Consider the following 55766-nt stretch of genomic DNA (forward strand, 5'->3'; position numbering starts at 1 on the left):
CAGCAGGTCGAGCGGCGCGGGCAGCCGCGGCAGCTTGAGACCGCCGCCGTCGGCAAAGCGCAGCGACAGCGGCAGGCGCAGCAGCACGCTGTCGACATCCACGCCGACATCGCGCATCAGCTTCAGCGTGGCGGTGTAGGCGCCGATCAGGATGTGCTGCCCGTTGTCGAGCGCCAGCCCGTGCATGTCGTCGACGCGCCGCGCGCGGCCGCCGGGCATGTGCGCGGCTTCGAACAGCGTGACGGCATGGCCGAGCCGCGTGGCCTCGACCGCGCAGGCGAGGCCGGCCCAACCGGCACCGATGACAGCTGTCTTCTTCAAGACTAGATGCGCCCGAGCGCCTGGACCTTCCACGCCAGCCAGAACTTGCGTACCGGCGTCAGGCTCACCCGCTGGTTCAGCACCTGGAAGTTGTCGCGCTCGATCTCGCGCAGCAGCGTGCGATAGATGCTGGCCATCATCAGGCCCGGCTTCTGCGTGCGGCGGTCGGCGAGCGGGAGCAGGGCGAGCGCTTCGTCATACGCCACGTGGGCGCGCGCGGCCTGGAACTTCATCAGCGTGACGAAGCGCTCGGAGTGCACGCGGTTCAGGATCTCGTGCGCCTTCACGTCGAACTTCTGCAGTTCGTTCACCGGCAGGTAGATGCGCCCGCGCAGGGCGTCTTCGCCGACGTCGCGCAGGATGTTGGTGAGCTGCAGCGCCAGGCCCAGCTTGTGGGCGTAGGCGGTGGTTTTCGGATCGGTCTGGCCGAAGATGCGCGCCGCGACTTCGCCGACCACGCCGGCCACCAGGTGGCAGTAGCGCGCTAGGCCGGGAAAGTCGAGGTAGCGGGTCTGGTCCAGGTCCATCTGGCAGCCGTCGATCACTTCGTGGAGCTGGCGCGCCTCGATGCCGTAGGCCGCGGTGTGTGGCATCAGCGCCTGCATGACCGGATGGCGCGGCGTGCCCGCGAAAGACTGGGCTACCTCGGTGCGCCACCAGGCGAGCTTGGTGGCGGCCACGCCGGGGTCGGTGACCTCGTCGACCACGTCGTCGACCTCGCGGCAGAAGGCATAGAAGGCCGTGATCGCGGCGCGGCGCGGCTTGGGAAGGAACAGGAAGGCGTAATAGAAACTGCTGCCCGAGGCGGCGGCCTTGTCTTGCACGTATTGCTCGGGATTCATCGGGGAGGCGCTGCTTTCATGGGCCGCCATTGTCTCCGCATCCGCATGGCCTTCCAGAGCAGCACGGGCGCGTCGGTCTTGCCGATGGTGGGGCGCTGCGAGAAGGTGTCGAAGCCCAAGTCCTCGATCTTGTCGAGGATGCGCAGGCCGCCCTGCACGACGAGGCGCAGCTCCCAGCCGGCACGGCCGGGCAGGCGGTGCACGAGAGGGGCACCTTCGTGCATGAGTTCGCGGGCCCAATGCGACACCACTGCTATCAGATTGATAGCTTCCTGCGGCGGCGGGGCGTTCGAGAGCGGCGCAAAGACCTTGAAGTTTTCGCGCGTCATCTTGCGGCGGGCACAGTCGGTCAGCGGAAAGTAGAAGCGGTCGCGCGGCAGGTCGACGCTCGGGTCCTGCCAGAAGTTGATGAGCTGCAGCGCGCTGCAGATGGCGTCGCTCTGCGCCAGCGCCTCGGAGTCGTGCATGCCGTAGAGATGCAGCAACAGGCGGCCGACGGGGTTGGCGGAGCGGCGGCAGTAGTCGAGCAGTTCGGCGCGGTCGGCGTAGGTGCCGCGGTCGCGGGTCTTCTCGATGTCCTGCATGAAGGCGCTCAGCAGGTTGGCGAGCAGGTCTTCGGGCAGGCCGTATTGGGCAATGCTGTGGGCCAGCGGGCCGAATACGCGCGGCCAGCGCGACGACGGGAGCACTTCGCCCTGGGCGGCGGCGGCGAGTTCTTCACGGTAGGCGTGCAGCTCGGCCAGGCGCTCGCTGGGCGAGGCGGTGCCTTCGTCGGCAATGTCGTCGGCGGTGCGCGCGAAGTGGTAAATAGCCGCGATCGGCGGTCGCAGGTGTGGCGGGCACAGCCACGAGGCGACGGGGAAGTTTTCGTAGTGCGCAGGCGGCGCAGCGAGGTGGGGAGTGGCGGACACGCCACGATTGTCAGCGACGATGCAAAGCCCCGGCACTATGCTCGCAGCGTCGCCACTTTGAACTTCTGCTTCATGAAAGCATCCGCTTCGGCTTCCGGGCCCCAGGTTTCAGCGTACGGCGAGGCGGCGCATCCGAAGGGGCCCACGCTCATGATCGCGGCGCTGGGCGTTGTGTTCGGCGACATCGGCACCTCGCCCCTCTACGCCTTCAAGGAAACGATGAACCCCGAGCACGGCGTGCCGTTCTCGCCCGATTCGGTGCTGGGCCTGCTCTCGCTGATCTTCTGGGGGCTGATGTTCGTGGTCACGCTGAAGTACGTGGTGTTCGTGCTGCGCGCCGACCACGACGGCGAGGGCGGCATCCTGGCGTTGCAGGCGCTGGCGCGCAGCGCGGTTGCGGGGCCCAAGACCAAGCCGTGGGTGTGGAGCGTCATCGGCATGCTGGGCCTGGTGGGGGCGGCCATGTTCTACGGCGACAGCCTGATCACGCCGGCCATCTCGGTGCTGTCGGCAGTCGAGGGGCTGGAGGTGCAGGCGCCGGTGCTGCAGCGCGCGGTGATCCCGATCACGGTGGTGATCCTGGTTGCGCTCTTCATGGTGCAGAAGAAGGGCACGGGCGTGGTCGGCAAGATCTTCGGGCCGGTCATGCTGCTTTGGTTCGTTGTGCTGGCGGCAGCCGGCTTGTGGCAGGTGCTGCAGCAGCCGCAGGTGCTGGCGGCGCTGGACCCACGTCGCGCCCTCGGCTTTCTCGTCGAGCATCGGGCGCAGTCGCTGGCGGTGCTGGGCGCGGTGTTCCTGGCGTTCACGGGCGGCGAGGCGCTGTATGCCGACATGGGGCACTTCGGCGCCAAGCCGATTCGCCTGGCGTGGATGTTCATCGCACTGCCGGGGCTGGTGCTGAACTACTTCGGGCAGGGTGCGCTGGTGCTGGCGAACCCGGCGGCCATCGACAACCCGTTCTTCCGGCTCTTTCCCGCGTGGGGCGTGCTGCCGATGGTGGTGCTGGCCGCGATGGCGACGGTGATCGCCTCGCAGGCGGTGATCTCGGGCGCCTTCTCGCTCACGGCGCATGCGATGCGCATGGGCTACCTGCCGCGCATGCGGGTGATACAGACTTCGGGCACGGCCATCGGGCAGATCTACGTGCCGGCCGTCAACTGGCTGCTGATGGTGGGCGTGCTGCTGCTGGTGCTGGGCTTCCGCAGCTCTGGTGCGCTGTCGGCTGCGTACGGCATCGCGGTGTCGATCACGATGGTGACGACCACGCTGCTGGCCGGCATCGTGGCCTGGGGGCTGTGGCGCTGGAACAAGGTGGCGGTGCTGGTCGGCGTGGCGGCCTTCGCGGTGGTCGACCTGACCTTCGTGATCGCCAACAGCCTGAAGGTGGCCGAGGGCGGCTGGCTCACGCTGGCGGTGGCGGCCGTGGTGATGGTGGTCTTCACCACCTGGGCCAAGGGGCGCCGGCTGGGACTGGAGGCCGCAGCGGCCGAGAGCCTGCCGCTGCGGCCGTTCGTCGAATCGCTGGCGTTGCACATGCCGCACCGGGTGAGCGGCACGGCGGTGTTCCTGAACCCCGACGCCACTGCGGTGCCGCATGCGCTGCTGCATAACCTCAAGCACAACCAGGTGCTGCACGAGCAGGTGATCGTGCTGCGCGTGCTGCCCTGCGACACCCCGCGCGTCGATGCACGCATCCGCATCGAGGCCGAGCAGCTGATGGAAGGCATCTGGATGGTCACGGCGCGCCACGGCTTCATGGAGCGGCCCGACGTGCCCGAGTTCATCCGCATCCTGGCTTACCAGAAGACGCTGGCGATCGATTCGATGAAGACGTCTTACTTCGTCTCGCGCGCCTCGGTCGGCGAGGAAAACCTGCCGGGCATGAACCCGGTCCGGCGTGTGTTGTTCGGCTGGCTGCAGCGCAACGCAGGGCGGGCTTCGGACTACTTCGAGCTGCCTGACAACCGGCTTGTGGAGATGGGTCAACGCACCTAGTGACCGGCGGGTCATTGACAGTAGTTCACGTTTACCCTAAATTACTAACCAGTGGGTCAGTAATGATCCGGTTCGTCCTTTCCAGGGTGTTTCATGACCGCCTCCGCCGTCCTCTCGTTCCGTGTCCGCAGCGCCGCCTGGTTGCTGCTTCCCGCCATTTTTCTGGCCGGCTGTTCGCCGAAGCCTGCGGCCGAGGACCCCGTTCGCGCGGTCAAGTTCGTGACCGTCGGGGCGAGCGAATTCGATGCCCAGCCCGAGTTTTCTGCCGAGGTGCGCGCGCGTGTCGAATCGCGCCTTGGCTTCCGCGTGGCGGGCAAGATCACCAAGCGCCAGGCCGAACTCGGCCAGCATGTGCAGGCCGGCCAGGTGCTGGCACAGCTCGATCCGCAGGACTACCGCCTCGCCGCTGAAGCCGCACGCGCTCAGCAGGCCGCCGCGCTGACCAATCGCGACCTCGCGGCCGCCGATCTCAAGCGCTACGCCGAGCTGCGTGCGCAGAACTTCATCAGCGGCGCCGAACTGGAGCGCCGCGAGACCACCTGGAAGGCCGCGCAGGCCCAGCTCGAGCAGGCTCAGGCGCAACTCGCCTCGCAGGGCAACCAGGCCAACTACACGACGCTGGTGGCCGACGTGGCCGGCATCATCACCGCCATCGAGGCCGAGCCGGGCCAGGTGGTGCAGGCCGGCACGCCGGTCGTTCGCATTGCGCAGGACGGCGCGCGCGACGTGGTGTTCGCGGTGCCTGAAGACCGCGCCACGCTGATCAAGGCCGGCTCGCCCGTCACGGTACGTGGCTGGTCGGGCGGCAACGAACTGGAGGGCCAGGTGCGCGAAGTGGCAGCCAGCGCCGACGCGGTGACGCGCACCTACTCGGTCAAGGTCGCCATCGACGCAGCCACCTCGCCGCCACTCGGCGCCACGGTCTATGCGCGTCCGCAGGCGCTCGCGCACGGCACCACCACGGTGATGAAGCTGCCGACCAGCGCGCTGCGCCAGGAAGGCAAGGGCTCGGCCGTATGGGTGCTCGACAAGTCGACCATGACGGTGCGCTCACAGACCGTGCAAGTAGCCACGGCCGACGGCAATGAGGCCGTGATCGCCGGCGGCATCGCGCCCGGCATGATGGTCGTGGCCGCTGGCGTGCACGTGCTGTCGCCGGGGCAGAAGGTCACCATCTACCAGTCCAAGGAGGCGGCAGCGGCCGCCGCCAATGCCGGTGCGAAGGAATCGGCGCAGCCCGTTGCGGCTGTCGCTGCGACGAACAAGGAGATCGCAGCGGGTGCCGGCAAATGAGCGGCGGCGCAGCGACTCCCACTGAAAAGCCCGCCGGCTTCAACCTCTCCAAATGGGCGCTGGACCACGCGCCCCTCACGCGCTACCTGATGGTGGTGCTGATGGTGCTGGGTGCCTTCGCGTACTTCCAGCTCGGCCAGGACGAAGATCCGCCCTTCACCTTCCGTGCGATGGTCGTGCGCACCTACTGGCCCGGCGCCACCGCGCAGCAGGTGGCCGAGCAGGTCACCGACAAGCTCGAGCGCACGCTGCAGGAAGCGCCGTACGCCGACAAGATCCGCAGCTACTCGAAGCCGGGTGAGTCGCAGATCATCTTCAACATCAAGGACTCGTCGAAGTCCACCGAGGTCGCGAACGTCTGGTACACGGTGCGCAAGAAGATCGGTGACATGCGCGCCACCTTGCCCGCCGGCGTGCAGGGGCCGTTCTTCAATGACGATTTCGGCGATGTCTACGGCGTGATCTACGCGCTGGAGAGCGACGGCTTCAGCTACGCCGAGCTCAAGACGCTGGCCGACGACGTGCGCCAGCAGCTGCTGCGCGTGAAGGACGTGGCCAAGGTCGACCAGTTCGGCGTGCAGGACGAGAAGGTCTACATCGAGATCTCGCAGAAGCGCCTGGCGCAGCTGGGGCTCGACTTCAACGCGGTGCTGGCGCAGCTCGGTTCGCAGAACGCGATCGAGAGTGCGGGCACGATCCAGTCGCCGCAGGACGTGGTGCAGGTGCGCGTCGCGGGCCAGTTCACCAGCGTCGACCAGCTGCGCGAGATGCCCATTCGCGGCAGCTCGGGCAACCAGATCAAGCTCGGCGACATTGCGGACATCCACCGCGGCTACATCGATCCGCCGTCGGTCAAGATGCACCACCAGGGCAAGGAAGTGATTGGCCTGGGCGTGTCGATGGCCAAGGGCGGCGACATCATCGCGCTGGGCAAGGCGCTGAAGGCCACCACCGCCACCATCGACCAGCGCCTGCCGGCCGGCGTCAAGCTGGCGCAGGTGCAAGACCAGCCGGTGTCGGTGGCGAGCTCGGTCAACGAATTCGTCGGCGTGCTGATCGAGGCCGTGGCCATCGTGCTGGCCGTGAGCATCATCTCGCTCGGCCTGCACAAGGGCGGGCGCTTCGGCTGGTACATCGACATGCGCCCGGGGCTGGTGGTGGCAATCACCATTCCGCTGGTGCTGGCCGTGACCTTCCTGGCGATGAACTACTTCGGCATCGGGCTGCACAAGATATCGCTGGGGTCGCTCATCATCGCGCTCGGCCTGCTGGTGGACGACGCGATCATCGCGGTCGAGATGATGGTGCGGAAGATGGAAGAGGGCTACGACAAGGTCCGCGCCGCCACCTTCGCCTACGACGTGACGGCCAAGCCGATGCTCACGGGCACGCTCATTACCGCGGCGGGTTTCCTGCCGATCGGCATCGCCAAGTCGGTGACGGGCGAATACACCTTCGCGATCTTCGCGGTGACGGTGATCGCGCTGGTGCTGTCGTGGATCGTCTCGGTGTACTTCGTGCCGTACCTCGGCACGCTGCTGCTGAAGGTGAAGCCGCACGACCCCGATGCACCGCCGCACGAGCTGTTCGACACACCGTTCTACAACGTCTTCCGCCGCACGGTGAACTGGTGCGTGCAGCACCGCTGGATGACCATCGGCGCCACGATTCTGATCTTTGCACTCGGCATTGTCGGCATGGGCAAGGTGCAGCAGCAGTTCTTCCCCGATTCGAGCCGGCCCGAGATCCTGGTCGACCTCTGGTTTCCTGAAGGCACCTCCTTCGCCGCCAACGAAGAAGTGGCCAAGCGCGTCGAGCAGCGCGTGATGCAGGAGGCCGGCGTGAAGACGGTCAGCACCTGGATCGGCTCCGGCGTGCCGCGCTTCTACCTGCCGCTGGACCAGGTGTTCCCGCAGACCAACGTGTCGCAGCTGATCGTGCTCGCCAAGGACCTGAAGGTGCGCGAGACGCTGCGCATCAAGCTGCCGCTGGTGCTGGCGCAGGAGTTTCCCGAGGTGCGCGGCCGCGTCAAGCTGCTGCCCAACGGGCCGCCGGTGCCGTACCCGGTGCAGTTCCGCGTGATCGGCCCCGACCCGGCGTTGCTGCGCGGCCATGCCGACGAAGTGAAGGCCGTGCTGCGCGACAACGCCAACATGCGCGGCGTGAACGACAACTGGAACGAGTCGGTGAAGGTGATCCGCCTCGAGATCGACCAGGCCAAGGCGCGCGCGCTCGGCGTGACGAGCCAAGCCATCGCGCAGGCCTCCAAGACCATGTTCAGCGGCACCACCGTGGGCCAGTACCGCGAGAACGACCTGCTGATCGACATCGTGCTGCGCCAGGCGCCCGACGAGCGCCAGGCTATCTCGGACATCGGCAACGCCTACATCCCGACGACCTCGGGCCGTTCGATTCCGCTCACGCAGATCGCCAAGCCGGTGTTCACCTGGGAGCCGGGCGTGATGTGGCGCGAGAACCGCGACTACGCCATCACCGTGCAGGGCGACGTGGTCGAAGGCCTGCAGGGCGCGACCGTGACGGCGCAGCTGCTGCCGAAGCTGCGCGAGCTAGAAGCCGGCTGGGTGGCGGCCGGGCAGGGCGGCTACCGCATCGAGGTGGCGGGCGCGGTGGAGGAGAGCAGCAAGGGCTCGGCCTCGATCGTGGCCGGCGTGCCGATCATGCTGTTCCTGGTGTTCACGCTGCTGATGCTGCAGCTGCACAGTTTCAGCCGCTCGCTGCTGGTGTTCATCACCGGGCCTATGGGCATTGCCGGTGTGGCTGGCGCGCTGCTGGTGCTGAACCGGCCCTTCGGCTTCGTGGCGCTGCTGGGCGTGATCGCGCTGATGGGCATGATCCAGCGCAATGCGGTGATCCTGATCGACCAGATCGAGCTCGACCGCGCGGCGGGCGTGCCGGCGTGGGACGCGATCGTGGAGTCGGCGGTGCGGCGGCTGCGTCCGATCGTGCTGACGGCCGCGGCGGCGGTGCTGGCGATGATCCCGCTGTCGCGCAGCGTGTTCTGGGGGCCGATGGCGGTGGCCATCATGGGCGGCCTGATCGTCGCGACGGTGCTGACGCTGCTGGCCTTGCCGGCAATGTATGCAGCGGCATTTCGTGTGAAGCGGGAGCCGAAAGAGGCGCCGATTAGCGTTTAAAATCGAAAGTTGACCGATTTCAAGCGGATGGTCTTTGGCCCATGGGCTTCCATGGTGCAAAGGGACCGTCCGCTTTTGCATTCACCTGAAAGATTGGCACTGCGCGGGTGGCGAAATTGGTAGACGCACCAGGTTTAGGTCCTGACGTTCGCAAGAACGTGCCGGTTCGAGTCCGGCCCCGCGCACCAGCCCTGCTATGTAGCCCGTCTATCGAGCAGTGAAAAAGCCCCGTTTCGCAAGGAACGGGGCTTTTTCTTTTCTGCCTTCTACCAATCGCTGCTGCTACCGCTGTCGCTGCTTCCGCTGTCACTGCTGCTGTCGGAACTGCTGCTGCTCGAGTCGTCCCACGAGCTCGTGTCCTTGATGCCGAAGTCGTTGTCCACGAAGCTGCGGTCGGGTTGCTGGTCCGGCTCCGGGTCGGACGAGGGCCAGAGGCTGCGGCCCATGCTGGCGTTGCCGTGGCTGTCGCGGTGGTTGTTGAAGATGTTGATCGTGCTGCCCCGGTTGTCGTCGGAGCGGTCGTTCAGCAGGTGGCGCAGCACTTCCCCCGCGACCACCGCGCCGACGCCTGCCACGGCCCCGGCCGCCAGCGCACCGCCGATGCCCGGGCCCTGGCTGGTTGCGGGAGCCGAGGCGGGGTACTCCCGGTCTTCGTCGGCCCTGCTATAGCCCATCGACGAATCGCTGGTGGGCCTGGAGAACCGTGGCGCGCCAGCGGCGGCAGGCGCATCAAAGGTGGTGGCGCGCCTGCGCCGCTGGAAGATGAGGTAGGCGACGATGAACAGGGCCACGATGCCGATCGGTGTCCAGGGGATTGGTCCGGACGACGACGCCGTATCTGCCTTCTCGGGTGAAGCGGCTGGCGCGGCGACCGGGCTGGGCACGGGCGGCGGTGGCTCGGCCTTGATCTCGGCCGGCTTCTCGAGCTTGCGTTCGAGCTTGGCGACCGAGTCGGCCTTCGCGAACTTGAGGCCCGGTGACAGCTCCTTGGCCTGGGACAGTTCGTCCCTGGCGTCGTCGAGCTTGCCGTTCATCGCGAGGAGTTCGGCGTGAACGTAGTGGGCCTTCGCGCTGTTGGGATGGTTCTTCAGCACCTTCGCGATCATCGCGTCGGCTTCCGCCATCCTGCCGCCGTTCGCCGCTTCGTAGATCTGCTGGATGGTCGGCTCTTTCGTCGCCGGCGCGCCCGCGGTCTTGGCCAGCGCGGGCGAGGGCATGCCGAATGCGAGGATCAGGGTGAAGGCGAGGGCGGCGAACAGTCGCTGTAGGGGCATGGGCATTCCTGTGGGCAATGGCGAATCGCAGCCACTGTAAAGGCGATGGAGGCGAAATCTCCGCGTGCAGACCCCCGGCCTGGCCAAAAGGGGTGTCTCCAGCCGATTAGAATCGCGGGTTGCCCAGTTTTGCGCGCGGCACGCGTGTGCCTCCGCTTAAATCCCGCTAGCGCGTGTAAGTCCTTGATCTGTATTGATAAAAAGATGCAGGCCCCGCGCACCAGCCCCCTCACAAGGAAGACATCATGACCGTGAACGTTGAAACTCTCGAGAAGCTCGAACGCAAGATCACGCTGACCCTGCCGGTCGGCACCATCCAGTCCGAAGTCGATTCGCGCCTCAAGAAGCTCGCGCGCACCGTCAAGATGGACGGCTTCCGTCCCGGCAAGGTGCCGATGAACGTCGTGGCCCAGCGCTATGGCTACTCGGTGCACTACGAAGTCATGAACGACAAGGTCGGCGAGGCCTTCTCGCAAGCCGCCAACGAAGCCAAGCTGCGCGTTGCCGGCCAGCCCCGCATCACTGAAAAAGAAGACGCACCTGAAGGCGAACTGGCCTTCGACGCGGTCTTCGAAGTGTTCCCCGAAGTCAAGATCAACGACCTGTCCGGCGCCGAAGTCGAGAAGCTCTCGGCCGAAGTGGGCGACGACGCGATCGACAAGACGCTCGACATCCTGCGCAAGCAACGCCGCACCTTCGCCCAGCGCGCGCAAGACGCCGTGGCGCAGGACGACGACCGCGTGACCGTCGACTTCGAAGGCAAGATCGACGGCGAGCCCTTCCAGGGCGGCAAGGCCGAAGACTTCCAGTTCGTCGTCGGCGAAGGCCAGATGCTGAAGGAATTCGAAGACGCCGTGCGCGGCATGAAGGCCGGCGACAGCCGCACCTTCCCGCTGTCGTTCCCGGCCGACTACCACGGCAAGGACGTGGCCGGCAAGCAAGCCGACTTCATGGTCACCCTGAAGAAGATCGAAGCCTCGCACCTGCCCGAAGTCAACGAGCAGCTGGCCAAGTCGCTCGGCATCGCCGAAGCCACGGTCGAAGGCCTGCGCGCCGACATCAAGCGCAACCTCGAGCGCGAAGTGAAGTTCCGCCTGCTGGCTCGCAACAAGAACGCCGTGATGGACGCCCTGGTGGCCAATGCCGAGCTCGACCTGCCGAACGCCAGCGTGCAGTCGGAAGTCAACCGCATGGTCGAAGGCGCTCGTGCCGAGCTCAAGCAGCGCGGCATCAAGGACGCCGACAAGGCCCCGATCCCCGACGAAGTGTTCCGCCCGCAAGCCGAGCGCCGCGTGCGCCTGGGCCTCGTGGTGGCCGAGCTGGTGCGTGCTAACAACCTGCAGGCCAAGCCCGAGCAGATCAAGGCCCACATCGACGAGCTGGCCGCCAGCTACGAAAAGCCGGCCGACGTGGTGCGCTGGTACTTCAGCGACAACAACCGCCTGGCCGAAGTCGAAGCCGTTGTCATCGAGAACAACGTGACCGATTTCGTCCTGGGCAAGGCAAAGGTCAACGAAAAGTCGGTGTCGTTCGACGAACTGATGGCGCAACAGCAAGGCTGATTTCCGCCGCCGCCCGCTACGCCAATGGGGCTTGTGCTTTGCGGCACGAGCCCCATTTCACTCTGGCGTACAGTGCAAACAGCAGTGAACGATCCCATCTTCCGGAGAGAAAATTCATGATCGCAAACGAAATTCAAGGCCTCGGCATGGTTCCGATGGTCATCGAGCAGTCGGGCCGCGGCGAGCGGTCTTATGACATCTATTCGCGTCTCCTCAAGGAACGCATCATTTTCCTGGTGGGCGAGGTCAACGACCAGACGGCCAATCTCGTGGTGGCCCAGCTGCTGTTCCTCGAGAGCGAAAACCCGGACAAGGACATCTCGTTCTACATCAACTCCCCGGGCGGCAGCGTGAGCGCCGGCATGGCGATCTACGACACCATGCAGTTCATCAAGCCCGACGTGTCGACCATGTGCCTCGGTTTTGCGGCCAGCATGGGCGCCTTCCTGCTGGCGGCCGGCGAGAAGGGAAAGCGTTTCTCGCTGCCCAACTCGAAGATCATGATCCACCAGGTGCTGGGCGGCGCACGCGGCCAGGCGACCGACATCGAGATCCATGCGCGCGACATCCTGCGCACCAAGGACCAGATGAATCGCATCCTGGCCGAGCGCACCGGCCAGCCGCTGGAAAAGGTCAAGGCCGACACCGAGCGCGACTATTTCCTCACGGCTGACGAGGCCAAGGAATACGGTCTGGTGGACCAGGTCGTCGCCAAGCGCGGTTAAAGCTGCGGGGCGCCGGTGGCGCCAAATGGCAAAAAACGGCGTTTTCCACACGGGAAACGCCGTTTTTGTTTAGTTATCATTGTGCATACCCTGTCACGAGGCAAAAGTCCATGGCCGATAAAAAAGGCTCTTCCAGCGAAAAAACGCTTTATTGCTCGTTCTGCGGCAAGAGCCAGCACGAGGTCAAGAAGCTGATCGCGGGCCCTTCGGTCTTCATCTGCGACGAGTGCATCGACCTTTGCAACGAGATCATCCGCGACGAGCTCCCGGCGGGCGAAGAAGCGCGTGAAGCGCGCAGCGATCTGCCGACTCCGCTGGAGATCAAGACCAACCTTGACAACTACGTGATCGGCCAGGAGCCGGCCAAGCGCATGCTGTCGGTGGCGGTCTACAACCACTACAAGCGCCTGCGCCACAAGGAAAAGGCCAAGGGCGACGATGTCGAGCTCAGCAAGAGCAACATCCTGCTGATCGGCCCCACGGGCTCGGGCAAGACGCTGCTGGCTCAAACGCTCGCGCGCATGCTCGACGTGCCTTTCGTGATGGCCGACGCCACCACGCTGACCGAAGCCGGTTACGTGGGCGAGGACGTCGAGAACATCATCCAGAAGCTGCTGCAGAGCTGCAACTACGAAGTCGAACGCGCCCAGCGCGGCATCGTCTACATCGACGAAATCGACAAGATCTCGCGCAAGTCCGACAACCCCTCGATCACCCGTGACGTGTCGGGCGAGGGCGTGCAGCAGGCCTTGCTGAAGCTCATCGAAGGCACGATGGCCAGCGTGCCGCCGCAAGGCGGGCGCAAGCACCCGAATCAAGACTTCCTGCAGATCGACACGACGAACATCCTGTTCATCTGCGGCGGTGCGTTCGCGGGCCTGGAGAAGGTCATCGAAAACCGCACCGAGGCCTCGGGCATTGGCTTCGGCGCCGCGGTCAAGAGCAAGGCCCAACGTAGCATCACCGAGGTGTTCCGCGAAGTCGAACCCGAAGACCTGATCAAGTTCGGCCTGATCCCCGAACTCGTGGGCCGCATGCCCGTGGTCGCATCGCTCGCGGAACTCAGCGAGGATGCGCTGGTCCAGATCCTGACCGAGCCCAAGAATGCCGTGGTGAAGCAGTTCACCAAGCTGCTGCAGATGGAAGGCGTGGACCTCGAGATTCGCCCTGCGGCTCTCAAGGCGATCGCTCGCAAGGCCCTGGCCCGCAAGACCGGTGCACGCGGTTTGCGCTCGATCCTTGAACAGTCGCTGATCGACACCATGTTCGAATTGCCGAACGCGACCAATGTCGACAAGGTGGTGGTCGAGGAATCGACCATCGACGAAAACAAGCCCCCGCTGCTCGTGTACCGCGAAGCGGCGAAAAAGGCCTAAAGCCAAAGACGCGAAGGATCTGCATGTCTGGCCATACCCCTCTGCCTCCCGAAGCCCTCGACCTGCCGCTGCTGCCGCTGCGCGACGTCGTGGTGTTTCCCCACATGGTGATCCCGCTCTTCGTGGGGCGCCCCAAGAGCATCAAGGCGCTCGAGCTGGCCATGGAGGCGGAGCGCCGCATCATGCTGGTGGCCCAGAAGGCCGCTGCCAAGGACGAGCCCTCGGTCGAGGACATGTTCGAGGTCGGCTGCGTCTCGACCATCCTGCAGATGCTCAAGCTGCCCGACGGCACGGTAAAGGTGCTGGTCGAAGGCCAGCAGCGCGCACGCGTGAACCGCATCGACGACGGCGAGACGCACTTCTCGGCCAACGTGACGCCCGTCGAGGCGCCCGAAGGCGGCGAGAAGGGTACCGAGGTCGAGGCGCTGCGCCGCGCGGTGATGCAGCAGTTCGACCAGTACGTCAAGCTGAACAAGAAGATTCCGCCCGAGATCCTGACTTCGATCTCGAGCATCGACGATCCGGGCCGCCTTGCGGACACCATCGCAGCGCACCTGCCGCTCAAGCTCGACAACAAGCAGGCTGTGCTCGACCTCGACGACGTCAAGGCGCGCCTGGAGAACCTGTTCGGGCAACTCGAGCGCGAAGTCGACATCCTCAACGTCGACAAGAAGATCCGTGGCCGCGTGAAGCGCCAGATGGAAAAGAACCAGCGCGACTTCTACCTCAACGAGCAGGTCAAGGCCATCCAGAAGGAGCTCGGCGAAGGCGAAGAGGGCGCGGACATCGAGGAGATCGAGAAGAAGATCAAGCTCGCGAAGATGTCGAAGGAAGGCCTGAAGAAGGCCGAGGGCGAGCTCAAGAAGCTCAAGCTGATGTCGCCCATGTCGGCCGAAGCCACGGTGGTGCGCAACTACATCGACGTGCTCATCGGCCTGCCGTGGAGCAAGAAGACCAAGATCAAGCACGATCTGGCCAATGCCGAGGCCGTGCTCAATGCCGACCACTACGGCCTCGAGAAGGTCAAGGACCGCATCCTCGAATATCTCGCGGTGCAGCAACGCGTCGACAAGGTCAAGGCGCCGATCCTGTGCCTCGTAGGACCTCCGGGCGTGGGCAAGACTTCGCTGGGGCAGTCGATCGCCAAGGCGACCGGCCGCAAGTACACCCGCATGGCGCTGGGCGGCATGCGCGACGAAGCCGAGATCCGCGGCCACCGTCGCACCTATATCGGCGCACTGCCGGGCAAGGTGTTGCAGGGCCTGAGCAAGATCGGCACGCGCAATCCGCTGTTCCTGCTCGACGAAATCGACAAGCTGGGCACGGACTTCCGCGGCGACCCTTCGAGCGCGTTGCTCGAAGTGCTCGACCCCGAGCAGAACCACACCTTCGGCGACCACTACGTGGAAGTTGACTTCGACCTGAGCGACGTGATGTTCGTCGCCACCTCGAATTCGATGAACATTCCGCCGGCGCTGCTGGACCGCATGGAAGTAATCCGCCTCTCGGGCTACACCGAGGACGAGAAGACGCACATCGCGATCAAGTACCTGCTGCCGAAGCAGTTGAAGAACAACGGCGTCAAGGAAGAAGAACTCCTTGTCACCGAAGAGGCCGTGCGTGACATCGTGCGCTACTACACGCGTGAAGCGGGTGTGCGTTCGCTCGAGCGCGAACTGTCCAAGATCTGCCGCAAGGTGGTGAAGGGCCTGTTGCTCAAGCAGTTCACGCCCAAGGTCACGGTCGACGGCACGAATCTCAACGAGTTCCTTGGCGTGCGCAAGTACAGCTTCGGCCTCGCAGAGAAGCAGAATCAGGTCGGCCAGGTGGTTGGCCTCGCATGGACCGAAGTCGGCGGCGACCTGCTGACGATCGAAGCCGTGACCATGCCCGGCAAGGGCGTGATCAGCCGCACCGGTTCGCTGGGCGACGTGATGAAGGAATCGGTCGAGGCCGCGCGCACGGTGGTGCGCAGCCGCTCGCGCCGTCTGGGCATCAAGGACGAGGCGTTCGAGAAGCGCGACATCCACATCCACGTGCCCGATGGCGCTACGCCGAAGGACGGCCCGAGCGCGGGCGCGGCGATGACCACGGCCTTCGTGTCGGCACTTACGGGCATCCCCGTGCGCAGCGACGTCGCGATGACCGGCGAGATCACGCTGCGCGGCGAGGTGACGGCCATCGGCGGCCTGAAGGAAAAGCTGCTGGCCGCGCTGCGCGGCGGCATCAAGACCGTGCTGATTCCGGAAGAGAACGCCAAGGACCTGCAGGAGATTCCCGAGAACGTGAAGAACGGCCTCGAGATCGTGCCTGTGAAGTGGATCGACAAGGTGCTCGAGATCGCTCTCGAGAAAATGCCCGAACCGCTGTCCGACGAAGAAGTGGCTGCATCCGCGGCTGCAGTGGCAGAACTGGCCAAGCAGCGCGCAGGGGCGCCAGCTTCGGAAGGTTCGGTCAAGCACTGACCGGTTGATCGCAAAACTTGTGGAGCCTCGAAAAACTGGTATATAATTCGAGGCTCGAAACGCGGGAATAGCTCAGTTGGTAGAGCGCAACCTTGCCAAGGTTGAGGTCGAGAGTTCGAGACTCTTTTCCCGCTCCAGTTTTGAAAAAGGGAAGCAACAGCTTCCCTTTTTTTCGCTAGTTCGATTTCGTATTTCTGCGTGGCGCGATAGCAAAGCGGTTATGCAACGGATTGCAAATCCGTCTAGCCCGGTTCGACTCCGGGTCGCGCCTCCACTCTCTCGGTTCAACCAGATTCGACTCCGACTACCAAGCCCCGCCAACCCACGTTGCCGGGGCTTGTTTTGTTTGGGTTATCGTCGATGTTCAACCTGACGCCCGGATGGTGAAATTGGTAGACACATCGGACTTAAAATCCGCCGCTTCCTTAATCGGGGCATACGGGTTCGACCCCCGTTCCGGGTACCAAACTTACAAGGGAGCATTCGATGCCTCGCTACAACGCTCCATTTGAGATCCATGTGCACGGCGACGTGCCGCTGCGTTCGGACGTCACCTTCGACCAGATCCAGGAAGCGCTCAAGCCGCTCTGGAAGTACGCTGGCGCCAAGTCGCTGGCCGACGGTGCCACGAGCACCTACGAAGAAGAACCCGGCATCCGCTTCGAGCAGAAGGACCACACGCTGCAGATGTGCTGGACCGTGCCCGGCGACGAAGATTTCCGCCAGGCGCTCGACGAGATGTGCATGGGCCTGAACGAGCTCTCCGAACGCGGCGCAGCCATCGAGGTCACCTTCTACGACACCGACTTCGACGAGGAAGAGGGCGACCCCGAAGAAGAATCGCGCGACGACTTCCTGATGCTGTTCGTCGGCCCGAACCCGGCCGCGATCATGCAGGTGCAACGCGACCTGCTGGTGGAAGACGTCGTCAACCTCATGGAACGCCACTTCGACGGCGCCGAGCTGGGTGGCGTGGTCTCCGAGATCGATCGCCTCTTCAGCGATCGTTTCGACGCGCTGGTGAACTCGCTCGAAATCGGGAAGCGCCCGCGCGGCACCGGTGGACCGGGCAGTGGCGGCAGCGGCGGTGGCCATGGCGGCGGTCGCCGTCCGCGTCACCTGCACTAAGCAACCCCACGCCCCGGTCCAAGGCCGCATGGCCCTGTTTCCCGCCTCCGCGCTGCGCCCGGGCGTTCGCAAGCGCGAGGTGTTCGGCTGGGCGATGTACGACTTCGCCAACTCGGGCTACACCACGGTCGTCATAACAGCCGTGTTCGCTGCCTACTTCGTGGGTGGTATTGCCAAGGGCGCGCCGTGGGCCGCCTTCGCGTGGACAGCGGCGCTCAGTACCTCCTACGCAATCGTGATGCTCACGATGCCCGCCATCGGCGCCTGGGCCGACTTGCGCGCGGCCAAGAAGCGGGTGCTCGTTTTCGCGACGATCGGATGCGTCTTCGCGACAGCGGCGCTTGCCATCACGCCGGGTTTTTCGGGTGCATCCGGTGTCGCGCTGGCGATGGCGCTGGTGATCGTCTCCAACGCCTTCTATTCCTACGGCGAGTCCCTCACGGGTGCCTTCCTGCCCGAACTCGCCACGGCAGAGGGCATGGGCAAGGTCAGCGGATGGGGCTGGGCCTTCGGCTACGTCGGCGGCATGCTGGCGCTGGGCATCTGCCTGGCCTATGTGCTGTGGTCGCAATCGAAGGGCTTGCCGGCGGCGCATTTCGTGCCGGTGACGATGCTGATCACGGCAGTCATCTACGGTGGGGCCGCCTGCGTCACTTTCGTGTTGCTGCCCGAGCGCGCAAAGCCCCAGGCGGCCCGCGCGGAGCAGGGCGGTGCATGGCGGCAACTGCGCGCCACATATCGGCAGGCCCGGGCCTATCGCGACTTCATGTGGCTGCTGGCCTGCACGGTCTGCTACCAGGGCGGCGTGGCGGTGGCCATCACGCTTGCGGCGATCTACGCGGAGCAGGTGATCGGCTTCGTCGCGAGCGAAACCATGGTGCTGATCTTCGTGCTCAACATCGCGGCTGCGCTTGGTGCTTTCAGTTTCGGCTACATCCAGGACCGCATCGGCCACAAGGTCTCGCTGGCCTGCACGCTGGTCGCGTGGATCGCGGTCTGCGTGATCGCCGCGCTGGTGACGACCAAGGGCGGTTTCTGGTGGGCGGCCGCCATCGCAGGGCTCTCGATGGGATCGAGTCAATCGGCCGGCCGCGCCATGACGGGCTATCTGGCGCCGCCGCAGCAACTCGCAGAGTTCTTCGGGCTCTGGACCTTCGCGACGCGGCTGGCGAGCATCGTCGGCCCGCTGAGCTTCGGCGCCATCACGTGGATGACCGGCGGCAACCAGCGCATCGCGATCTTGTCGACCGCGGTGCTGTTCGCGGCGGGGCTTTTGCTGCTGCTGCCGATCGATATGCGGCGCGGCCGCGAGGCCGCGCTACGCAGTTAAAACAGGCTGTTGTTCGTCAGAGGCCAGCCAGTGCCGCTCTGGGACTTCCAGTTGGCCGTGTTCTTCACGCTCGCGGCGAAGTTCGCGATGTCGGTCGACGTCGGCGATGCTGGCAGCATCGGGCCGTTGTAGAGCACATCGAACTTGTCCACGAAGCTGATCGCGGCGCCCGCGGCCGTCAAGCTGGTGGGAATGGCGTCCGAGTTGGGCACCGGCCCCAGTGTGATGCTGGCCAGGTAGGTTCCCACGCCGCTGATCGTGCCGGCAGTGCCGGTGCCCAGGCCGGCGATGGTGCCGCCGACAAAGGCGTAGATCGTTTCGTAACTCGCGCTGATGCCGCCTCCCGCGCCCTGCACGGTGCCGATGTTGGCGATCGGATTCGTGTTCTTCACATCCGGCTGGATGGTCACGATGGTGCCCGCCGGCAGGCTGCGGTCGGCGGTCCAGACGAAGGCGCTCTCGTTGGTGATGCCGTTGAAGTCGGTGGCGGTGCGGTCGCGGTCGGTGAACACGATGTTCGTGCCCGTGTCCATCGGCTTGAGCAGCACGAAGGCGAACGCGTCGGTCTTGTCGGCGTTCGCGCCAACGAAGAGGATGTCGCCGGCGGCCAGCGCGGGTGGCGCGCTGGTGGTGAAGCTCAGCGTGGTCGCGTCGGCGATGCCGGTGTAGGCATTGCCCTTGGCATCCGCGATTGCATTGGCATCCACGGTCACGTAGTAGCCGGTCGACGATGCCAGCGGTTGGCTTGGCGTCAGCGTGATCGTGTTGAACGCGCGCTGCACGCTCGTGGCTGGGCTGCTGGCCGAGAAGCTCTCGACTACCGTACCGTCGGTCTTGTGCAGCACGAGGTTGCCTGCGCCCAGGCGCACGCCTTCGTTGAAGCTCAGCGTGATTTTCGCGTTTGCGCCGACGCTGCCGTCCGAGGCCTTGGGCGAGGCGCTGCGCAGCACCGGGCCGGCGGTGTCGATCCAGGGCTGGCCCAGGCGCACGACGAAACCGTCGAACTTCTGGTCGGCTGGCGGCAGGTCCTTCGAGGCGTCTGTCTGGCCCGGCCAGACGGTGTCGCCGTTGTCCAGCAGCAGTTGCACCTCGGTGCCTGCCGTTACCGGGCCGGGCACTTCGACGGTCGATTCGAAGCTGCCGCCCGTGTTCTTGCGCAGCTTGTCGAGGTCGTTCGACAGCTCGACCGGTGCGCTGTCCGGGTTGCCGTTCCATGCGAAGAGTGCGAAGTTGCGGTCGACGTCCGCGCTGGCGGCGCCCGCAGGGCCAGCGACGATCAGGTAGTTGCCATCGGTGCCCTTGTCGATCGAACGGATGCCGCGACCCCCGAGCTCCAGTTCGATGGGAGCGCCGAATGTGGCCTGCGTGGCCGTGCCCGCGACCAACGCGGCGTAGTTCTGCACCGGCACGATGAGCGCCTTCGCGCGCGTGGAAGTGCCGGTCTGCGGTGCGCGGAAGCCGAGCCACAGGGCGCTGTCGCCCGGCGCGCTGGTCATGCCCTCGATTGAGAAGCCGTCGACCCGTTCGGGCACGATGCCGGCCCCGGCCGATAGGGCGAAGCCGAGATAGTTGGCGCCCAGGCCGTGGCCGTTGGCGACGTCCCAGGCCACGAGTTGAGCTTCAAGCGCCGAAAATTGGCCGACATAGGTGAAGGCGGTGGTGGCCCCCGTGCCCGTGACTTTCACGGCGAACAGGTGCGAACGGTCGGGCGCGTCGCTGCCGTCTTTCTTGTTGCTGTTGGAGCCGGTGAGGTACAGCGTGTCGCCGATGCGCGTGCCGGCTTCGAGGTCGAGTTCCTTGCCGAGCTTCGGCCCTTCGAGTTCGTAGCTCCATTCCTTTACCGCGGCCCCGCCGGCGCGCGGATAGACGTGCAGCACGTTGGCCTCGTCGTCGGCCACGAGCATGAAGCCGTCGGGCAGGGCGAAGGCGGTTGATGCATCCGACGAGCCCTCCGTCGTATTGGCATTGGGCGTGAACTCGGCTTTGGAAACGAGCTGGTCCGGCTCCGGAGCCGGCGGCTGCGTCACCGGCGGAGCGACCGCCGCGGGTGGCGTGGTCGGAAAGAAGCTGCCACCTCCGTCGCTACCGCCGCCGCACGCAGCCAGCAACGCGGACAGGACACTGGCGAGCAGCATGGGTTTGAAGGGAATGCGGGAGGTGGCGAGAGGGTTCATGGTGCGCGGTTGTTGTTCTGGACAAACCGCGCATGCTGGTACTTTCGCGTGACGGTACCGTGAAAAACTGCACTAATTCAGCTGCCCGTCAGGGCGTCTGTTGTTGCAGCGACTTCGGCACCTTGAAGCGCTCCCCGTCATAGCGCAGCGTGACCGTGTCGAACTTCGCGGGCAGTGCCTTTTCCACGCAGCCCTGGTCTTCCTGCTCCTGCGCACGGCTCTGCAGCAGCGTGCGCGACAGCTGCAGATCGGCAAAGCCGTTGCTGCTGCCCTTGCCGACCGACAGCATGGTGCGCAGCTTCTCGAAGTGGCCGGTGCAAGTGGAGTCCCACCCGCCGTGGTCGTGATCGAGCTCGATCTCCTGCAGCACCTGGCGCAACTGCTTGCCATGGTGCACGTAGAGCCGCACGGTTTCGCTGGCCAGGGGGCTGCCGGGCGCGTTGCTGCCCCTGTAGCGCACGCGCAGGCCGAAGGCGCGGGCCTCGGGCGACAGCACGTAGCGCGAGGTGTCGATGCGGATGTCCTGGATCGACGTGGTGGCGTCTTCGTCGAGTGCCTCGGGCTGCACGAGCCGGCCGATGACGGTGTCGCGATCGGTGTTGCCGTTGTCGGGGCGCTGGATCAGCAGGATTTCCAGGTCGAAGACCTTGGCGCCCCGGTCGGTGGTTTCGCGCGGCATCGGCAGCACGACGATGCTGCGTCCGGGAAAGGCCGGCCAGACCTTGCAGGCCGCGAGCCGCTCGTCGAGCGGGCGATTGGGATGCAGCTTGGCGTGCATGCGTTCGGCAAGGCCGCTCTCGCAGGCCGCGTGGCTCAGGCCGGCGGCCGAGAGGCACAGGAGGAGGGCGGCGTGGCGCAGGAGACGCATGACTCGGACCAGGTCAGGTCGTGGCCGCAGCAGCAGAAGGGAGCCCGAGCCATCGCGCGGCCGCGGCTTCGAGCACGGCGACGTCGCCGCTGCTCTGCAGAAGCAGGCCGCCACTGCCGCTGTCCGCGAGCTGGCCTGCCGCTGTCAACAGGCGCCGCGTCTGCTGCGCGACCGGCACGCCCGTGTCGATGAACCGCAGCGTGGCCGGCGCATGCCGGCGCAACTCGTCCTTCACGAGCGGGTAGTGGGTGCAGCCAAGCACCACCGTGTCGACTTCGCCAGGCGCATCGCCGAAGGGGCCGGCCTCGGCCATGTAGCGCTCGCATAGTGCCGCGATGCCTGCCGAGTCGAAGCCTTCGATGGCCTTCACGAGACCGTCGCAGGGCACGGGACGGACATCAGCCGACCCGGCGAACGAGGCGCGCAGCGTGGCGTACTTGGCGCTGGCCAGCGTGCCGCGCGTGGCCATCACCGAGATGCGCCCCGTGCGGCTCGCGGCCACGGCGGGCTTGAGACCAGGTTCCAGCCCGACGATCGGCAGGTCGGGATTCTCGGCGCGCATCAGATGGATGGCGGCCGTGGTCGCCGTGTTGCAGGCCACCACGAGCGCCTTGATGCCGTGCTCGCGCCGCAGGTGTTCGACCACGGTGCGCGAGCGCTCGATCACATAGGCGTCTCCGCGCTCGCCGTACGGCGCATAGGCCGTGTCGGCGAAGTACACGAAGCGTTCGTGCGGCAGTTCGGCCCGCAGCGCGGCCAGCACGCTGAGCCCGCCGACTCCGCTGTCGAAGACGCCTACAGCGCTCAAGCTTCTTCCATCATGATGGTCTTGAACTCGCCGCTGGCAATGCGCTTCTGCCACTCGGCCGGGCCGGTGATGTGCGCGCTGGTGCCGCCGGCATCGACCGCCACCGTCACGGGCATGTCGACCACGTCGAATTCATAGATCGCTTCCATGCCCAGGTCTTCGAAGCCCACGACCTTGGCGGTCTTGATGGCCTTGCTCACGAGGTAGGCGGCGCCGCCCACGGCCATGAGGTAGGCGCTCTTGTGCTTCTTGATGGCCTCGATGGCAACCGGGCCGCGCTCGGCCTTGCCGATCATCGCGATCAGGCCGGTCTGCGCCAGCATCATCTCGGTGAAGCCGTCCATGCGCGTGGCGGTGGTCGGACCGGCGGGGCCCACGGCTTCGTCGCCGACCGGATCGACCGGGCCGACGTAATAGATGACGCGATTGGTGAAGTCGACCGGCAGCTTCTCGCCCTTGGCCAGCATGTCCTGGATGCGCTTGTGCGCGGCGTCGCGGCCGGTGAGCATCTTGCCGTTGAGCAGCAGCGTGTCGCCCGGCTTCCAGCTCGCCACTTCGGCGGGCGTGAGCTTGTCGAGGTCGACGCGCTTGCTCTTCTTCTCGTCAGGCGCCCAGTTCACGTCGGGCCACAGGTCGAGCGACGGCGGGTCGAGGTAGACAGGGCCGCTGCCGTCCATCGTGAAGTGCGCGTGGCGGGTGGCCGCGCAGTTGGGGATCATCGCAACGGGCTTGCTCGCCGCGTGCGTCGGGTACATCTGGATCTTGACGTCGAGCACGGTGGCCAGGCCGCCCAAGCCCTGTGCGCCGATGCCCAGCGCGTTGACCTTCTCGTACAGCTCGATGCGCAGCGCCTCGACCTTGCTCAGCTCGGCGCCCGACTTCTTCTTGGCCTGCAGCTCGTGCATGTCGAGGTCGTCCATCAGGCTTTCCTTGGCCATCAGCGCGGCCTTCTCGGCCGTGCCGCCGATGCCGATGCCGAGCATGCCCGGCGGGCACCAGCCGGCGCCCATGGTGGGCACTGTCTTGAGCACCCAGTCGACCACGCTGTCGCCGGGGTTCAGCATGACCAGCTTGCTCTTGTTCTCGCTGCCGCCGCCCTTGGCCGCGACCGTCACTTCAACGGTGTTGCCGGGAACGATCTCGGTGAAGATCACCGCGGGCGTGTTGTCCTTGGTGTTCTTGCGGTCGAACTGCGGATCGGCCACGACCGAGGCGCGCAGTGTGTTGTCGGGGTGGTTGTAGCCACGGCGCACGCCTTCGTTGATGGCGTCGTCGAGGCTGCCGGTGAAGCCGCCCCAGCGCACGTCCATGCCCACCTTGAGGAACACGTTGACGATGCCGGTGTCCTGGCAGATCGGGCGCTGGCCCGTGGCGCTCATCTTGCTGTTGGTCAGGATCTGCGCGATGGCGTCCTTGGCCGCGGGGCTCTGCTCGCGCTCGTAGGCGCGGGCCAGGTGGGCGATGTAGTCGGCGGGGTGGTAGTAGCTGATGTACTGCAGCGCGGCGCTGATCGATTCGATCAGGTCGGCCTGCTGGATCGTGGTCGTCATGGTGGGGGGAGTTTTTTTGGAGTGTGAAACGCCCCCCGATTATCTCAGCCGACGCGCCTACCGCGCTGCGGCTCGGGCTTGCTCTATCCAGCCGTCGAACAGAGGACGGTGCACCCGGATCCACCCGTCGGTGTGCCGCTCCACGTCCTGCTGCGTGTTGGCGCCCTGGCTCATGCGCAGGTTCTGCGCGTTGATGTCGCCGATCGGCAGCTTCATCACCTCGAAGAGCTTGGCCGCGGCCGGGTTCTTCTCGGCGAAGGCCCGGTTGGCGACGATCTGCTCCTGGTTCGCCTGGAAGCCGTAGTTCTTGCCGTTGGGCAACTGCGTGTCGACGTTGCCGCCCTGCGAGGAGCCTTGCGAGGAAGAGAAGGGCACCTGCAGCCACACAACGTCAGCGCCCGGGCGCAGCACGGCGCTCACCCAGTACGGCGTCCACGTGTAGTACAGCACCGGCTTGTCCTGCTTGAAGCGGGCGATGGTGTCGGCCATCAGCGCGGCGTAGCTGCCCTGCTTGTGCGTGACGGTGTCGCGCAGCTGATAGGCCGTGAGGTGGTTCTCGATGGCCAGCTCGCAGCCCCAGCCGGGGTTGCAGCCAGTCAGGTCGGCCTTGCCGTCGCCGTCTGCGTCGAACAGCTTCGCGATGGCAGGGTCCTTCAGCTGTGCGATGTTCGTGATGCCGTACTGCTCTGCCGTCTTGCGGTCGATCAGGTAGCCCTGCACGGCGCCGTCCGAGTACACGCCCTTGCGCCACAGCTTGGCGTCGCCGCCGCTGTTCTTGTAGAAGTCGGCGTGCAGCAGGCTCCAGTGGTTGGCCATGAAGGTGGCGTCGCCGTTGGCAATGGCCAGATGCTCGGTGGCGGGCTCCAGGTCTTTCATGGGCTCGACGGTGTAGCCGAGCTTTTCGAGCGCGCGCATCACCAGCAGCGTCTGGAAGGCTTCTTCCGCGAGCGAGCTTTTCAGCGGCTGCACGGTAACGCCCTTGCCGGGCAGGTCGTTGGCAGCATGGGCGGCCATGCCCGAGGCCACGAAGGCGAGGGCCAGCAGGCCGCGTGCGATGAAACTGGTTTTCTTCATGCGTTGTGTTCCTCCGTGCGGCTTATTGCGCTTGCGTGGACAGGGCGGGAACCGGCTGGTTGCCCGGTTGCGAAGGCGAACCCACGAGGCGCTGCAGCACTCGCAGCGCGAAGCCCGCCGGCCCGGTGTGCCACCAGCGGCGGCCAGCGCTGCGGCGCGACTTGCCCATGGCTTGCGTCAGCCGGTCCAGCGAGATCGCCAGCAGCACGATGCCGAGCCCGCCCACGGTAGCCAGGCCCATGTCGAGCCGGCCGATGCCGCGCAGCACCATCTGGCCCAGGCCGCCCACGGCGATCATCGATGCGATGACGACCATCGACAGCGACAGCATCAGCGCCTGGTTGATGCCCGCCATGATCGACGGCATGGCCAGCGGCAACTGCACCTTCACCAGCATCTGCCAGGGCGAAGCGCCGTAGGCGCGTGCGGCTTCAATGAGGTCGGGGCGCACCTGGCGCAGGCCGAGGTTGGTCAGGCGCACCAGCGGTGCCAGCGCGAAGATGATCGTCACGATCACACCCGGCACGTTGCCGATGCCGAACAGCATCACCACCGGCACGAGGTACACGAAGGCCGGCGTGGTCTGCATCGCGTCGAGCACCGGCCGCATGATTCGCTGCGCCCGGTCGCTGCTTGCCAGCAGCACGCCCAGCGGCAAGCCGATGACCATGCAGAACACCAGGGAGGTCAGCACCAGCGACAGCGTCACCATCGCCTCGGGCCAGATGCCGAGCATGGCCACGAGCAGCAGCGCCACCGTGGTGCCGATGGCCAGCGCGCGGCCAGCGAACTGCCAGGCGAAGAGGCCGATGAGGGCGATCATCGCCAGCGTGGGCAGGCCGGTGAGCAGGCCCTGCACCCAGTTCAGCGTGCTGTCGATGGGAAGGCGCACGGTCTGGAAGAAGGGGCGGAAGTGCTCGACCACCCAGCCGAGGCCCTGGTTGATCCACGATTCGACGGGCAGGGAGCCGTCCCACAGGCGGTGCAGCTGGAAGCCGCTGGTGGCGGCGTCGGCTTGTCCCGCAAGTTGGTGGGCGGCGTTCACCGGCGCGTCGAGCCAGGCGCTGGTGGCCGAGGTGTCGGGCGCGGCCGAGAGCGCCTCCCACGGATCGACGAAGGCGGGGGCCGTGGGCGTGCTCAGGTCGGAAGGAAGTGTGTTGTCGTTCATCGTTCAAGGTCCTTCGTGAATTCAGTGCGGCTCGGCGGCGAGAGCGGGTGCGGCGTTGGGCAAGACGGGCTCGATCGGCGGCGTGTCGCGGTCGAGGAACTTCAGCAGCGTCGTCTTGCTGATCGCACCGCAGAAGCGGCCGTCGCTCGCCACTACCGGCAGCGCGCACGGCGCCTGCGCGAGCTGGCCGATCAGGCCTGCCACCGGGGCTTCGGCGTCGATGCGCGGCAGCTCGTTGAGGAACGCGTGCTGCAGCCCCAGCGGGCCCGAATGTCCATCGAGCGCGCCGCGCAGCGTGTCCGCCGACACCACGCCGAGGAAGCGCTTGTTGGGGCTCGTCACGTAGGCGAAGTCGCGGTCCTGGTCTTCCAGCAGCTTGAGCGCCGCGCGCGCACCGCGCTCGGGGTGCTCGCACACCACGGTGAGCGATTTGCGCGCGATGTCGCCCGCCTTGAACACGGCTGCCGCGTCCACGCCGCGTACGAAGCTGCGCACGTAGTCGTTGGCGGGGCTGCGCAAGATCTCGTCGGGCGTGCCGACCTGGATCACCTGGCCGTCCTTCATGATCGCGATGCGGTCGCCGATGCGCATGGCCTCGTCGAGGTCGTGCGAGATGAAGACGATGGTGCGGCGCTGCTCCTGCTGAAGCCGCAGCAGCTCCGACTGCATCTCGGTGCGGATGATCGGGTCGAGGGCCGAGAAGGCCTCGTCCATCAGCAGGATCGACGGGTCCGAGGCCAATGCCCGCGCCAAGCCCACGCGCTGCTGCATGCCGCCCGAGAGCTCGTCGGGATAGCTGGCGCCCCAGCCCGCCAGCCCCACCTGCGCGAGCGCGAGGTCGGCTTGCGCCAGTCGCTCCTTCTTGCTCGTGCCCGAGAGTTCGAGGCCGAAGGCGGTGTTCTCGCGCACCGTCATGTGCGGCATCAGCGCGAACGACTGGAACACCATGCTGATGTCTTTGCGGCGCAGCGCGCGCAGCTTGGTGTCGGAGTGTTCGTTGATGTCCGCGCCGTCGATCACGATGCGGCCCGCGGTCGGTTCGATCAGCCGGTTCAAGAGGCGCACCAGCGTCGACTTGCCCGAACCCGAGAGGCCCATGATGACGAAGATTTCTCCGGCCTGGATTTCGAAGGTGGCGTCGAACACGCCGATCGACTGGCCGGTACGCGCCAGGATCTCCTTCTTGGAAAAACCTTGCCGGACCAGCTCCAGGGCTTGTTCGGGCTCGTCGCCGAACACCTTGAAGACATGGTCGATGAGAATTCCTTTGGCCATACGTCGGGGCTCCTTTGGTGAGGGGTTGACAGATCGCCACCCCCGCAAGGGCGACGCGACCACGCCCCCAGCCCATTGGATGGGCTGCCGACAGGCACTGAAGACGACATGGCGACGAAGCCAGTGCCCGCCGGATGCTTCATTCGCAGGGCAACGGGCCTGGTCGAGGGGCGCCGCCTGGATGAGCGTGACGTGGCAATGGGGACGGAAAAGATCCGGCCGGTTTGCCGGGCTGGGCCCGGCGGGAGAACCTTGCACCGCGACGGGATTCGGAGATCCGCGAGTAGTGAAGGGGTGACCTGCAAGTTCAAGAGAGCGGGGAACCCGAACTCATCATGACTTGTTGGTCGTCAGAAGCCTTCGATCATAACTTTTCGACATGATGCGGTCAAGGCGGGAGGCGTATCGTGATGTCAGCGGCCAGCCAATGGCCCCGTCAGATGCGAGCTATTCCTATTGGCCGATACTCGGGCTCGCGCCCGCCGAGCGGCGCGACCTTTCATGATCCTGCGGAGCTTTTTCTCATGACGACTTCCCCCAAGACCCGTGCCGAGCGCGACACCTTCGGACCGATCGACGTGCCGGCCGACAAGCTGTGGGGCGCGCAAACGCAGCGCTCGCTGCAGAACTTCGACATCTCCGGCGAGCAGCAGCCGCGCGAGATCATCAAGGCGCTGGCGCAGGTCAAGCGCGCATCGGCCGTGGTCAACCACGCGCTGGGCCTGCAGGACGAAAAGAAGACCAAGGCCATCGTGGCGGCCGCCGACGAAGTCATCGCCGGCAAGCACCCGGGCGAGTTCCCGCTGGTGGTCTGGCAGACCGGCTCGGGCACGCAGACCAACATGAACGTCAACGAGGTGCTGGCCAACCGCGCCAGTGAAATCCTCGGCGGCGAGCGCGGCGAAGGTCGCCTCGTGCACCCCAACGACGATGTGAACCGCAGCCAGTCGAGCAACGACGTGTTCCCGACCGCCATGCACGTGGCCGCCGTCGAGGCCATCACGCACAAGCTGCTGCCGGCCATTGCCAAGCTGCGCGGCACGCTGGAGCAGAAGTCCAAGGACTTCGCCGACATCGTGAAGATCGGCCGCACTCACCTGCAAGACGCCACGCCCCTCACGCTGGGCCAGGAGTTCTCGGGCTACGTGGCGCAGCTCGCGCACGGCGAGGCGCATGTGCGCGCCGCGCTGCCGCACCTGAGCGAACTGGCGCTGGGCGGCACCGCAGTCGGCACCGGGCTGAACGCGCCCAAGGGCTATGCAGAGCAGGTGGCCGCCGAGCTGGCGAAGCTCACGGGCCTGCCGTTCGTGACCGCGCCGAACAAGTTCGAAGCGATGGCCAGCGTCGATGCGCTGGTGCACGCCCACGGCGCGCTGAAGACGCTCGCCGCCAGCATGAACAAGATCGCCAACGACGTGCGCTGGCTCGCGAGCGGGCCGCGCAGCGGCATCGGCGAGCTGAGCATTCCCGAGAACGAACCCGGCTCGTCGATCATGCCGGGCAAGGTCAACCCGACCCAGAGCGAGGCCGTCACGATGCTGGCCGCGCAGGTGTTCGGCAACGACGTGGCCATCAACATCGGTGGCGCCTCGGGCAACTTCGAGCTGAACGTGTTCCGTCCGATGGTGGCGCACAACTTCCTGCAGAGCGTCCGCCTGCTGGCCGACGGCATGGTGAGCTTCAACGACCACTGCGCGGTGGGCATCGAGCCGAATCGCGAACGCATCACCGAGCTGGTGCAGCGTTCGCTGATGCTGGTGACGGCGCTGAACACGCACATCGGCTACGACAAGTCGGCCTACATCGCCAAGAAGGCGCACAAGGAAGGCACGAGCCTGCGCGAAGCGGCGATTGCCTCGGGGCACCTTACGGCCGAGCAGTTCGACCAGTGGGTGGTGCCGGAGAACATGACTGGCCGTTGATTCGGTCAGCCCATTGAAAAAGGACCCTCGTCGGGTCCTTTTTTGTTTCAGTAGCCGATCGTGTATCGCTGACGGGAGTGCGCCGGCTTTTCAAGCTCGTCGATGAACGCGATTGCGTAGTCCTCGAAGGTGATCCAGCTGCGGCCTTCGGCGCTTACCAGCAGGTCGTCCTTGCCCAGGCGGAACTTGCCGGTGCGCTCGCCTTCGACGAACTCGGCGGATGGCGACAGGAAGGTCCAGTCGAGTTCCTTCTCGTTGCGCAGCGTGTCGAGGAACACGCCGCCGGCCGAGGCTTCGGCGCGGTAGGCATCGGGGAAGTTCGGCGTGTCGATCACCTTCAGGCCGGGCGCCGCGAACAGGCTGCCGGCGCCGCCGACCACCAGCAGGCGCTTCACGCCCGAGCGCTTGACCGGCTCGATGATGGCCGCGGGCGGCACCGTGGAGAAGTGCGCGGCACTGAACACGGCGTCGTGGCCGGCCAGCGCTTTTTCGAGTGCTGCGCCATCGAGCACGTCGAGGTCGACGGCCTTCACGTTTGCGCGGCCTGCCAGCTTGTCGGTGGCCTTGCGGGCGATGGCCGTGACGGTGTGACCGCGGCGCAGGGCTTCTTCCAGAAGGCGGCCGCCGGCGCGTCCGGTGGCGCCGATGATGGCGATGTGGCTCATGAGTGACTCCTGTGAAAGATCGAAAGATCGGATGGGATGAACCGCATCTTAGGTTTCTGGTTTCGAAAGAAATACCTCGATTTGCGCGCTTGTTTATTCCTAAAATCGTTCGAATGGACCGATTGAACGCCATGCGCGTGTTTGTGAACGTGGTCGATTCGGGCAGCCTTTCGGCCGCCGCCGACAAGCTCGACATGTCCCGCCCGGTGGTCACGCGCTACGTGGCCGAACTGGAGCAATGGACCGGCGCGCGCCTGCTGCACCGCACGACGCGCCGCCTTAGCCTCACTGCGGCCGGCGAAGAGCTGCTGCCGCGTTGCCGCCAGGTGCTGGAGCTCACGGGCGACATGCAGGCCGCGGTGCGGCATCCGGCCGAGGCGCCGCGCGGGCAATTGCGCATCACCACAGGAACCTCGTTTGCGCAGGCGCAACTGGCCGACGCGATTGCCGACTATGTGCGGCTTTATCCGGCCGTGATGGTTGACCTGGTGTTGCTGGATCGAACCGTCAACCTCGTGGACGAGCGCATCGACCTCGCGATTCGTACAGCGGCAGAGATCGACCCCAATCTGATCGCGCGCCGGCTCACCACGTGCCGATCGGTGGTTTGCGCTTCACCCGCCTATCTGAAGGAGCACGGAAAACCCCTGCGCGTGGAAGAACTGGCCCAGCGCAACTGCCTCACGCATTCCTACTTTGGACGCAGCCTCTGGAACTTCACGCGCAAGGACAACGGGGAGCCGGTGTCCGTGGCCGTGGATGGCAATGTCTCCGCCAACGACGCGGCGAGCCTGATGTACCTGGCAAGGGCAGGGGCCGGCATTGCGATGCTGCCGACCTATCTCACGTCGGAGCTGCTGCAGAAGGGAGAACTGGTGCGGCTCTTCGGCGATTTCGAGCCGCAGGTGGTGGGCATGTATGCCGTGTACGCCTCGCGCAAGCACATGCCGGCCACCTTGCGCACGATGCTCGACTTCCTGGCCGAGCGATTCACCGAAGTGCCTGCGTGGGACGCGCCGCACGCAGGCTAGAGGGCAAGGCTCAGTGGCCGTCGCCGGCGTGAGGCGCCGGGGCCATCAGCCGGTCGGTGTAGGCAATGGCCATTGCCGAGAACAGGAAGGCGATGTGGATCACGGTCTGCGCGATCAGCACGCGGTCGGTGTAGTTGTCCGCGTTGATGAAAGTCTTCAGCAGGTGGATGGAGCTGATGCCGATGATGGCGGTGGCCAGCTTCACCTTGAGCACCGAGGCGTTCACGTGGCTCAGCCATTCGGGCTGGTCGCGATGGCCTTCGAGGTCCATGCGGCTCACGAAGGTCTCGTAGCCGCCCACGATCACCATGATGAGCAGATTCGAGATCATCACCACGTCGATCAGCGCCAGCACCACCAGCATGATCACCGTCTCGTTCAGTGTGCCGACCGGCGCCGTGGTCTTGTAGCCGATGCTGGTAATGAGCGCCTGCAGTGCTTCCTTGCTGCCGAATGCGGCCTCGACCAGGTGCAGCAGCTCGACCAGGAAGTGCACGACGTACACGGCCTGCGCCACGATCAGCCCCAGGTACAGCGGCAGCTGCAGCCAGCGGCTCGCGAAGATCAGCTTGGGCAGGGGACGCAGCGGTGAAGCGCGGGCTGGTACGGGCGGGTTCCGGGGGTCGAAAGGTTCGGGAGCGGACATCGGCAAGGCGGTGGTTGGGGACCGGGGATTCTAGAGGTGCCCCCGTGACGCACTCGTGATAACCCCGAGAACTAACATCTGACCTTCGCAAGCCCGTCAGTGACCCGTAAGTGGACCCGTCGACATTACGGCCGCACCCATCCAGGAGACATAGAGCATGAGCAGCGTATCGAAGAACATTGAATCCGTCCTGGTCGAGAACCGCGTGTTCCCGCCCGACGCCCGCGCCACCGAAGGCGCCCGCATTTCCGGCATGGCCGCCTACGAGGCCCTGTGCAAGGAGGCCGAGCAGGATTTCGAAGGGTTCTGGACCCGCCTTGCCAAGGACAACCTGGACTGGACCAAGCCCTTCACCAAGACGCTCGACGAGTCGAAGGCGCCGTTCTACGAGTGGTTCGGCGACGGCGAGCTCAACGCGAGCGCCAACTGCCTCGACAGGCACATCGGCACCCCGGTCGAGAACAAGACGGCCATCGTCTTCGAAGCCGACGACGGCACCGTCACCAACGTCACCTACAAGGAACTGCTCGCCCGCGTGAGCCAGTTCGCCAACGCGCTGAAGGCGCAGGGCATCCAGAAGGGCGACCGCGTCGTCATCTATATGCCGATGACAGTCGAGGGCGTGATTGCCATGCAGGCCTGCGCGCGCATCGGCGCCACCCACAGCGTGGTGTTCGGCGGCTTCTCGGCCAAGGCGCTGCAGGAGCGCATCATCGACGCGGGTGCGGTGGCGGTCATCACGGCCAATTACCAGCTGCGCGGCGGCAAGGAACTGCCGCTCAAGGCCATCGTGGACGACGGCATCGCGCTGGGTGGCTGCGAGTCGATCAAGACGGTGTTCGTGTACGAGCGCACGCCTAGCGCGTGGAACCGCGTGGAAGGTCGCGACAAGACATTCGCTGAAGCGCTGAAGGGCCAGAGCACCGAGTGCGCCCCCGTGCCAGTCAACGCCGAGCACCCGCTCTTCATCCTCTACACCTCGGGCTCCACCGGCAAGCCCAAGGGCGTGCAGCACGCCACCGGCGGCTACCTGCTGTGGGCCAGGCTCACGATGGACTGGACCTTTGACATCCGCCCCGAAGACGTGTTCTGGTGCACGGCCGACATCGGCTGGATCACCGGCCACACCTACGTCGCCTACGGGCCGCTCGCGGCCGGCGCCACGCAGGTGGTGTTCGAGGGCATCCCGACCTTCCCGCACGCGGGCCGCTTCTGGCAGATGATCGAGAAGCACAAGGTCAGCGTGTTCTACACCGCGCCCACCGCCATCCGCTCGCTCATCAAGGCAGCCGAGGGCGACGAAAAGGTGCACCCGAAGAACTGGGACCTCACGAGCCTGCGCATCCTCGGCTCGGTCGGCGAGCCGATCAATCCTGAAGCGTGGATGTGGTACCACCGCAATATCGGCGGCGAGCGCTGCCCCATCGTCGATACCTTCTGGCAGACCGAGACCGGCGGCCACGTGATCACGCCGCTGCCGGGCGCCACGCCGCTGGTGCCGGGCTCGTGCACGCTGCCGCTGCCGGGCATCATGGCTGCCATCGTCGACGAGACCGGCAAGGACCTGCCCAACGGCGCGGGCGGCATGCTGGTCATCAAGCGGCCATGGCCCTCGATGATCCGCACGATCTGGAACGACCCCGAGCGCTTCAAGAAGAGCTACTTCCCCGAGGAGATGGGCGGCACGATCTACCTCGCCGGCGACGGCGCTGTACGCAGTGCCGACCGAGGCTATTTCCGCATCACCGGTCGCATCGACGACGTGCTGAACGTGTCGGGCCACCGCCTGGGCACGATGGAAATCGAATCGGCACTGGTGTCCAAGACCGACCTCGTGGCCGAAGCCGCGGTGGTAGGGCGGCCCGACGACGTGACGGGCGAGGCAGTGTGCGCCTTCGTCGTGCTCAAGCGGGCACGCCCGACAGGCGAGGAAGCCAAGCAGATCGCCAACGAGCTGCGCGCCTGGGTCGCGAAGGAAATCGGCCCGATCGCCAAGCCCAAGGACATCCGCTTCGGCGACAACCTGCCCAAGACCCGCAGCGGCAAGATCATGCGACGGCTGCTGCGCAGCATTGCCAAGGGCGAGGCGATCACGCAGGACACCTCGACGCTCGAAAATCCCGCGATCCTCGAACAGTTGTCACAGACCAACTGACCGGTGCTGTAGGACATGGCCGTCTATGCGGCCATCTGCGCCGAACGGAGCTCTTCGCTGAGGTAAAACCGTCGCAACCACCGTGCGCCTCGACGCGCACGGGTTTTCGACGTGTTCGATCTTTCCGAAGGAGGCCCCCATGGGCGTGAGATCCGCTTTTCTTTTTGTCATCGTGCTGCTCATCGCGGCGCTGGCCGCGCTGAACTGGGGCACGCTGTCTGCATCCACCGATGTGTGGCTGGGCTTCATGACCGTCTCGGCGCCGCTGGGCCTGATCATGCTGGGCCTGACAGTGGTGCTGGCCGCCTTCTTCCTCGTCTACGTGCTGTACCTGCACAGCTCGGTGCTGATCGACACCAAGCGCCACACCAAGGAAATGCAGGTCCAGCGCGACCTGGCGGACAAGGCCGAGGCCTCGCGCTTCACCGAGCTGCGTAATTTCCTGGAAACGCAGGAGAACAAGCACATGGCGCAGAACGCCGATCGTCAGGCGGCGATGCTGGCTCGCCTGGAGCAGCTCGAAACCGCGATCTGCCTGCGCTCGGACCAGACCGACAACACCGTGGCCGCGCACATCGGCCAGCTCGAAGACCGCATCGAGCGCCGGCCGGTGCCGGCGGACATCAACCCGCAGGCGTGATGCCCGAGGGGCCTACTTCGTCGACAGCACCCAGGCCGCGAGCTTCTTTGCGTCGGCTTCGCTGACCTGGTTGTTCGCCGGCATCGGCACCGGTCCCCACACGCCGGAGCCGCCCTTCATGATCTTGCTGGCAAGAGTGTCGACGGCGCCCTTGTCGTCCTTGTACTTGGCGGCCACGTCCTTGAACGACGGGCCGAGCACCTTGCGCTCGACCGCGTGGCAGCTCATGCAGTTCTTCGAAGTCGCCAGGGCCAGGTCTGCGAAGGCGGGCGCGGCGAGCGTTACGAGGCCGAGGCCCAGAGCTGCCGACAACAAGACTCTTTTCATGGGGGATCTATTTGGTAAGGGCTGAGTTACATTCGACTCAACGCGATTGTAGGTAGCACCGTGCACGGCGTACGGATGCGTTGCCAGTACGACCCGGAGGGATTCGCAATGTGGTTTCTGGCATTGGGCCTGCTTGGACTGGCCCTCAAGTATCTCGAAGTAGGCATGGTCGCCGGCTGGAGCTGGTGGATCGTGCTGTCTCCGTTCGCGATGGCCGTCGCGTGGTGGGCCTGGGCCGATTCGTCGGGCTATACCAAGCGCAAGGTCATCGAGCGGGAAGAGCGGCGCAAGCAGGACCGCATCGACCGCCAGAAGACCAACATGGGCATGAAGACCAGCAACGGGCAGCGCCCGCGCCGCTGAGTCAGCGCCATCGGCCGAAGTCCCGGCACCGCATGCATCAAGCAGAAGTGCCATGGACGAAGAAGCCACCACCCACGCGCTGATCGTCTTCGGGCTGTCCCTGCTGCTCGGCCCGGCCCTCGGCGGCCTCGTGGGGTGGCTCAAGAGCTTTTTCTGGGGCGTGGGTGTCGGGGCGCTGGTGATCGGCTTCGCCGGCCTCTACGGTGCGGCCACCATCGGCTGGCACCGCTACCAGTCGATTGCCGGAACCACCAGCGTGCAGGGCAGCCTGGTCGAGTTCGTCGATGAACAAAGCAAGGACAGCAACGGCCGCACCACGGTTTCGCGCGCGCCCATCGTCGAATACACCGCGTCCGACGGGCAGAAGCGCCGCGTCAAGGGGCTGGGTGGCGGCCTGTCGGGCAAGGAGTGGGGCGACGCGGTGGAGGTGCGCTACAGCGTGGCTGATCCCTCGAAGGCGCTGGTGGCCGATTTCCAGAACATGTGGGGCGGGGTCTGGGGGCTCGGCATCTTCGGTGCGTTTCCGAGCATGTTCGGCCTGTTCTTCATCGGCATGGCACTGAAGGAGGGGCGCAGCAGATACGGCTACGGCAGCAGGCCACCACCTGTGCGCGAGCCCACGCCTGTGCAGAAGCGCTGGCGCACGCGCGGCACTGTACTCGCCAACATCGTCTTCCTGGCCGGCTTCGCGCTGGTGTTTCTCTATCCCGACCCGGAACCGATGAAGCAGTTCGGCGCGGGCTTCATGACCATCGGCGCCGGCGCCATGCTGCACTTTCTCGTGCAAAGCCTGCCGCCGGCACTGGAGTTCCAGGCTCGCAGCATCCTCGCGATCGTAGGCCTGGGGTTTCTGGCCTTCGGCTACGGCGCGTGGATGATGGCCTGACTGGTGGATTTCAGAACTTGTCGAGCACCGCACCCGAGCTCGCGCTCGAGGCGTTGAATGCGAACTTCGCCTGCACGCCGCGCGTGTAGCGCGGAGCCGGTGCCTTCCAGCCTTCGCGGCGCTTGGCGATCTCGGCTTCTGGCACGTTCAGTTCGAGCTTGAGTTCGTGCGCGTCGATGGTGATCGAGTCACCCTCGTTCACGAAGGCGATGGTGCCGCCGGCTGCGGCTTCAGGTGCCACGTGGCCCACCACCATGCCCCAGGTACCGCCCGAGAAGCGGCCGTCGGTGATCAGGCCCACGCTTTCGCCGAGACCCGCGCCGATCAGCGCGCCGGTCGGCGCCAGCATTTCGGGCATGCCCGGGCCGCCCTTGGGGCCGAGGTAGCGCAGCACCATCACGTCGCCGGCCTTGATCTTGCCGTCGAGGATGGCCTTGAGCGCCGACTGCTCGTCGTCGAACACGCGCGCCGGGCCGGTGATGACCGGGTTCTTCAGCCCGGTGATCTTGGCGACCGCGCCTTCGGGCGACAGGTTGCCCTTCAGGATGGCGAGGTGGCCTTCCGCGTACATGGGCTTGTCGATGGGGCGGATCACGTCCTGGTCGGCGCGCGGCACGTCCGGCACGTCCTTCAGCACTTCGGCGATGGTCTGGCCGCTGATGGTGATGCAGTCGCCATGCAGCAGGCCGGCCTTCAGCAGCACCTTCATCACTTGCGGAATGCCGCCGGCCTGGTGCAGGTCGACCGCGAGGTACTTGCCCGAGGGCTTCAGGTCGCAGATCACCGGCACCTTCTTGCGCATGCGCTCGAAGTCGTCGATGGTCCACTCGACCTCTGCCGCATGCGCAATGGCCAGGAAGTGCAGCACCGCGTTGGTCGAGCCGCCCGTGGCCATGATGACCGCCACCGCGTTCTCGATGGCCTTCTTGGTCACGATGTCGCGCGGCTTCAGGTCTTTCTTGATCGCCTCGATCAGCACCTTGGCCGATTCCTTGGCCGAGTTGGCCTTCTCGTCGTGCGGGTTCGCCATGGTCGACGAGTAGGGCAGCGAGATGCCCAGCGCCTCGAATGCGCTCGACATGGTGTTGGCCGTGTACATGCCGCCGCACGAGCCGGTGCCGGGGATGGCGCGCTTCTCGATCTCGTGCAGGTCTTCGTCGCTCATGTTGCCGGCGGCGTTCTGGCCCACGGCCTCGAACACGCTCACGATGTTCAGGTCTTGCCCCTTGTAGCGGCCCGGCAGGATGGTGCCGCCGTAGACGTAGATGGCCGGTACGTTGGCGCGCAGCATGCCCATGAGGCCGCCGGGCATGTTCTTGTCGCAGCCGCCGACCACCAGCACGCCGTCCATCCACTGGCCGCCCACGCAGGTCTCGATGCAGTCGGAAATGACTTCGCGGCTGACCAGCGAGTACTTCATGCCCTCGGTGCCCATGGCCATGCCGTCTGAGATGGTGGGCGTGCCGAACACCTGCGCGTTGCCGCCTGCTTCCTCGATGCCGGCGATGGCCGCGTCGGCCAGCTTCTGCAGGCCCGAGTTGCAGGGTGTGATGGTGCTGTGGCCGTTGGCGACGCCGACCATCGGCTTCTTGAAGTCGCCTTCTTCGTAGCCCATGGCGTAGAACATCGAGCGGTTGGGCGCGCGGCTCTTGCCTTCGACGATGTTGGCGCTGCGGCGGTTGATCTGGATTGGCTTGGTGTCCATGGTGTCTCTTCTATCGTGGGGAGATCGGGGGAGCCCAAGTATCGGACTTCTGATTGATTGCTTCCAATCCATTTTCAAGCACAGATTGATATGCTTGGCATATGAATGAAGCCCTGATCGACCTGCGGGCCTGGCGCCAGTTCGTCGCCGTGGCCGAAGAGCTGCACTTCGGCCGCGCCGCGCTGCGGCTGCACATGACGCAGCCACCGGTCACGCAAGCCATTGCCCAGCTCGAGAAGACGCTGGGCGTGGTGCTGTTCGACCGTACCCGGCGGCGCGTGGCGCTCACGCCGGCCGGCGAGGCCTTGCTGCCAGATGTGCGCGAGCTGCTGGCCCGCGCGCAGGCGCTGCCCGCCCGGGCCCGCGCGGCGGCGGCGGGGCAGGTGGGCCGGGTGCGAATCGCCTTCGTCTCGACCGTCGGCTTCGAGCAACTGCCGGCCTGGGTACGCGAGTTTCGCGTGCTGTGCCCAGAGGTGGCGCTGGAGCTGGTCGAGGCCACCGGCGACGTGCAGCTCGAAGCCTTCGCGCGCGGCGAGATCGATGCGGGGCTGATGCTGCATTCGCCCGGTGCGGCGCCGCCTGGGCTGGCCCGGTTGCCGGTGGAGGAAGAGGCGCTGGTGCTGGCCCTGCCGGCGCAGCACCGGCTCGCCCGCACACGGCCCGTGCCGCTGGCGGAGGTGCTGGCCGAGCCGTTGGTGATCTTTCCGCGCCGCATCGTGCCCTCGCTGCACGACGCGGTCTTCGACCTCTATCACGCGGCCGGCCGCGTGCCGCAGGTGGCGCAGGTGGCAATCCAGATGCAGACCATCGTCAATCTGGTGTCGGGCGGCATCGGCGTTGCCTGGGTGCCGCACAGCGTGATGCAGTTCCGGCGCTCGGGTGTCGTCTACCGGCAGGTCGACGAGTTCAAGGGCGTGGGGCGGCGTCGCGTGGTGTTGCCGGCCTGCGAGACAAGCCTCGTGTGGCCCGCACAGGCCGCGCATCCGGCGCTGGCGCGCTTCGTGGCATTCGTGCGCGAGCGCACGGCGCGGGCCCAGGAGAAATAGCGGGCAGGGCGCCTGCCTTTGCCTCTATCTGCGCGATGCCCGCGCGCCACCCGTCTTCGACACCGCTCGCGGGTCGAGCGAATCGGAGAGCAGGGTTTCGAGCCAGCCCGCGAAGGCCTGCACGCGCCGCGACAGGTTGCGCCGGTGTGGGTACACGAGCTGCACCGGCAGCGGCTCGGCACGTGCGTCTGGCAGCACCTCGACCAGCTCGCCGGCCGCGAGGTGCTCGCGCACGTCGTATGCCGGAATCTGGATCAGGCCCAGGCCGGCCAGTGCGCAGGCGATGTAGGTCTCGGCATTGTTCGCCGCCACCTGGCTGCGCATGCGCAAGCTCGCGGTTTCCCCGTCGCGCTGCCATTCCCAGGGAGCGGCGCGCCCGCTGGTCGGCGAGGCGTAGTTGACGGCCATGTGCTGCGGCAGATCGACGGGCGTGCGCGGCGTGCCGTGGCGTGCCAGGTAAGCCGGGCTTGCGCAGTTGATCAACGTGAAATGCCCGAGCGGCCTTGCCACCAGGCTGCTGCTGGCCAGCGGACCCACGCGCAGCGCACAGTCGACGCCTTCGAGCACGAGATCCACCGCGCGGTCGCTGGAGCCCAGTTCGAGCTCGATGGCCGGATGGCGCTCGAAGAAGCCCGGGAGTGCTGGCGCGATCAGCCGCCGCGCGATGCGGCTCGGCACGTCGACCTTGAGCCTGCCGTTCACCTGGCCGTGCGCGGGCAGGAACTGCTGCTCCATGTCTTCCATGTCGGCCACCAGCGCGCGGGCACGCTCCAGCATCACTTCGCCGTCGGGCGTGAGGCCCACCCGGCGCGTGGTCCGGTGCAGCAGGCGAGAGCCGAGGCGGGTTTCGAGCTGCTGCACGGCCGTCGAGATGGTCGCGCGCGGCAGGCCCAGACGGTCGGCGGCGCGCGTGAAGCTGCCGGCTTCGGCCACGCGCACGAAAACCTGGAGGAGGTCGATGCGGTCCATGGGTAATCTGGATTGTTCGCGATTTACTTAACAGTCTAGCCTTTGCTGGGTGATTTATCCGCGGTGTGCTGATCAATAGACTGAATGCTCCCGTCACGCATCACCCTCTACAAAGGAGTCCATTCATGTCCGCACGCACTCTCAAGAACAAGGTCGTCGTCATCGCCGGCGGTGGCAAGAACCTCGGCGCCCTCATTGGCCATCAGATGGTCGACGGCGGTGCCCGCGGCGTCGCCATTCACTACAACAGCGATGCCTCGCGCGCCGATGCCGAAAAAACCGCCGCCGCGCTCAAGGCCAAGGGCGCCGACACGCTGCTGGTGCAGGGCGATCTCTCGGTGGTCGACAACAGCGTGAAGCTGTTCGACCAGGCCGTGAAGCATTTCGGGCAGGTCGACATCGCCATCAACACTGCCGGCGTGGTCATCAAGAAGCCGATTCTCGACGTCACCGAGGCCGACTACGACAAGAGCTTCGACGCCAATGCCAAGGCTGCTTTCTTCTTCATCCAGCGGGCCGGCCGCACGATGGCCGACGGCGGCAGCATCGTCACGCTGGTGAGCTCGCTGCTGGCGGCCTACACGCCGTTCTATGCGATCTACCCGGGTTCGAAGGCGGCGGTGGAGCACTACACGCGCGCCGCGTCGAAGGAGTTCGGCGAGCGCGGCATCTCGGTCAACGCGATCGGCCCCGGCCCCATGGACACGCCGTTCTTCTACGGGCAGGAGAGCAAGGAGGCCGTCGAATACCACAGCAGCGCCGCCGCGCTCAGCAAGTTCTCGAAGAAGGGCCTCACCGACATCGAAGACATCGCACCCATCGTGCGCTTCCTCGTCACCGAAGGCTGGTGGATCACCGGGCAGACGATTTTTGCCAACGGCGGCTACACCACACGCTGATCCGGCAAGATGCCGCCTGGAGGACGAACGACATGCACACGATCATGGTGATGGGCGGCGGCTTCGTGCTGCTGGTGGTGTTCCTGCTGGCCGCGCGCTTCATGGGCGACGGCTCTTCGGCGGCGCTGGCCGTGGCGGCCAAATGGTTCATTCCGGCGTGGTTCATCGGCGCGGGCATCAACATGGCCGTGGGCGTGATCAAGGCGGGGTACTCGGTGGCCGAGGAACTGCCGATCTTCCTGCTGATCTTCGCGGTGCCCGCCGTGGTGGCGGGGCTGCTGTGGTGGAAGTTCGGGCGCTAGTTCTTCGGTAGCGGCCTGAATATCCCCGTCCCGGCCCCGACATTCGGCCGGGGCACAATCCGCGGATGCTCATGTATCCGCAGATCAACCCCATCGCCCTGCAACTCGGGCCGGTGGCCATTCACTGGTACGGCCTGACCTACCTGGCCGCGTTTGCGCTCTTCTATTTTCTCGGCACGCGCCGGCTGCGGCATGAGCCGTATCGCTCGCTGGTGGGCGCAGGCGCATGGCAGCGCAGGGACATCGAGGACATTCTTTTCCTCGGCGTGATGGGCGTCATCGTCGGCGGGCGGCTGGGTTATTGCCTGTTCTACAAGCCCGAGTTCTATCTCACGCATCCGCTCGAAATCCTCTACGTGTGGCAGGGCGGCATGAGCTTCCACGGCGGGCTGCTCGGCGTGATCGGCGCGATGGTCTGGTTCTCGCGTTCGCGCGCACGGCCGTTCTGGCAGGTGATGGATTTCGTTGCGCCCTGCGTGCCGACAGGTCTGGCTGCCGGTCGCGTGGGCAACTTCATCAACGGCGAGCTGTGGGGCCGCTTCAGCAGCCCCGATCTGCCCTGGGGCATGGTGTTTCCGCAGAGCGGATCGATGCTGCCGCGCCATCCCTCGCAGGTCTACCAGTTCCTGCTCGAAGGGCTGCTGCTTTTCGTGGTGATGTGGCTCTATGCCCGCAAGGAACGCAAGCAGGGGCAGGTGGCCGCGGTGTTCCTGATCGGCTACGGCGTGCTGCGCTTCGTGGCCGAGTACTTCCGCGAGCCTGACGATTTCCTCGGCCTGCGTGCACTCAACCTGAGCCAAGGGCAGTGGCTCAGCGTGCCGATGGTGATTGCCGGCATTGCGCTGTGGTTCTGGTTCGGTCGCTCGGGCACCAAGACAGCCACCGCGCGCGCTTGAGCCTCTTCAATCGGAAGTTCGCAGGGTAAGTACCAGCCGCGCCGGATCGGGCGCAGGCTCAGAATTACGCGTAATTACAGGAAATTACGTCGCACTTGCTGCCCCGATCCGTATGCGCCTGGTCCCCAACTCCCTGCACGATGAAGTCGCCGCCACGCTGCGCGAGCAGATCTTCGACGGCACGCTGACTCCCGGCAGCTTCCTGGACGAGGCAGCCCTGTGCGAGCGGCTCTCCATCTCGCGCACGCCGCTGCGCGAGGCGCTCAAGGTGCTTACCGCCGAAGGCCTGCTGCGGCACGAGCCGCGGCGCGGCTGCTTCGTCAACGAGGTGACCGAGCGCGACCTCGACGAGATCTTCCCCGTCATCGCGCTGCTCGAAGGCCGTTGCGCCTACGAGGCCGCCCGCAACGCCAGCGACGCCGAGCTGCACGAACTCGACGCGCTGCACGAGCGGCTGGTGCGCCACGCCAAGGCGCGCCGCATCAACGACTACTACGCCACCAATCACATCATTCACGAGGCGATCATCAAGCTCGCTGACAACAAGTGGCTGGCGCAGGTGATCGGCGACCTGCGCAAGATCCTCAAGCTTGCGCGGCTGCAGCAGCTGCATGCGCCGGGGCGGCTCGACCAGAGCCTGTCGGAGCATCTGGCCGTGTTCGCCGCGCTCAAGGCGCGCGACAGCGAAGGCGCCGACGCCGCCATGCGCACGCACATGACCCGCCAGCGCGAGGCGCTGCGCGAAGTCATGCGCAATCAGAAATCCAGGGTGATGCCGTGACCATCCCCTCAAAAATTGGAGTGCCCCGATGAGTGCGACCGAATGGTTCCAGGCGCGGCTGCGTTCTGGCGAAAAGTCCAAAGTGCCCGTGGCGCCCGAAGCCGCTGCCAAGAGCGCGCCGAAGAATGCGCCCAAGCCCAGCGCACGCTCGACCGCAGAGCGCCTGCAGGTCACTCTGCGCAAGGCCGACGAAGCCCTGTCGCCGCGCGCGCTGCGCCGCGTGCTGGCCGACCTGCAGGCCGTGATCGACCCGCGCGTGAGCGAGGTCGAGGGTGGCCGCCGCGCCCACGCCATCGCGGACGCCTACCGCGCCGCCACGGCCGAGGAGCGCCGCGACTACTGGGCGCTGATGAGCGAGCATTTCGCCGCCGATGCGCAAAAGCTCAAGACTGCCCGCGACCAGCACCAGGCGGCGGTCGGCACGCCCGACGAAGGCCAGGCCGAGCTGCGCCTGCGCCGCGCGCTGGTGTCGCCGCGCATGCGCCTGCTGCAGCGCTTTGCGGTCGAGCCTGAAGGCATGCGCTTCCTGGTCGACCTGCGCGCCGACCTGCTTCCGTGCCTGAAGGCCGACAAGCGCCTGCTCGCGCTCGATGCCGAGCTGGAGCAACTCTTCTCCACCTGGTTCGACGTGGCCTTCCTCGAACTGCGCCGCATCGACTGGGATTCGCCCGCCTCGCTGATCGAAAAGCTCATTCGCTACGAAGCGGTGCACGACATCAAGAGCTGGTCTGACGTGAAGAACCGGCTCGACGACAGCGACCGCCGCTGCTACGGCTTCTTCCATCCGCGCCTGCCCAACGAGCCGCTGATCTTTGTCGAAGTGGCGCTGGTCGATCGCATCAGCGACGGCATCACGCCGCTGCTCGACGAAGCCGCCGTGCCCGTGCTGCCGGCAAGGGCCACCACCGCGATCTTCTATTCGATCAGCAACACTCAGAACGGCCTGCGCGGCGTGAGCTTCGGCGATTCGCTCATCAAGCGCGTGGTCGAGACCCTGCAGGACGAGCTGCCGCGCCTGAAGACCTTCGCCACGCTTTCGCCGATTCCGGGCTTTCGCACCTGGCTCGCGAAGAACGCCGCCGACCTGCTGCCGCGCCTCGACGAGAAGCGCGAAGCCGAGCTCGGCCGCCTCGTCGGCTCATTGCCGCCGACCGCCGAGCGCCTGCTCGCCGCGGTCGACGCGGCCGCCACCTTCGACGCGAAGTCGCCGCTGCGCCAATGGCTGATGCAGGCCGCCGCCGAGTACCTCGGCCGTGCGCTGGTCGACGGCACGCCGGCCGATCCGGTTGCGCGCTTCCACCTGGGCAACGGCGCCCGCGTGGAGCGCCTGAACTGGGCCGGCGATCCGTCGCCCAAGGGGCAGAAGCAGTCTTACGGGCTCATGGTCAACTACCTCTACGACCTCAAGCGCCTGGACAAGCATCGCACCTGGCTGGCGGATGGCAAGGTGGCAGTATCGGGAGACGTCGAAAGCCTGTACTTCAAAAAAGGCTGAAGTCCTTATCGGAAAGTCCCAAGCGCCGGCGCCGCAAGCGCCTGCAACAGCCGCATGGTGCGGCAAGATCCACAACGACAGACAGGAGAAGAGACATATGAACCCAAGCTTTCAACGCCGCGACGTCCTGCGCGTGGCTGCCGCCGGTGCGGCCGTTCTCTGCGGCGCAGCGCGGGCCCAGCAGGGCTGGCCGACGAAGCCCGTGACGATGATCGTGCCGTTCCCGGCCGGCGGCGGGACGGACGCGTTCGCGCGGCCGCTGTCGGGGCAGTTCTCGCGGCTGACGAACCAGTCGCTCATCATCGACAACCGCGGCGGCGCTGGCGGCACGCTGGGTGCGAGCGTGGCCTCGAAGGCTTCGGCCGACGGCTACTCGCTGTTCATGGGCGCGGTGCACCATGCCATTGCGCCGTCCGTCTATCCCAGGCTCGACTACGACATCGAGAAAGACTTCGTGCCGCTGATGCTGCTGGCCAACGTGCCGCAGGTGGTGGTGGTCAATCCGCGCCGCGTGGCGGCCAACAACATCAAGGAATTCATCGCGCTTGCCAAGGCCAACCCCGGCAAGCTGAACTACGGCTCGGCTGGCGCCGGCACCTCGCACCACCTGGCCGGCGAGTTGTTCAAGATCCAGACCGGCACTTTCATCACGCACATTCCTTACCGTGGTGCCGGGCCGGCACTGGCGGACCTGATCGCCGGCAATGTCGACCTGATGTTCGATGGCCTCGGTTCCTCGGCCCAGTACATCAAGAGCGGCCGCATCAAGGCACTGATGGTGGCCGGCACCAAGCGCAACCCCGCGTTCCCCGATGTGCCGTGCGCCGCGGAGGTGGGCTTGCCCGACTACACCGTGACCACCTGGTACGGACTGTGGGCACCACGGCGCACGCCCGCCGACGTGCAGCCCCAGATCGTCGCCGAGATGCAGAAGGTGCTGGCGGCTGACGACATCAAGAACATCTGGGCCCAGAACGGTTCGGAAATCCCGACCCTCACGGGCCCTGCCTACGGCAGCTTCGTGAGTTCCGAGATCAAGCGCTGGGCCACGGTGGTGAAGGCCTCGGGCGCAAAGATCGAATGACAGGCGGCAGCGGCATCTCGTTGCGCCAGGAAGGCGCCATCGCGTTCGTCACGTTGTCGAACGCGGGGCGCCTCAATGCCATGACGCGCGCCATGTGGCGCGAGCTGCGCGCCGTGTTCGACGGCCTGCGCAACGACGATGGTGGCCTGCGCTGTGTCGTCGTGCGCGGCGAGGGCGGGGCCTTCTGCGCGGGCGGCGACATCTCCGAGTACCCGTCGTTCCGCTTCGAAGAGCCCAGCCTGCGCGAGTTTCACGAGAACGAAGTATGGGCCGCGCTGCAGGCCATGCTCGACTGCGCGCTGCCACTCGTCGCGCAGATCGAGGGCGCCTGCATGGGCGCGGGCATCGAGATCGCGAGCTGCTGCGACATCCGCCTGGCCGGCGCGTCCGCGAAGTTCGGCGCGCCCATCGCAAAGCTCGGTTTTCCGATGGCGCCGCGTGAAGCCGCGCTGGTGCATGGCGCCATTGGCGACGTGCTCGCGCGCGACATGCTGCTCGCCGCTGGCGTGCACGGTGCGCAGCGCCTGTACGACGCGGGCTTCCTGCTGCAGGTGCTGCCCGACAACGAAGTGGCTGCCGCCGTGCAGTCGCACGCCACGCGCATCGCCGCGCTCGCGCCGCAGGCCGCGCGCCTGCACAAGCAGACCTTTGCCGCACTGCGGGCCGGAGCCCCGTCGGCCCGCGACCTGCTGGCCACCGCCTACGACTACGCCGACTCCGCCGAACACCGCGAGGGCATCGCCGCCTTTCTCGCCAAGCGCACCCCGAATTTCTGAAGATAAGAAACCGTCAGATGAAGAAGACCGCCAACGCCAACCTGTTCGCCGCCCTGCGCGCGGCTTTCCCCGCCGACCTCGACAGCATCGCCGTCGAAACCGACAACGGCCTGTTCTATTCCTGGCGCGACATCGAGCGCGCCAGCGCCATGATCGCCAACCTGCTCGATACGCTGAAGCTGGAGAAGGGCGCGCGCATCGCGGTGCAGGTCGAGAAATCTGTCGAGGCCATGCTGCTGTACCTCGCCACGCTGCGCGCGGGCTATGTGTTCCTGCCGCTCAACACCGCCTACCAGAGCGCCGAGATCGAATACTTCATCGGCAACGCCGAGCCGGCCGTGGTGGTGTGCACCAGCCGCAATGCGTCGTGGGTGGGGCCGATCGCCAACGCGGCGGGCACGCAGCACGTCTTCACGCTGGACGACGACCGCACCGGCACGCTGCTCGAAATTGCCGCGCAATGCAGCGACAAGCACACCATGGCCCAGCGCAAGGCCGACGACATGGCCGCGATCCTCTACACCAGCGGCACCACCGGCCGCAGCAAGGGCGCGATGCTCACGCACGGCAACCTGCTGTCGAACGCCCGGGTGCTGAAGGATTATTGGGGCTGGGTCGAAGGCGACGTGCTGATCCACGCGCTGCCCATCTTTCACGTACACGGCCTGTTTGTCGCGCTTCACGGCGCGCTGCTCAATGGCAGCAAGATGCTGTGGTTCTCGAAGTTCGACCCGAAGCGCGTCGTGCAGAAGCTACCCGAAGCCACGGTGTTCATGGGCGTGCCCACCCTGTATGTGCGGCTGCTGGCCGAGCCGGGTCTCACGCGCGAGGCGGTGCGCAACATGCGCCTGTTCGTCGCTGGCTCGGCGCCGCTCTTGATCGAGACCTTCGACGAGTGGCGCGAGCGCACCGGCCACACCATTCTCGAACGCTACGGCATGAGCGAGACGGTCATGCTCACGTCGAACCCCTACACCGCCGCACAGGGCGAACGCCGCGGCGGCACTGTCGGCTTTGCGCTGCCGGGCGTGCAACTGCGCGTGCGTGACGACAGCGGCCGCGACTGCACCACCGACGAGATCGGCAACATCGAGGTCAGCGGCCCCAACGTGTTCGCGGGCTACTGGCGCATGCCCGAGAAGACGAAGGAAGAGTTCACCTCCGACGGCTTCTTCAAGACGGGTGATGTGGGCAAGATCGACGGCCTGGGCTACATCGTCATCGTCGGGCGCAGCAAGGACCTGATCATCAGCGGCGGCTACAACGTGTACCCGGCCGAGATCGAGGGCTACATCAACGAGATGGCCGGCGTGGCCGAGAGTGCCGTGGTCGGCGTGCCGCACCCCGACTTCGGCGAGGTGGGCGTGGCCATCGTCATCGCGAAGGCAGGTGCTTCGCTGGATGCCGAGGCCATCGTGGCCGACCTGAAGGCCAGGCTCGCGAACTTCAAGATTCCGAAGCGCTGCTTCGTCGTGCCGGAACTGCCGCGCAACGCGATGGGCAAGGTGCAGAAGGCGCTGCTGCGCGCGGAGCACAAGGCGCTGTTCGCGGCCTGATCGAATCGGCTCATGCAACGGGCGCGAGCCCGTTCATCAGCCCGCTGCGCGCGTGGCAGTTGATGTACTCGTAGCTCTGCTCGTCGGCCTTGAGCACCGACACCTCGTGGTACACGCGCAGCTGCAGCTGAAAGTTCAGCGCCTGCACATAGCGCATGAAGCTGCCGAAGATCGCGACGTGCGTGGGGTGCGACTCGGCCCAGCGCTCCATGTCGGCCAGCGAACGCCAGTAGCTCAGGCCGAAGGACTTCTGCAGCGGTGTGCCTTTCGCGTCGAGGTGGTGCATGTAGCGGTTGCTGTAGCAGCCGATGCCCAAGCCTTGGTCGCGCAGGAAGTCCATGCCCTCGCGCAGCACCGGCTCCATGTCTTCCAGGTAGAGCGTGCGCTCCTGCCCGGTGGTGTCGGTCCATTCCTGGCCGGAGCGGATCATCGCGATGTTCTCGTGGCCCGCGATGCGCACGCGCTGGCCCGGAGCCGGCGTGCCGGCAATCACTGCACGCGTGCCCGAAGGCGTCATCGCATCGGTCTGCGAGAGCGGGATGCGGTCGCGCATCGAACCCCAGTAGCCGTGCTCCTGCAGTTCGCCGCTGACCTCGCCCATGACCACGCCGACGCCCTCGAAGCGGTCGGGTGTGTTGAACATCGTCTCGAAGTGCTCGACGCGCGGCGACGCGATCTCGCGGAAGTAGCCGAGGCCTTCGTTGAGCCGCTCGTCGGAGCGCCACCAGGCATCGATTGCGGGCGTGGCGCACCAGCGTGCGTAGGCCGCGGCGTCGCTCCAGTAGGCGATGGCGATCATGTTGTCGAAGCCCTCGGCATCGACGTAGTGCGTCAGGTCATGGTGGCCTGGGCCGTCGGGCAGGGCGAAGTCGCGGGCGATCTTCATCAGCGCGGCGCAGGCGCGGCCCTGCATTTCGGGGCCGCGCGATTGCACGCCGAAGTAGCCCATCACGACCTGCTTCACCGATGTTGGCGCACGGGCCGACCACACGGGGTAGGGCGGCGTGTAGTCGTCTTCCACGCGGCGGTGCCGCGTGCGAGGGCACTTCAGATGCTCGGCAATGGCGGATTCCATGGCGTGCCTCCTTGGGTTCAGGCCGCGACCGGCTCGGGCACGCTGCTCTCAGGCTCGGGCGTGTGCTGCACCACCACGGGTTCGCGGCGCGTCTTGTTGAGCAGCAACTGGGTGACGTCAGGCCGCGAGTAGTGGCCGCTGGGATCGGCCGCCGCCTTGGCGAGCGAGATCATGCCGAGGTCGATGTCGGCGATGACCAGACCCTCTTCGTCTTCCGCCAGCGGCGTGCCCAGGGGTGAACCGTCGGGCGCGTAGATGCGTGCAAAGCCGCCGCCAGTGCGCAGCATCTGCTGCTTGCCCGCGTCGGTGCACATCAGCTCGCTCATGGCCTTCGACACGGTGGCGCAGGGCGCGACCACGAAGCACTGGCCCTCGGCCGCATACACCTGACTCGCGGCGTTGTTGACCTCGGGGCCCAGCGCGTAGGCCGCGCCGCGGTACAGCGAAAAGCTCGGCCATGCGCCGCAGTGGATCTGCTCGTTCTGCGAATACATCGCGTACTTGCTCAGCGGCTGCAGGTGCTCCCAGCACGAGAGCGAGCCGATGTTGCCCAGCGCCGTCTCGACCACGGCGAGGTCTGAGCCGTCGCCTTCGCCGAACACCGTGCGTTCTACGTGCGTGGGCTTGAGCTTGCGCCGCGTCTGCGCCGTGTTGCCCTGGTCGTCGATGAGCGCCTGCGCAATGTAGAGGCTGCCCGCCGCCTTCTCGCTGTAGCCAAGCGACACCCAGATCTTGAGCTTGCGCGCTGCCTCCCTGATGCGGTCGAACTCGGCCGAGCCTACGACCAGCGAGTTGTCGTGATAGCGCTGCACGAACTGCATGCCCCAGGCCGGCGAATCGAGCCAGATCCACCATGGGTAGCCGGGCACCCAGGTTTCGGGAAAGGCGACGAGCTGCACGCCCTGTTTCGCGGCCTGTGCCATCAGGTCGATGGTCTTGTCGATGGTGCCGTCGAGATCGAGGAACACGGGGGCGGCCTGCACGGCGGCAACGCGCAGCTTGGGGTGGACGGTGGTCGGCATGGTGGTTCTCCAGATGCAATGAAAGTAACGAGGCGTCTTCCGCACCTACAGCGCACCGGGTTTGCGCTGTGGCATGCGGGTTGCTTGAAGCGTAAATTCGCGCCGCCGGAACGCCTTGACCCGGATTGGCGGCGTTCTTGTTCCAGCGTTGCATGCCCTTGTTGCCAAGGCTTTCCGAGGACCCCCCGATGACCCAGTTGCTCAGCACCGACGCCGTCCCGCGGGACCAGCGGCTTGCCTACTGGACCGACATGATCTGCAACGTCTACGTGCAACTGGGCTGCGATCCCGTGCGCGAAGGCGATACCTGCGATTTCGAAGGCAGCATCCGCCAGCACGCGCTGCCCGGGCTCGACGTGTCGGTCGTCACCTCGGGCCCGCAGAAGGTGATGCGAACGCCGGGGCACATCTCGCACTCCAGCGACGACTACTTTCTCGTGAGCATCCAGGCGCGCGGCCGTGGCGTGGTGCGGCAGGACGGCCGCGACGCCGTGCTCGCGGCCGGCGACTTCGCGCTGTACGACAGCACGCGGCCTTATCAGCTGCTGTTCGACGAGTCCTTCGAGCAGATCGTGCTCAAGCTGCCCGGCGAACGCCTGCGCAGCGAACTGCGCGACACTGAGGCGCTGACGGCCACCACGGTGTCGGGGCGCGCGGGCGCGGGGCACCTGCTGCTGGGCATGATCCACACGCTGCGCGAAGACATCGATACGCTGCAGCCCGCGTCGGCGCTTGCGGTGGCCAACGGCGTTCAGAACATCCTGGTGGCGGGACTGCAGACGCTGCCTGCGGCGAGTGCGCCGTCGCTCAGCAATCTCACGGCGTATCACCTCGCGCGCGTGAAGCGGCTCATCGACGAACAGCTGGCCGACCCGTCGCTGTCGGTGGGCACGCTGGCGGCGGGGCTGGGCGTGTCGGTGAGTCACATCCACCGCGTGTTCAGGAGCGAGCCGCTGACGCCATCGCAGTACATCTGGGAGCGCAGGCTGGAGGCGTGCAGCCGCGACCTGCTGGAGCCGCGCCTCGCGGGCCGGCCGGTGGCCGAGATTGCCTATGGCCGCGGCTTCAACGACGCGGCGCATTTCAGCCGCGCGTTCCGCGAGCGCTTCGGCTGCTCGCCGCGCGAATGGCGGCAGCAGCGCATACAGTAAGAAGGGCTACTGGACCAGCATCACCGTCGTGTTGGTTTCGGCGACCACCTTGGTGGCGACCGAGCCCATCAGTGCGCGACCGAAGATGCCGTGGCCATGGGTGCCGAGCACGATCAGCCCAGCTTGTGCCGCCGCGGCCGACTTGAGGATTTCCTCGGCCACATGGCCGTGGCGCGAGTCGATCGTGTAGTTGCTCACGCCGCTCTCGGCGAACAGCGCCTTCACCGGGTCGAGCACCTTGGCATTTTCCTCGGCGTAGTAATCCGTCACCAATTCTTTGCTCAGGTGGCGTGCGACATGGCCCGAGATGCCGGTGCACACGTGCACCACCACCAGTTGGTGCCCGTCCACGAACATGGCGCGATTGGCAAGCAGGTAGTCGAGCGCCTTGCGGGTGTAGGCGCTGCCATCGACGGCGATGAGGATTTTCATGAAACCCTTATACGGCGCGGCTTCGCGCACCGCAACGGGGCGTACCTCAGGCCCGAAGGGCTTTGCCCGGCAGGATCAGCCGTGCAGGCCCTTCCAGAGCATGTAGGCCGCGAGCAGGTAAAGGATGCTCGCGAACACGCGCTTGAGCTTCTTGACCGGCAGGCTGTGCGCTGCCTTCGCGCCCAGCGGTGCGGTGAACACGCTGCACAGCGCGATCACGGCCAGCGCGGGCAGCCAGATGTAGCCGAAGGAGCCAGCCGGCAGGCCTTGCACCGACTGGCCGCTGACCGCATAGCCGAGCACGTTCGCCACCGCGATCGGAAAGCCCAGCGCCGCGCTGGTGGCCACCGCGTTGTGAATGGACACGTTGCACCACGTCATGAACGGCACGCTGATGAAGCCACCGCCCGCGCCCACGAGGCCCGAGATGAAGCCGATCGCGCCGCCCGCCGCGAGCTGGCCGCCCGTGCCCGGCATCTGCCGCGTGGGCGCGGGCTTCTTGTCGAGGAACATCTGCGTGGCCGAGAAGCCCACGAACAGCGCGAAGAAGATGGCCAGCGCCGTGCCCTTGAGCAGCGAGAACACGCCCAGGCTGCCAGCAAGGCTGCCGATGACGATGCCGGGTGCGAGCCGCCGCACGATGTCCCAGCGCACGGCGCCGCGCCGGTGGTGCGCGCGCACGCTGGACACCGAGGTGAAGATGATCGTCGCCATCGAGGTGGCGATTGCCATCTTCACCGCGAGGTCGGCCGGCACGCCGCGATGGCCCATGATGATCGTGATGAACGGCACCATCAGCATGCCGCCGCCGATGCCCAGCAGGCCCGCGAGAAAACCGGTGCCGAGGCCGAGAGCGGCGAGTTCGGCGATCAGGAGGGGGTCGAGCAGGGCAGCGATATTCACGGGAAAGTCACGCAAGAGAAGTGAGGGGTTGGAAAAAGCAACGGCCCCGAGCAGTGGATGCAGGGGGCCGTGGCAGGAAAAGGTGTCTGCAGGTGATGTGCCGGACCCGCATCCTGAACCAGGGTTCAGGTGGGCGAGGGCAGCAGGACTTCGGGTTCATCTGACGCGAGATGATCACGCCCGTCGAGCGATGTACCAAGCCCGGCTCCGGAGAGCATTGGAACAAGGAAATATTAAGCCCGACACAGTCTGCAGACGGACTGGATTTTACGCCTCGTCCGTCTTCGTGCCAGCCTTATTCAGAGTAAATGTCCATCGCCAGCCAGGGCCTGATCGAGTTTCTGGATGAGCTGCGTGGCCTTCGCGTCGGTTTCGACGCTGTCTGCAGCCGAAGTGGCAACTGATGCCGCGGGCGCTGCGACAACAGCGGCCTGCTGCGCGGCGAGGTCGAACGCCAGGTTCAGCGAAGCCAGCACCGCGATGCGGTCGCGGGCCTTGACTTTTCCGGCATCGCGGATCTTGCACATGGCTGCGTCCACGCGTTCGACGGCTTCGCGCAGCTGCGCCTCGCCGCCATCGGGACAGCCGAGCAGATAGCTCTGGCCCATGATCTGTACTTCAATCTGCTTCATGCGGGGGAATCTTCGGAGGGTGGTTCAGCCGGCAACCGTTCGAGCAGGGCATCGAGGCGCGTACGTGCCGCAACGAGCCGCGACTTCAGGGCGTCGCGTTCGCGCGTGAGCGCATCGACCTGCTCCTGCAGCAGCGCATTGGTGCGTTGCACCTCTTCGTGACGCACAAGCAGTCGTTCAACACGCTCGGCGATCTGATCGATAGGGCTGGAGGCGGGCATGGTTGGCGATTGTAGTTTCCCAAGGAAGCGGCCCCCAGGCGGTGCCTGGGCGTGGCATGGATTCTGCTGCCTTCCAGTTGCCTTTCAAACTCCAATAGCCAGTCAATGACCACGAAGAACAACACTTTATTCAGTCGGCGCGACCTGCTTACGCTCATCGGCAAGACCGCAGGGGGCGGCGCGATGTACCAGGCGATGACCTCGCTGGGCTTTGCCGCCGAATCCAACTACAGCGGACCACCGAAGCTCGATGGCGCAAAGAAGGGTGCGTCGGTGCTGGTTCTTGGCGCAGGCCTGGCCGGCATGGCCGCCGCGCTCGAACTGCGCAACGCAGGCTACTCGGTCAAGGTCCTCGAGTTCAGCAATCGCGCGGGCGGCCGGTGCTGGACGCTGCGCGGCGGCGACACCTTCACCGAGCTGGGTGGCGCCGTGCAGCAATGCGGCTTCGCCAAGGGCGAGTACTTCAATCCGGGGCCGTGGCGCATTCCCTATCACCACCATGCGGTGCTGGGCTACTGCAAGCGGCTGGGCGTGGCGCTGGAGCCTTTCATCCAGGTCAACTACAACGCGCTGGTGCATTCGAGCAAGGCCTACGGCGGCAAGCCGCAGCGCTACCGCCACGTGCAGGCCGACTACCAGGGCTACGTCGCCGAGCTGCTCGGCAAGGCCACGACGCAAGGCAACCTCGATGCGGCGCTGACGAAGGAAGACAAGGAGAAACTGCTCGAAGGCCTGCGCCGCTGGGGCGCGCTCGACACGCAGTTCCGCTATCTCGAAGGCACCGTCAGCAGCGACCGCCGCGGCTATGAAGTCGATGCGGGCGGCGGCCTCATGCCGTTGGCCAAACCGTCGAAGCCGCTCGACATGAGCGAGCTGCTGCAATCGAATCTTTGGCGTTACATCGCCAGCGGGCAAGACTACGAATTCCAGAGCGCGATCTTCCAGCCCGTGGGCGGCATGGACATGATCGCCAAGGCCTTCCAGAAAGAAGTGGGCAGCCTGATCCGCTACGGCGCCAAGGTCACGAAGATCGAGCAGAACGACCGCGGCGTGACGGTCACCTACACCGATGCATCAAAGGGCGGCGCGGTCACGCAGGCCAAGGCCGACTGGTGCCTGTGCACCATTCCGCTGTCGGTGCTCAGCCAGATCGACATCCAGGTGGGCTCGGCAATGCAGGAGGCCATCAACGCCGTGCCTTACGGCGCTTCGGTGAAGGTGGGCCTGCAGTTCAAGCGCCGCTTCTGGGAAGAAGACGAGCACATCTACGGCGGCATCAGCTACACAGACCTGCCGATCTCGCGCATTTCGTATCCCTCGACGCGCTATGGCGCCAAGGGCAAGTCGGTGGTGCTGGGCGCCTACGTGTTCGACGGCCCGAACTCCTACGAATTCACCGCCATGGCGCCCGAGGAGCGCGTGCGCCGCGCGGTCGAGTTCGGCACGCAGCTGCATCCGCAGTACGCGAGCGAATTCGACAACGGCATTTCCGTGGGCTGGCACCGCGTGCCCGGCACGCACGGCTGCTACGGCATATGGACCGACGAGACGCGCCAGAAGCACTACAAGAACCTGTGCCAGGTCGATGGCCGCATCGCGCTGGCTGGCGAGCACGCTTCCTACATTCCGGCCTGGCAGGAGGGCGCACTGCTCTCGTCGCTCGACGCCATCCAGCGGCTGCATGCCCGCGCCGTTGCGTGAAAGCCGAGTGAAGGACACACCCACCATGAACAACAACATCACGACCTTCAAGCGCGCGTTGCTCGGCCTTTCGCTGGGCGCGCTGGCCTCGGTGGCCGGCCAGGCCGCTTTCGCGCAGTCGCCGGAGCCCGTCTTTTCCGTCGGCCCCCGATTCCAGGAGAGCTCGGGCGAGGCGATCTACCGCGCGACCTGCCAGGGCTGCCACATGGCGCAGGGGCAAGGGGCGAAGGGCGCAGGCGCCTATCCGGCGCTCGCCTCGAACCCGCGCCTCGCGAGCCCGGAATATCCGCTCTACGTGGTGATCAATGGGCAGAAGGGCATGCCCGCCTTTGGCAAGATGCTGAGCGACGAGCAGATCGCTTCCGTGGTCGGCTATGCGCGCACCCATTTCGGCAACCAATATCCTGACGCCATTGCGGCGGAGAGCGTCAAGAAGCTGCGGCCTTGATCGGCCTTCTTCTTTCGATACCTGGCAGATCCTTTCTTCATCCATCCCAGCAGAGAGACAACACGCATGACCATGACCTCCATCACGAAGAAGCTGGCGCTCGTCGCCGCACTGCTCGCAGCCGGCACCGGCGCCGCCCATGCGGCCGATGAAATCATTCGCCACCGCATTCCGAATTCCACCTTCCCGATCTCGGCAGCGGTGGAGGTGCCGTCCTCGTTCACCAACGTCTACCTCTCGGGCCAGGTGCCGCCGCTGCAGGACGCGACCGCGCCCAAGAACAGCGCGGCGGCCTATGGCGGCGACACCAAGGGCCAGACCGTCGGCGTGCTCAAGGCCATCGAGAAGAGCCTCACAGGCCTGGGCCTGACGATGGGCGACGTGGTGAAGATGCAGGTGTTTCTCGTCGGCGATCCGGCCAAGGACAACAAGATGGATTTCGCCGGCTTCATGGAGGGCTACACCCAGTTCTTCGGCACCACCGCCCAGCCCCGGCTGCCGGTGCGCTCGGCGATGCAGGTAGCGGCGCTCGCCAACCCGGCCTACCTGGTCGAGATCGAGGTGATGGCGGTGCGTCCCGCCAAGTAGAAAAGCAGTGCTGCGCTACTCGCTCAGCCGCACGTAGGTGGCGAGCAGCGCGCTCTTGGCAACAATCCCGAGCAGCACAGGGTTGCCGGCGCTCTCGATCACGGGCAGCCGTTCGCCCAGGTGATCGAGAAAACGCTGCAGCGCCTCGCCCAGCC

51 protein-coding genes and 4 tRNA genes (2 of these 55 only partly in view) are annotated in these 55766 nt (G+C 66.0%); 32 read left to right on the top strand and 23 right to left on the bottom strand.

Annotated features, from left to right (window positions below):
• The 3 genes in view from hpnE to hpnC are tightly spaced (at most 2 nt apart) and all read right to left on the bottom strand, a layout consistent with a single transcriptional unit that may run on beyond the window.
• Positions 1-321, bottom strand: partial view of a hydroxysqualene dehydroxylase HpnE gene (gene hpnE, locus BLV60_RS16980; RefSeq protein WP_093056446.1) — the 5' end (the start) only. 942 nt of this gene lie to the left of the window's left edge; the window shows 321 of its 1263 coding nt (coding positions 1-321); it begins with the start codon at positions 319-321; its stop codon lies off the left edge, out of view.
• 2 nt (positions 322-323) lie between these two features.
• Positions 324-1163 (bottom strand): presqualene diphosphate synthase HpnD, encoded by an 840-nt coding sequence (gene hpnD / locus BLV60_RS16985; protein WP_093056447.1) that lies wholly within the window; start codon positions 1161-1163, stop codon positions 324-326.
• Positions 1160-2074, bottom strand: a complete 915-nt coding sequence (gene hpnC, locus BLV60_RS16990; protein ID WP_093056448.1) for a squalene synthase HpnC — start codon at positions 2072-2074, stop codon at positions 1160-1162. The genes hpnD and hpnC overlap by 4 nt, the downstream gene beginning before the upstream one ends.
• 150 nt (positions 2075-2224) lie before the next feature.
• Here hpnC and BLV60_RS16995 point away from each other — a divergent pair, with 150 nt between their 5' ends.
• The 4 genes from BLV60_RS16995 (at position 2225) to BLV60_RS17010 (ending at position 8705) form a co-directional block, all read left to right on the top strand.
• Entirely contained in the window at positions 2225-4069 is a 1845-nt protein-coding gene (locus BLV60_RS16995) for a potassium transporter Kup (RefSeq protein WP_093056449.1), read from the top strand.
• Between the two features lie 93 nt (positions 4070-4162).
• Positions 4163-5362 carry an efflux RND transporter periplasmic adaptor subunit gene (locus BLV60_RS17000; protein WP_093056450.1) on the top strand — a complete coding sequence of 400 codons (1200 nt, stop codon included), beginning with the start codon at positions 4163-4165 and terminating at the stop codon, positions 5360-5362.
• Complete coding sequence (locus BLV60_RS17005; RefSeq protein WP_093056451.1) at positions 5359-8517, top strand: efflux RND transporter permease subunit; 3159 nt, start codon at positions 5359-5361, stop codon at positions 8515-8517. Before BLV60_RS17000 ends, BLV60_RS17005 begins: the two co-directional genes overlap by 4 nt.
• Before the next feature lie 101 nt (positions 8518-8618).
• Positions 8619-8705: transfer RNA gene (locus tag BLV60_RS17010), tRNA-Leu, on the top strand.
• 78 nt (positions 8706-8783) lie between these two features.
• Here the strand turns inward: BLV60_RS17010 and BLV60_RS17015 are convergent.
• Positions 8784-9791: a tetratricopeptide repeat protein gene (locus BLV60_RS17015; protein ID WP_143042594.1), complete on the bottom strand. Its 1008-nt coding sequence runs from the start codon at positions 9789-9791 to the stop codon at positions 8784-8786.
• A 245-nt stretch (positions 9792-10036) separates the two neighbouring features.
• Between BLV60_RS17015 and tig the strand changes: the two genes are divergently transcribed.
• The 9 genes from tig to BLV60_RS17060 all read left to right on the top strand — a co-directional run bounded on the left by tig (position 10037) and on the right by BLV60_RS17060 (position 18377).
• Entirely contained in the window at positions 10037-11353 is a 1317-nt protein-coding gene (gene tig, locus BLV60_RS17020; protein ID WP_093056453.1) for a trigger factor, read from the top strand.
• Positions 11354-11469: 116 nt separating this feature from the next.
• Positions 11470-12078, top strand: a complete 609-nt coding sequence (gene clpP, locus BLV60_RS17025) for an ATP-dependent Clp endopeptidase proteolytic subunit ClpP (protein ID WP_093056454.1) — start codon at positions 11470-11472, stop codon at positions 12076-12078.
• A gap of 110 nt (positions 12079-12188) precedes the next feature.
• Entirely contained in the window at positions 12189-13454 is a 1266-nt protein-coding gene (gene clpX, locus BLV60_RS17030; protein ID WP_007829783.1) for an ATP-dependent Clp protease ATP-binding subunit ClpX, read from the top strand.
• Between the two features lie 23 nt (positions 13455-13477).
• Positions 13478-15919, top strand: a complete 2442-nt coding sequence (gene lon, locus BLV60_RS17035; protein ID WP_093056455.1) for an endopeptidase La — start codon at positions 13478-13480, stop codon at positions 15917-15919.
• 61 nt (positions 15920-15980) lie between these two features.
• Positions 15981-16056: transfer RNA gene (locus tag BLV60_RS17040), tRNA-Gly, on the top strand.
• Positions 16057-16119: 63 nt separating this feature from the next.
• Positions 16120-16193, top strand: a tRNA-Cys gene (locus BLV60_RS17045).
• Positions 16194-16293: 100 nt separating this feature from the next.
• Positions 16294-16385: transfer RNA gene (locus BLV60_RS17050), tRNA-Leu, on the top strand.
• A 20-nt stretch (positions 16386-16405) separates the two neighbouring features.
• Entirely contained in the window at positions 16406-17047 is a 642-nt protein-coding gene (locus BLV60_RS17055; protein ID WP_093056456.1) for a DUF6806 family protein, read from the top strand.
• A gap of 28 nt (positions 17048-17075) precedes the next feature.
• Positions 17076-18377, top strand: a complete 1302-nt coding sequence (locus BLV60_RS17060; protein WP_093056457.1) for an MFS transporter — start codon at positions 17076-17078, stop codon at positions 18375-18377.
• On the opposite strand, the gene BLV60_RS17065 is transcribed toward BLV60_RS17060, so the two are convergent.
• From BLV60_RS17065 to proV, 7 genes are all read right to left on the bottom strand, one after another.
• The gene (locus BLV60_RS17065; RefSeq protein WP_093056458.1) at positions 18374-20551 is read right to left on the bottom strand and encodes an Ig-like domain-containing domain; all 2178 of its coding nucleotides are present in this window, start codon (positions 20549-20551) and stop codon (positions 18374-18376) included. The two genes, BLV60_RS17060 and BLV60_RS17065, sit on opposite strands and share 4 nt — an antisense overlap.
• An 88-nt stretch (positions 20552-20639) precedes the next feature.
• A complete protein-coding gene (locus BLV60_RS17070) occupies positions 20640-21419 on the bottom strand; it encodes a PA3715 family protein (RefSeq protein WP_093056459.1) in 780 nt (259 codons plus the stop codon).
• Positions 21420-21432: 13 nt separating this feature from the next.
• The gene (murI, locus tag BLV60_RS17075; protein ID WP_093056460.1) at positions 21433-22227 is read right to left on the bottom strand and encodes a glutamate racemase; all 795 of its coding nucleotides are present in this window, start codon (positions 22225-22227) and stop codon (positions 21433-21435) included.
• A complete protein-coding gene (locus tag BLV60_RS17080) occupies positions 22224-23777 on the bottom strand; it encodes a fumarate hydratase (protein ID WP_093056461.1) in 1554 nt (517 codons plus the stop codon). Before BLV60_RS17080 ends, murI begins: the two co-directional genes overlap by 4 nt.
• Before the next feature lie 57 nt (positions 23778-23834).
• Positions 23835-24851 (bottom strand): glycine betaine/L-proline ABC transporter substrate-binding protein ProX, encoded by a 1017-nt coding sequence (gene proX / locus BLV60_RS17085; protein ID WP_093056462.1) that lies wholly within the window; start codon positions 24849-24851, stop codon positions 23835-23837.
• 22 nt (positions 24852-24873) lie between these two features.
• Positions 24874-26019 (bottom strand): glycine betaine/L-proline ABC transporter permease ProW, encoded by a 1146-nt coding sequence (gene proW / locus BLV60_RS17090; RefSeq protein WP_093056463.1) that lies wholly within the window; start codon positions 26017-26019, stop codon positions 24874-24876.
• Positions 26020-26040: 21 nt separating this feature from the next.
• Entirely contained in the window at positions 26041-27294 is a 1254-nt protein-coding gene (proV, locus tag BLV60_RS17095; protein ID WP_093056464.1) for a glycine betaine/L-proline ABC transporter ATP-binding protein ProV, read from the bottom strand.
• 524 nt (positions 27295-27818) lie between these two features.
• Here proV and fumC point away from each other — a divergent pair.
• Positions 27819-29216 carry a class II fumarate hydratase gene (gene fumC / locus BLV60_RS17100; protein WP_093056465.1) on the top strand — a complete coding sequence of 466 codons (1398 nt, stop codon included), beginning with the start codon at positions 27819-27821 and terminating at the stop codon, positions 29214-29216.
• Positions 29217-29263: 47 nt separating this feature from the next.
• On the opposite strand, the gene BLV60_RS17105 is transcribed toward fumC, so the two are convergent.
• Entirely contained in the window at positions 29264-29881 is a 618-nt protein-coding gene (locus BLV60_RS17105; protein WP_093056466.1) for an NAD(P)-dependent oxidoreductase, read from the bottom strand.
• A 113-nt stretch (positions 29882-29994) separates the two neighbouring features.
• On the opposite strand from BLV60_RS17105, the gene BLV60_RS17110 reads away from it, so the two are divergent.
• On the top strand, positions 29995-30912 hold the full coding sequence (locus BLV60_RS17110; RefSeq protein WP_093056467.1) for a LysR family transcriptional regulator: 918 nt from the start codon (positions 29995-29997) through the stop codon (positions 30910-30912).
• A gap of 10 nt (positions 30913-30922) precedes the next feature.
• Here BLV60_RS17110 and BLV60_RS17115 read toward each other — a convergent pair whose 3' ends face one another.
• On the bottom strand, positions 30923-31558 hold the full coding sequence (locus tag BLV60_RS17115; protein WP_093056468.1) for a YqhA family protein: 636 nt from the start codon (positions 31556-31558) through the stop codon (positions 30923-30925).
• A gap of 157 nt (positions 31559-31715) precedes the next feature.
• Here BLV60_RS17115 and acs point away from each other — a divergent pair, with 157 nt between their 5' ends.
• Positions 31716-33713 (top strand): acetate--CoA ligase, encoded by a 1998-nt coding sequence (acs, locus tag BLV60_RS17120; protein WP_093056469.1) that lies wholly within the window; start codon positions 31716-31718, stop codon positions 33711-33713.
• Positions 33714-33852: 139 nt separating this feature from the next.
• Positions 33853-34353, top strand: coding sequence for a Signal transduction histidine kinase (locus tag BLV60_RS17125; RefSeq protein WP_093056470.1), 501 nt, complete (start codon positions 33853-33855; stop codon positions 34351-34353).
• A gap of 12 nt (positions 34354-34365) precedes the next feature.
• On the opposite strand, the gene BLV60_RS17130 is transcribed toward BLV60_RS17125, so the two are convergent.
• Positions 34366-34680, bottom strand: a complete 315-nt coding sequence (locus BLV60_RS17130) for a c-type cytochrome (protein ID WP_093056471.1) — start codon at positions 34678-34680, stop codon at positions 34366-34368.
• A 108-nt stretch (positions 34681-34788) separates the two neighbouring features.
• On the opposite strand from BLV60_RS17130, the gene BLV60_RS17135 reads away from it, so the two are divergent.
• Together BLV60_RS17135 and BLV60_RS17140 are read left to right on the top strand one after the other, a co-directional pair.
• On the top strand, positions 34789-35043 hold the full coding sequence (locus BLV60_RS17135; protein ID WP_093056472.1) for a TIGR04438 family Trp-rich protein: 255 nt from the start codon (positions 34789-34791) through the stop codon (positions 35041-35043).
• 52 nt (positions 35044-35095) lie between these two features.
• Positions 35096-35929: a DUF3592 domain-containing protein gene (locus BLV60_RS17140; protein WP_093056473.1), complete on the top strand. Its 834-nt coding sequence runs from the start codon at positions 35096-35098 to the stop codon at positions 35927-35929.
• A 10-nt stretch (positions 35930-35939) separates the two neighbouring features.
• Here BLV60_RS17140 and ilvD read toward each other — a convergent pair whose 3' ends face one another.
• Complete coding sequence (ilvD, locus tag BLV60_RS17145; RefSeq protein ID WP_093056474.1) at positions 35940-37634, bottom strand: dihydroxy-acid dehydratase; 1695 nt, start codon at positions 37632-37634, stop codon at positions 35940-35942.
• Between the two features lie 101 nt (positions 37635-37735).
• On the opposite strand from ilvD, the gene BLV60_RS17150 reads away from it, so the two are divergent.
• Complete coding sequence (locus tag BLV60_RS17150; RefSeq protein ID WP_093056475.1) at positions 37736-38680, top strand: LysR family transcriptional regulator; 945 nt, start codon at positions 37736-37738, stop codon at positions 38678-38680.
• A gap of 24 nt (positions 38681-38704) precedes the next feature.
• On the opposite strand, the gene BLV60_RS17155 is transcribed toward BLV60_RS17150, so the two are convergent.
• Positions 38705-39649 carry a LysR family transcriptional regulator gene (locus BLV60_RS17155; protein WP_093056476.1) on the bottom strand — a complete coding sequence of 315 codons (945 nt, stop codon included), beginning with the start codon at positions 39647-39649 and terminating at the stop codon, positions 38705-38707.
• 125 nt (positions 39650-39774) lie between these two features.
• On the opposite strand from BLV60_RS17155, the gene BLV60_RS17160 reads away from it, so the two are divergent.
• The 8 genes from BLV60_RS17160 (at position 39775) to BLV60_RS17195 (ending at position 47438) form a co-directional block, all read left to right on the top strand.
• Positions 39775-40548, top strand: a complete 774-nt coding sequence (locus tag BLV60_RS17160) for an SDR family oxidoreductase (RefSeq protein ID WP_093056477.1) — start codon at positions 39775-39777, stop codon at positions 40546-40548.
• A 32-nt stretch (positions 40549-40580) separates the two neighbouring features.
• On the top strand, positions 40581-40850 hold the full coding sequence (locus BLV60_RS17165; RefSeq protein ID WP_093056478.1) for a hypothetical protein: 270 nt from the start codon (positions 40581-40583) through the stop codon (positions 40848-40850).
• Between the two features lie 65 nt (positions 40851-40915).
• Positions 40916-41746: a prolipoprotein diacylglyceryl transferase gene (gene lgt, locus BLV60_RS17170; RefSeq protein WP_093056479.1), complete on the top strand. Its 831-nt coding sequence runs from the start codon at positions 40916-40918 to the stop codon at positions 41744-41746.
• Positions 41747-41858: 112 nt separating this feature from the next.
• Positions 41859-42527 carry a GntR family transcriptional regulator gene (locus BLV60_RS17175; protein WP_093056480.1) on the top strand — a complete coding sequence of 223 codons (669 nt, stop codon included), beginning with the start codon at positions 41859-41861 and terminating at the stop codon, positions 42525-42527.
• Between the two features lie 28 nt (positions 42528-42555).
• Positions 42556-44022: a malonyl-CoA decarboxylase gene (locus tag BLV60_RS17180; RefSeq protein WP_093056481.1), complete on the top strand. Its 1467-nt coding sequence runs from the start codon at positions 42556-42558 to the stop codon at positions 44020-44022.
• A 97-nt stretch (positions 44023-44119) separates the two neighbouring features.
• Positions 44120-45106: a Bug family tripartite tricarboxylate transporter substrate binding protein gene (locus tag BLV60_RS17185; RefSeq protein ID WP_093056482.1), complete on the top strand. Its 987-nt coding sequence runs from the start codon at positions 44120-44122 to the stop codon at positions 45104-45106.
• A complete protein-coding gene (locus tag BLV60_RS17190) occupies positions 45103-45882 on the top strand; it encodes an enoyl-CoA hydratase/isomerase family protein (RefSeq protein ID WP_093056483.1) in 780 nt (259 codons plus the stop codon). Before BLV60_RS17185 ends, BLV60_RS17190 begins: the two co-directional genes overlap by 4 nt.
• A gap of 17 nt (positions 45883-45899) precedes the next feature.
• Complete coding sequence (locus BLV60_RS17195; protein WP_093056484.1) at positions 45900-47438, top strand: malonate--CoA ligase; 1539 nt, start codon at positions 45900-45902, stop codon at positions 47436-47438.
• A gap of 10 nt (positions 47439-47448) precedes the next feature.
• On the opposite strand, the gene BLV60_RS17200 is transcribed toward BLV60_RS17195, so the two are convergent.
• Positions 47449-48513: a phenylacetaldoxime dehydratase family protein gene (locus BLV60_RS17200; protein WP_093056485.1), complete on the bottom strand. Its 1065-nt coding sequence runs from the start codon at positions 48511-48513 to the stop codon at positions 47449-47451.
• A 17-nt stretch (positions 48514-48530) separates the two neighbouring features.
• Complete coding sequence (locus BLV60_RS17205) at positions 48531-49535, bottom strand: carbon-nitrogen hydrolase family protein (RefSeq protein ID WP_093056486.1); 1005 nt, start codon at positions 49533-49535, stop codon at positions 48531-48533.
• Positions 49536-49723: 188 nt separating this feature from the next.
• Between BLV60_RS17205 and BLV60_RS17210 the strand changes: the two genes are divergently transcribed.
• A complete protein-coding gene (locus BLV60_RS17210) occupies positions 49724-50686 on the top strand; it encodes an AraC-like ligand-binding domain-containing protein (protein WP_093056487.1) in 963 nt (320 codons plus the stop codon).
• A gap of 6 nt (positions 50687-50692) precedes the next feature.
• Here the strand turns inward: BLV60_RS17210 and BLV60_RS17215 are convergent, their stop codons facing one another.
• The 4 genes from BLV60_RS17215 to BLV60_RS17230 all read right to left on the bottom strand — a co-directional run bounded on the left by BLV60_RS17215 (position 50693) and on the right by BLV60_RS17230 (position 52874).
• A complete protein-coding gene (locus BLV60_RS17215; protein ID WP_093056488.1) occupies positions 50693-51118 on the bottom strand; it encodes a universal stress protein in 426 nt (141 codons plus the stop codon).
• 75 nt (positions 51119-51193) lie between these two features.
• Complete coding sequence (locus BLV60_RS17220) at positions 51194-52015, bottom strand: sulfite exporter TauE/SafE family protein (protein ID WP_093056586.1); 822 nt, start codon at positions 52013-52015, stop codon at positions 51194-51196.
• 305 nt (positions 52016-52320) lie between these two features.
• The gene (locus tag BLV60_RS17225) at positions 52321-52653 is read right to left on the bottom strand and encodes a cell division protein ZapA (protein ID WP_093056489.1); all 333 of its coding nucleotides are present in this window, start codon (positions 52651-52653) and stop codon (positions 52321-52323) included.
• Positions 52650-52874, bottom strand: a complete 225-nt coding sequence (locus tag BLV60_RS17230; protein WP_019652365.1) for a hypothetical protein — start codon at positions 52872-52874, stop codon at positions 52650-52652. The genes BLV60_RS17225 and BLV60_RS17230 overlap by 4 nt, the downstream gene beginning before the upstream one ends.
• Positions 52875-52979: 105 nt before the next feature.
• On the opposite strand from BLV60_RS17230, the gene BLV60_RS17235 reads away from it, so the two are divergent.
• From BLV60_RS17235 to BLV60_RS17245, 3 genes are all read left to right on the top strand, one after another.
• Entirely contained in the window at positions 52980-54575 is a 1596-nt protein-coding gene (locus BLV60_RS17235; protein ID WP_218132232.1) for a flavin monoamine oxidase family protein, read from the top strand.
• Between the two features lie 25 nt (positions 54576-54600).
• On the top strand, positions 54601-55023 hold the full coding sequence (locus tag BLV60_RS17240) for a c-type cytochrome (RefSeq protein WP_256329237.1): 423 nt from the start codon (positions 54601-54603) through the stop codon (positions 55021-55023).
• A 66-nt stretch (positions 55024-55089) separates the two neighbouring features.
• Positions 55090-55611 (top strand): RidA family protein, encoded by a 522-nt coding sequence (locus BLV60_RS17245; protein ID WP_218132233.1) that lies wholly within the window; start codon positions 55090-55092, stop codon positions 55609-55611.
• A 15-nt stretch (positions 55612-55626) separates the two neighbouring features.
• Here BLV60_RS17245 and BLV60_RS17250 read toward each other — a convergent pair whose 3' ends face one another.
• Positions 55627-55766: the end of a ClcB-like voltage-gated chloride channel protein gene (locus tag BLV60_RS17250; RefSeq protein ID WP_093056491.1), read on the bottom strand. The gene runs 1579 nt beyond the window's last position; 140 of the gene's 1719 nt are visible here — the last part of the coding sequence; its start codon lies beyond the right edge, outside the window; it ends in the stop codon at positions 55627-55629.

Origin of the sequence: Variovorax sp. YR634 (assembly GCF_900106655.1) — a bacterium.
In the GTDB taxonomy this organism is placed as follows: Bacteria; Pseudomonadota; Gammaproteobacteria; order Burkholderiales; family Burkholderiaceae_C; genus Variovorax.

What these genes read in the sequence shown, in the direction of transcription:
- hpnD (WP_093056447.1), bottom strand. Translation starts at nt 1,163, where the DNA reads ATGAATCCCGAGCAATACGTGCAAGACAAGGCCGCCGCCTCGGGCAGC.
- BLV60_RS16995 (WP_093056449.1), top strand. Translation starts at nt 2,225, where the DNA reads ATGATCGCGGCGCTGGGCGTTGTGTTCGGCGACATCGGCACCTCGCCC.
- BLV60_RS17000 (WP_093056450.1), top strand. Translation starts at nt 4,163, where the DNA reads ATGACCGCCTCCGCCGTCCTCTCGTTCCGTGTCCGCAGCGCCGCCTGG.
- BLV60_RS17005 (WP_093056451.1), top strand. Translation starts at nt 5,359, where the DNA reads ATGAGCGGCGGCGCAGCGACTCCCACTGAAAAGCCCGCCGGCTTCAAC.
- BLV60_RS17015 (WP_143042594.1), bottom strand. Translation starts at nt 9,791, where the DNA reads ATGCCCCTACAGCGACTGTTCGCCGCCCTCGCCTTCACCCTGATCCTC.
- tig (WP_093056453.1), top strand. Translation starts at nt 10,037, where the DNA reads ATGACCGTGAACGTTGAAACTCTCGAGAAGCTCGAACGCAAGATCACG.
- clpP (WP_093056454.1), top strand. Translation starts at nt 11,470, where the DNA reads ATGATCGCAAACGAAATTCAAGGCCTCGGCATGGTTCCGATGGTCATC.
- clpX (WP_007829783.1), top strand. Translation starts at nt 12,189, where the DNA reads ATGGCCGATAAAAAAGGCTCTTCCAGCGAAAAAACGCTTTATTGCTCG.
- lon (WP_093056455.1), top strand. Translation starts at nt 13,478, where the DNA reads ATGTCTGGCCATACCCCTCTGCCTCCCGAAGCCCTCGACCTGCCGCTG.
- BLV60_RS17055 (WP_093056456.1), top strand. Translation starts at nt 16,406, where the DNA reads ATGCCTCGCTACAACGCTCCATTTGAGATCCATGTGCACGGCGACGTG.
- BLV60_RS17060 (WP_093056457.1), top strand. Translation starts at nt 17,076, where the DNA reads ATGGCCCTGTTTCCCGCCTCCGCGCTGCGCCCGGGCGTTCGCAAGCGC.
- BLV60_RS17065 (WP_093056458.1), bottom strand. Translation starts at nt 20,551, where the DNA reads ATGAACCCTCTCGCCACCTCCCGCATTCCCTTCAAACCCATGCTGCTC.
- BLV60_RS17070 (WP_093056459.1), bottom strand. Translation starts at nt 21,419, where the DNA reads ATGCGTCTCCTGCGCCACGCCGCCCTCCTCCTGTGCCTCTCGGCCGCC.
- BLV60_RS17080 (WP_093056461.1), bottom strand. Translation starts at nt 23,777, where the DNA reads ATGACGACCACGATCCAGCAGGCCGACCTGATCGAATCGATCAGCGCC.
- proX (WP_093056462.1), bottom strand. Translation starts at nt 24,851, where the DNA reads ATGAAGAAAACCAGTTTCATCGCACGCGGCCTGCTGGCCCTCGCCTTC.
- proW (WP_093056463.1), bottom strand. Translation starts at nt 26,019, where the DNA reads ATGAACGACAACACACTTCCTTCCGACCTGAGCACGCCCACGGCCCCC.
- proV (WP_093056464.1), bottom strand. Translation starts at nt 27,294, where the DNA reads ATGGCCAAAGGAATTCTCATCGACCATGTCTTCAAGGTGTTCGGCGAC.
- fumC (WP_093056465.1), top strand. Translation starts at nt 27,819, where the DNA reads ATGACGACTTCCCCCAAGACCCGTGCCGAGCGCGACACCTTCGGACCG.
- BLV60_RS17105 (WP_093056466.1), bottom strand. Translation starts at nt 29,881, where the DNA reads ATGAGCCACATCGCCATCATCGGCGCCACCGGACGCGCCGGCGGCCGC.
- BLV60_RS17110 (WP_093056467.1), top strand. Translation starts at nt 29,995, where the DNA reads ATGGACCGATTGAACGCCATGCGCGTGTTTGTGAACGTGGTCGATTCG.
- BLV60_RS17115 (WP_093056468.1), bottom strand. Translation starts at nt 31,558, where the DNA reads ATGTCCGCTCCCGAACCTTTCGACCCCCGGAACCCGCCCGTACCAGCC.
- acs (WP_093056469.1), top strand. Translation starts at nt 31,716, where the DNA reads ATGAGCAGCGTATCGAAGAACATTGAATCCGTCCTGGTCGAGAACCGC.
- BLV60_RS17125 (WP_093056470.1), top strand. Translation starts at nt 33,853, where the DNA reads ATGGGCGTGAGATCCGCTTTTCTTTTTGTCATCGTGCTGCTCATCGCG.
- BLV60_RS17130 (WP_093056471.1), bottom strand. Translation starts at nt 34,680, where the DNA reads ATGAAAAGAGTCTTGTTGTCGGCAGCTCTGGGCCTCGGCCTCGTAACG.
- BLV60_RS17135 (WP_093056472.1), top strand. Translation starts at nt 34,789, where the DNA reads ATGTGGTTTCTGGCATTGGGCCTGCTTGGACTGGCCCTCAAGTATCTC.
- BLV60_RS17140 (WP_093056473.1), top strand. Translation starts at nt 35,096, where the DNA reads ATGGACGAAGAAGCCACCACCCACGCGCTGATCGTCTTCGGGCTGTCC.
- ilvD (WP_093056474.1), bottom strand. Translation starts at nt 37,634, where the DNA reads ATGGACACCAAGCCAATCCAGATCAACCGCCGCAGCGCCAACATCGTC.
- BLV60_RS17150 (WP_093056475.1), top strand. Translation starts at nt 37,736, where the DNA reads ATGAATGAAGCCCTGATCGACCTGCGGGCCTGGCGCCAGTTCGTCGCC.
- BLV60_RS17155 (WP_093056476.1), bottom strand. Translation starts at nt 39,649, where the DNA reads ATGGACCGCATCGACCTCCTCCAGGTTTTCGTGCGCGTGGCCGAAGCC.
- BLV60_RS17160 (WP_093056477.1), top strand. Translation starts at nt 39,775, where the DNA reads ATGTCCGCACGCACTCTCAAGAACAAGGTCGTCGTCATCGCCGGCGGT.
- BLV60_RS17165 (WP_093056478.1), top strand. Translation starts at nt 40,581, where the DNA reads ATGCACACGATCATGGTGATGGGCGGCGGCTTCGTGCTGCTGGTGGTG.
- lgt (WP_093056479.1), top strand. Translation starts at nt 40,916, where the DNA reads ATGCTCATGTATCCGCAGATCAACCCCATCGCCCTGCAACTCGGGCCG.
- BLV60_RS17175 (WP_093056480.1), top strand. Translation starts at nt 41,859, where the DNA reads ATGCGCCTGGTCCCCAACTCCCTGCACGATGAAGTCGCCGCCACGCTG.
- BLV60_RS17180 (WP_093056481.1), top strand. Translation starts at nt 42,556, where the DNA reads ATGAGTGCGACCGAATGGTTCCAGGCGCGGCTGCGTTCTGGCGAAAAG.
- BLV60_RS17185 (WP_093056482.1), top strand. Translation starts at nt 44,120, where the DNA reads ATGAACCCAAGCTTTCAACGCCGCGACGTCCTGCGCGTGGCTGCCGCC.
- BLV60_RS17190 (WP_093056483.1), top strand. Translation starts at nt 45,103, where the DNA reads ATGACAGGCGGCAGCGGCATCTCGTTGCGCCAGGAAGGCGCCATCGCG.
- BLV60_RS17195 (WP_093056484.1), top strand. Translation starts at nt 45,900, where the DNA reads ATGAAGAAGACCGCCAACGCCAACCTGTTCGCCGCCCTGCGCGCGGCT.
- BLV60_RS17200 (WP_093056485.1), bottom strand. Translation starts at nt 48,513, where the DNA reads ATGGAATCCGCCATTGCCGAGCATCTGAAGTGCCCTCGCACGCGGCAC.
- BLV60_RS17205 (WP_093056486.1), bottom strand. Translation starts at nt 49,535, where the DNA reads ATGCCGACCACCGTCCACCCCAAGCTGCGCGTTGCCGCCGTGCAGGCC.
- BLV60_RS17210 (WP_093056487.1), top strand. Translation starts at nt 49,724, where the DNA reads ATGACCCAGTTGCTCAGCACCGACGCCGTCCCGCGGGACCAGCGGCTT.
- BLV60_RS17215 (WP_093056488.1), bottom strand. Translation starts at nt 51,118, where the DNA reads ATGAAAATCCTCATCGCCGTCGATGGCAGCGCCTACACCCGCAAGGCG.
- BLV60_RS17225 (WP_093056489.1), bottom strand. Translation starts at nt 52,653, where the DNA reads ATGAAGCAGATTGAAGTACAGATCATGGGCCAGAGCTATCTGCTCGGC.
- BLV60_RS17230 (WP_019652365.1), bottom strand. Translation starts at nt 52,874, where the DNA reads ATGCCCGCCTCCAGCCCTATCGATCAGATCGCCGAGCGTGTTGAACGA.
- BLV60_RS17235 (WP_218132232.1), top strand. Translation starts at nt 52,980, where the DNA reads ATGACCACGAAGAACAACACTTTATTCAGTCGGCGCGACCTGCTTACG.
- BLV60_RS17240 (WP_256329237.1), top strand. Translation starts at nt 54,601, where the DNA reads ATGAACAACAACATCACGACCTTCAAGCGCGCGTTGCTCGGCCTTTCG.
- BLV60_RS17245 (WP_218132233.1), top strand. Translation starts at nt 55,090, where the DNA reads ATGACCATGACCTCCATCACGAAGAAGCTGGCGCTCGTCGCCGCACTG.